This window comes from Bradyrhizobium sp. B097 (assembly GCF_038957035.1).
Classification (GTDB): Bacteria; Pseudomonadota; Alphaproteobacteria; order Rhizobiales; family Xanthobacteraceae; genus Bradyrhizobium.
Window position 1 is genome coordinate 6594168 of the sequence record NZ_CP152412.1, and the last position, 56821, is coordinate 6650988.

Genomic DNA, 56821 nt, shown 5'->3' on the forward strand with positions numbered 1-56821 from the left:
CGATGCCGCCGATCGACTTCATGACATATCTCGCCGGCAAGGGTGCGTTGCGCGACAGCCCGAAGGATGAAGCGGCTGCTCGCCCGCGTCATGCCGACGGATCAGCCAGCCATGTCGACTGGACCGCCGTCTCCAAGCTGACACCATCCGCGCTGGCCGACGAGCTGGCCAGCTTTTATCGATGTGACCGGGTTCGCCGCGATGATCTGGTCGACGGGCGCTTTGCCGGCGGCGAGATGTCGACCCGCTTCCTCAAGGAAGAGCGCCTGTTTCCCTACGAGGGCACGGCCGGGACGTTGCGTCTCGCACTGGCCTCCCCGATTGACGATGAAACGTTGCGGGCGGTCGAACTCATGCTGCGCCGGCCGGTCGCGCTTGCGGCAGCGACCGCCGACGATCTGGAAGCCGCATTGTCGCTACGGCTCGAGCCCGATCAAACAAGCGATGCCCCGCAGCCCGGGACCGCCGGCGGCGAGGACGATCTCGACAATCTTCGCGACCTCGCGCGCGGTGCGCCGGTCGTGCGGGCGCTTGACGATCTGCTCCGCCTGGCGGTCGAGCAGCGCGCGACCGATCTGCACATCGAGCCGGCCGGCAATGCCCTGCAGGTTCGCCTGCGCGTCGATGGCATGCTGAAGAACGTGCCGGCACCGCCGATGGCGATGGCGAAGGGCATCCTGTCACGGCTCAAGATCATGGCCGGCCTGAACATCACCGAGCGCCGGCTGGCGCAGGACGGGCGCGCCCACATCCTGGTCGGCGGCAACGAGATCGACCTTCGGGTCGCCACTATGCCGACGATGCACGGCGAATGCGCCGTCATTCGGCTATTGCGCAAGGGAGCCGGCCTGGTCTCGCTCGACCAGATCGGGCTCAGCGCGCATCACGAGGCGGTTCTGCGCAAGGCGTTGCTTGCACCATACGGAATGGTCATCGTCACCGGCCCGACCGGGTCCGGCAAGACGACGACGCTCGCGGCATCGCTTGCCGTAATCAACGAGCCCACCCGCAAGATCCTGACCATCGAGGACCCCGTCGAGTATCAGATCCCGGGTATCACGCAGACCCAGGTGCATCCAGGCATCGGGCTCACCTTCGCATCCGCGCTGCGCTCCTTCATGCGGCTCGACCCCGACGTCATCATGGTTGGCGAGATGCGCGATGCCGAGACGGCCCATATCGGCGTCCACGCCGCGCTGACCGGCCATCTGGTGCTGACGACGCTGCACACCAACACCGCCGCGGGCGCCGTGACGCGCCTGATCGACATGGGAATCGAGAGCTTCCTGCTGGCGTCGTGCGCGCGGGTGATCGTGGCGCAGCGGCTGGTCCGGATCCTGTGCGACCACTGCAAGCAACATTACGCCCTGTCGGCGGCGGATATCGCGGCGGACGAACGCTATGCGGCGCTTGGCATCGAGGCTGGCGAGGTGGTCTGCCGACCCAAGGGCTGCGATTGGTGCAGCAACACAGGCTTCCGCGGACGCAAGGGCGTGTTCGAGATCATGGAGATCGGCGCGACGCTGCGACGGTCGATCGGCCCGAAAACCGATGCCTCCGAGCTGGAAGCCGTGGCCCGGCGCGCCGGCATGACGTCGATGACGGAGGATGGTGTCGCAAAATTACGCGCCGGGCAGACCACGCTCGATGAGATCTTCCGCCTGACCATGAGCCTGTAGGACGGTCATGCCGCACTACCGCTACCGCGCATTGACCAAGGCCGGCGAGATTATTCTCGGCGACGTCGACGCGCCCTCGCGCGAGGAGGTGCTGCGGCGGATCGAGTATCTCGGCCACCTGCCGGTCGAGGCCGAGATCGCGGGCCGCAGCGCGCTGCGCGCCAGCGTTTCGAGCGGGAGCCTGCCCCGGCAACGCGAGCTGACCACGTTCCTTCGCCTGCTGGCCTTGCTGCTTCGCTCCGGACTGACGCTGGAAGCTGCACTCCAGACGCTGGAAGAAGACACCAACAAGGCGGTGGCTCGCTTTGCCGGCGGGCTGCGCTCCGCGGTCTCCGGCGGCGACGGCTTCGCCGAGGCACTCGAGCGCCACAACCAGATCATCGAGCAGATCTACATCGCGATGGTGCGCGCCGGCGAAGCGTCCGGCAAGCTGGAAGTGGTGCTGCGGGCGATCGTCGAGGACCGGACGCGGCGCGAGCAGTTGTCGCAACGGATCTCGTCGGCGATTCGCTATCCGATGTTCCTGGTCGGATCGGCGCTCGTCATCCTGTTTTTCTTCCTGCTCTATGTCGTGCCGCAGTTCGAGTCGGTATTCAGCGAGCTACGCGGACGTCTCAATTCCGGCGCGGCCTTTGCGCTCACGATGTCCACCTGGCTGCGCGCCCATCTCGACATGTTTCTTGGCGGCTGCGGCGCGGTGCTGGTGCTGGGCTGGCTGATCCTGCGCCAGCCGGCCGCGCGCGCATCGCTGATGGCGGTGCTCGCGACCATTCCTGGCATCTCCGGCCCGATGCATGATCGTCGCACCGCCCGTTTCATCGGGACGCTCGGGCTGCTGGTCGAGAACGGGGTCGCCTTGCCGACCGCGCTGAAGATCCTGCGCGATATCATGACCGAGCCCCGCTACGCGGCGGCCGTCGATAAGGTGCACGAGCAGGTGCGCAACGGTCGCCGTTTCATCGAGGCGCTGGCCGAGAGCGACCTGGTGCCGCCGCTTGCGGTCCGCATGCTCCGGGTCGGTGACGAGACCGGAGACCTCTCGGCCATCGCGCAGCACGCCGCCGATCTCTATGAGCAGCGGCTCGCCATCGGCCTCGACCGGCTGATGGGTGCGATCGGACCAATCACCATCATCGCAGTCAGCATCGGTATCGGAACGCTGGTGGTATCGATCATGAGTGCACTGCTCAGCATCACCGAGCTTGCGATGTAGGGATGACCGATGACGCGTGCGACGATCACCGGTTCGACGGCGGGCTCCACCCTGATCGAGATGATGGCGGTGATGCTGATCATCGCGATGTTGGCGTCGCTGGTGGTGGTGATGGTTCCGGGCACCGGGCGCGCCAGCCTGAAGGCGTTGACGCTGCAGACCGCAGCGCTGCTGCGACGCGAGCGGCTTGCGGCAATTCTCACCGGGCAAAGCCGCCGCGTGTCGCTCGACGGAAATGCGCGGACGATCGTCGGGCAGGCCGGCACGATCGCGATCCCTCGCGACGTCCGGGTCGATGTGATCGGCGTGAACGAGCTCTGGTCGGGACGACAGGCGGTGGTGCGGTTCGAGCCGGACGGCGCTTCGACCGGCTCGGTGCTGAAATTCTCGTGGGAGAATGTGCGCTATGAGGTGGACGTCAACTGGTATAATGGCCGCGTTGCGGTCGATCTGCCCTGAACCTCGTTCGGCATGTGCCGGGTTCACCTTGATCGAGGCGCTGGTGGCATTGGCGCTGCTGCTGGCGTTCGTGTCGGTGCTCGGTCCGCATCTGCTTTACGCACGCCGGATCGCGGACAAGATCGACGGCCGCATTGCGGCACAGGTCATGTTGCGCACGATCCTGGATTCGCCGGTCGACCGCTCGATCCTCGCCAGTGGAACGCGTGACGGCGAGACCGCCGGTCTGCGCTGGTCGGTCACATCGGAGCCCATGTTCGTCGATGCCATGGCCGTGCGGCGGGACGCACCGGCCGCAGCCGCACCGGACAAGAAGGAGGAGCCCGGCGCCAAACGCCCGAACTGGATCGCCTACCATCTCGTAGCGACCGTGTCGTGGGCGCCCGGACAGATGGTCAGCGCGGATACGCTGCGGCTCGGATTGGGAGCCGACGAATGAGCGCGGCGCTTCGAAGGGAGCTCCGTGCGGTATCCGGCTTCACGCTGATCGAGGTGCTGGCCGCGCTTGCGATCGGGTCCGCCGTGATCGCCGCAACCGCTGTTCTGATCAACAACGTCGCGCTGAATTTCGACCGCAGGACCGGTCTGGTGGGAAAGACCGATCAGTTGCTGCTCGCGGTCGACCGCCTCGCGGCGGACATCGGCTCTGCCCGGCAAGTGAAACAGGGTGACGGCGCGGACGCGACGGCCGCCTTCAACGGCGATGCGAACCAGATGACGTTCGTCACCGGAAGCAGTGCAGGCGGCGGCCGGGGTGAGGAAGTGGTCAGCCTGCAGGTCGAGGAGACTGATGGCGTCAACCATCTGGTCCGGCGCCGCGCCCGATGGCAAGGACAACGCACGCCATTTGCGAGCGTCGCGCTGCAGGACCCCGTCGGTGTGATCGAAGGCCAGGTCGACATCGCGTTTGCATTCGGAAGCACTGGTCCGGACGGCACCTTGTCCTGGAGCACGACATGGATCGGGCAGCCGCTGTTGCCGCGCCTGGTGCGGCTGACCGTTCGGGACCGCGCCAGTGGGGCCGACCTGTTGCCCGGCGTTCAGTTCACGCTGCGCGCCGACGCGCCGATCGGCTGCGCCCAGCTCGGAGCCAATGCCGACTGCGTCACCGGCAAGTCCGCGTCGCCGAAGGAGACGCCGGCCAAGGGTCCGCCGGCCGGAGCACGCCGATGAGCGGGCGTCACACCCAACGCGGCATGGTCCTGCTCGCTGTGCTATGGGCGATCGCGCTGTGCGCCGCCCTCGCCATGGCCACATCGACGACGTTTCGCAGCCTCGCCGGCATCGTTCGGATCGACCGGGAGCGTGTGCAATCCGACGGGCTCCTGACCGCGGGTCTCGAGGCCGCCGCGGGTATTGTTGCGGCGTTGCGAGACGCCCCGCCCGCCGAGCGCACTACCACGCTGACGTTCGCGACCGGATCCGTTCAGCTCACCATCAGCGATGAGGGCGGCCGCATCGACATCGGAAAGGCACCGGTCGAACTGCTCGCCTCGCTGCTCCGCTATGTCGGCGCCGAGGATGACGATGCCGGCATCGTCGCGCAACGGATCGTCGCACTGCGCGACATCGCAGGGCAGGCGCGCGCGAGCGATGCGCAGCCGCGGCCGGGCGATGCGGCGAAGCCATCGGCCCCGGGTACGCCTGACCAGCCGGCGGCAGCGCCCGCGCCGGCTCCGTTCACCGACATTGGACAGATCGCCGATATTCCCGGCATGCAGCCGCAATGGATGGCGGCGATGGCGCCCCTGATCACCGTCTTCGGCAGCGACGGCGTCAATCCGCTCACCGCGCCGGTCGCGGTGCTGCGGGCCTTGCCGTCGTTCGATACGGAGCATCTTGACGCCTTCCTCGACATGCGGAGCTCGCCGTTCGTCGATCCCGAGCGGCTCTCGTTCCTGCTCGGACCGGCGCAGAAATACCTCAAGGTTCCGCAGACGCATGTGGTCGCGGTGGACCTCGTCGCCGGCACGACCGGCGGATACACCGCCGCAGCCAGGGCATTCATCGTGCTGCTCCCCGACGACAAGCAACCATATCGGGTGCTGGCCTGGACACCGATCTCGCGGTTCGCAAGGACAGGCGTCGTCGCATCGCTGGAGGCGCGCTGATGAACATCGAATTGATCATGCGGCGCTGGATCGACATCCTCGCCCGCCTGTGGCTCGGCTGGCAGGAGCGGCGCCGCGCCAGGCATTGGTTGAAGGTGACGAGGGTCGGCAGCGACTGGGTCGTTGAAGACGCAGCGAAATCGGTAAGGTCGACGTTCGCGGCGGGGGCTGCGGAAAATGCGCTGCCGGATGAGATCATCCGCGCCGCACAGAAATCCTTCGTCATTCTCGAGCTTCCGGCCCCCGACATCGTTTCGCGCGCGATGAATGTTCCGGCGCAGGCGCGAGACTTGCTGGCCGGCATCGTGCGCAACCAGATCGAGCGGCTATTTCCGTGGCGAGCGAGCCAGGCCGCCTTCGGCTTCCATGTGGCAACCAGCGCGGATGCAAACATCCTCAATGTGCAGATCCTCGCCACCTCGCGCGAGACGCTCGATGACGCATGCGGCCAGCTCGGCGCGCTGGGGCTGCGGGTCGACCGGGTCGTCGCGGGCAAGGGCAGCGGCGACGGAACGGTCACCCTGTGGTCCCGCCTCGCCGAGGCGACCGACAGCAATCTCTCACGGACGCGCCGAATGATCGTCGGCCTGATGGTCGCAGCGGTCTGCCTGACGCTGGTGGTCAACGTCTGGGCCTTCATGGGCGCTGCATCCGCGGACAGCGAGAGCGACGAGATTGGATCGCGCCTTGCGACGCTGCAGCGCCAGATCAAGGGCAGTTCGTCGAAAGAGGCGATCGCCTCGCTCGCGCCGGCTGAACGGGCGCGCGCCCTGAAGGAGACATCGCCGGTCGCGGTGGTCGTCGTCGAAGCACTGTCGCGCGCCCTCCCCGACACGTCCTATCTGACGGAACTGAATATGGACGGTTCGACGCTGCGCATCGTCGGCCTCGCCGGCGATGCACCGTCGCTGATCGCGCCGCTCGAACGCTCCGGACATTTCAAGGATGTGCATTTCTTTGCCCCGACGACGCGCAATGCCGACGGCGGACGGTTCGTGTTTCACATCGAGGCAGGTGTCGAGCCGCATGTCAGGATCGATGGAGAGTGAATCGTGCTGAAAGCGAAGCTGAACCTCAACTTCGACATCAACCGCGAGCAAGTCTTCGCGGCCGGCGGATTCTGCGCGCTGCTGCTGATCTGCGCGATCGCGATTGCGGGCGCGCTGCAGGCACGCTCCGGCGCGGCGCAGCACCTCGCCGAACAGCGCGACGAATTGGCGGCGCTCGAGGCGCGTTCGCGCCCCGCTGCCAACAAGCGTGCACAGACCCAGCGCCACGCGGCGCCGACGGCAGCCTTCCTGGATGCGCCGACCAGCGGCCTCGCCACCGCGCAGCTCCAGGCGTATCTGTCCGAACTGGTGCTGAGCCAACACGCGGTGCTGGTCTCGTCCGGGATTCCCGCCGATCGCGACGACAAGAACGACGCCATCAGGCTCCAGATCTCCCTCAATGCCACGCTGGCGGCATTGCAGACGTTGCTGTACCGGCTTGAAAGCGGCGCGCCCTATGTGTTCGTCGACGCATTGCTGGTGCAGCCGGGGGGATCAACCGAGCGAACTGCCGGCGATCCGGTCTTGAAGATCACTCTGACGGTGCACGCTTTCTGGCGCCGCCGGACGGCTTGATCGATCGCAACCGTGCAAGGGGGCGAGCGAACTCAAGGATGCTATTCGGCCGCGGCTCTCAACTGGCTCCGGAAGTAATCGATCGTTCGCTCGAGGCCACGACCGAGATCAATGGTCGGCTCCCAGCCCAGCACAGCGCGCGCCAGCGAAATGTCCGGCTGCCTCTGACGAGGGTCATCGGACGGCAGCGGCGCGAACACCAGCCTGCTTCTTGATCCGGTCATTGCAATGACCTGCTCGGCCAGCTCGCGGATGGTGAACTCCCTGGGATTGCCGATGTTGATCGGCCCGGTGAAATCGCTGGGCGTGTTCATGGTCCGGATCATCGCCTCGATCAGATCGTCGACATAGCAGAAGCTGCGGGTCTGGCGGCCATCTCCGTAGATGGTGATGTCGTTGCCGCCGAGCGCCTGGACGATGAAGTTCGACACCACACGACCATCGTTGGGGTGCATGCGGGGACCGTAAGTATTGAATATCCGCACGACCTTGATCCGCAGGCCGTGCTGGCGCCAATAGTCGAAGAACAGCGTCTCGGCGCAGCGCTTGCCTTCGTCATAGCAGGAGCGCAGCCCGATCGGATTGACGTGTCCCCAGTAGGATTCGACCTGCGGATGGATTTCCGGATCGCCATAGACCTCCGAGGTCGAAGCCTGGAGGATCTTGGCCTTCACGCGCTTGGCAAGTCCGAGCATGTTGATGGCGCCGTGGACGCTGGTCTTGGTCGTCTGCACCGGGTCGAACTGGTAATGGATCGGCGAAGCGGGACACGCCAGATTGTAGATCTGGTCGACTTCGACATAGAGCGGGAACGTCACGTCGTGGCGCATGACCTCGAAGCGGGGACCGCCGATCAGATGCGCGATGTTGGCCCTGCTGCCGGTGAAGTAGTTGTCGACGCAGAGCACATCGTGGCCCTGCCCGACCAGCCGCTCGCACAAATGCGAACCTAGAAATCCGGCTCCGCCGGTCACCAGCACCTTTGCCACGTCACTCTCTCTTCATGTCGGAGCTTGAAGCCGGTTGCCAGACCCACGCACGTCGAGCCGCGGGAACATAGCCCGCGACATGCGAGCAATCGCCGCTCTGCGAGCCGAACACCGTCCACTGCGTGATCTTCCAGACTTCGTTGCGGCGAAGCGACGCGCCGGCAAGGACACAGCTATTCCAGGGAGCGACCACGAATTGGATATCGTAACAGCCCGGCTCGATCCGCGAGACCGTGTGAAATCGCGAAGGCGGCAACGCCTCGGTAAACTGATCCGACCCCCATTGCCCTGCCCCACATGGCGAAATGTAGAGGTGCTGCAGCGGCGTGTTCGAGGCGTTGACGATGGTGAATTCAGCCGCGTCCGCAGCAGACGAGAGCATCGCCGCCATCGCCGTCACAACGAGCCGTTGATAAGATGAGCGATGCATGTGAGGCGAACGCACTGCGGACATTCATTGCGGCTGCCGCGTGGCAGGCGCTGAAGGATAGCTTCGCGCCATTGCAGTTTTATGGCGTTTCCCGTTGTAATTGTCTCGTCCGCAATGCGATGCGTGAATGGCTGCGCAGCGTTGCACGTTGGTTGCGAGCCATTCGTCAGCGCTTGCATTTCGCTTCGCGCGAGATGAGTCGATGCGACGTCGCGCAAGTGAGCGAGGCTGGTGAACTGCGACGATTCACGTTGCCCTAACCTGCAGAAATTTTTCGCGCGTGGATCGGATTTCAGTTCAACATCCAGCGATCGCAAATTTGAGAACCGCGTGGTGATGGCACGGATGGTCCGCACACGTCCGCGGTGTCGACCTAGCCGCGACCGACCTCCACACCGCACATGATCGCCGTCGCATCGCCGGGCGACCAAGTCGGTGCATTTCGTGCAGGGCCAATCAGGCCAGATTTGAACATCGCTCAATCCCGAGCCAGAGCGCGACTCGGCGCTGTCAGTCCATGGAAATGAACGCGGCGCAGAGTTTCCAGATTGAAGGTCGGCCCAAGCCCGGTCCCGGAGGGGAAAATTTCTATATTTAAATCAATGGCTTGTTTGCTGGCTGGGGCGGGAGGGATCGAACCTCCGAATGGCGGAATCAAAATCCGCGAGGATCTTGAACGATATCAACGCACGTTCTGAATTTCATGCCGTTTTCGGCTCCAGTCGTATCAATAGGTTAGAGTGCGATTCAGAATATTATAGGAGGGAAGATGTCCGAGTTCGACGACAAACCGAAATGGTACTGGGCAGCCGGCGGCACCAAGCCTCGTGCGAACGGCGAAACCGAGATCACCGATGCCGGCGATCGATTTGTGGTGGCGTCGGGACAGCGCGAACTCTGGAACCGGCTGCGAGCCGAGGTCTCCACGACGAGGCAATGCGCCTGGAACGGTTTTGGCCCTAAGTCCGGGAAGTCGGCGATTAATGATGTCTCGAGACGGCGGGCCGATCCTTTTCCTCCTCTCGAAAGGAACGCAAATCTCAAGTGTGTATTAGTGTGTAAGAAAATTGTTGACTCGATGCCCCAGTGTGTATAAATACACCACATGAAGACGTCGTGGGACTTCATCAAGGCCTTGAAGGATGATGGTTGGTTCCAGGTCGATCAGGATGGCAGCCACGTCCAGTTCAAGCACGCGACCAAGAAAGGCCGCGTGACCGTCCCCCATCCAAAGAAGGACATACCGATCGGAACGCTCAAGAGCATCGAAAAGCAGTCCGGTCTGAAATTTACCTGAGCTTGGCAAGCTCAACCGTCGAGTTGGAGAACTCACGAACCGCTGGAGAGCGAAAATGCGCCACTACATTGCTCTGATCCATAAGGACGCCGACAGCGACTATGGTGTTTCGTTTCCCGATCTGCCCGGCGTGATCACCGCGGGCTCAGATCTCGACGAAGCGCGCGCGATGGGAGCGGAGGCCTTGGCCCTCCATCTAAAGGGCATGGCCGCAGACGGCGAGGCTGTCCCCGAGCCCTCCTCTCTCGAGGAGATCATGGCAAACGCTGAAAACAGGGACGGCGTTGCCGTTCTAATTCCAGCACCGGCGGAAGAAGTGAAGAGCGTTCGCGTCAACGTCACGCTTCCAGCCGACGTTCTGAGTGAGATTGACCACTACGCTGAACAGCACGGATTTACGCGTTCTGGCTTTCTCGCTCAGGCGGCAAAGAAGGCAATCGCCGCGTAGCCAATCAACGGGGCACGCGGCCGCTGGCCTAAGATGGATGGACCTCTTCCTCCGCACCACCGTCATATTGGGCTGCCCATGACCGATACCGCCGAGACCGCGCGTCTGATGAAGGTAGCTGAGGCAATCGTCCGCGAACTGGACCGCCAGGGCGTTGCAGATGCCGTGGCCGAGCTAGGCTTCGACGTAATGGAGATGGCGCGAGTGGTGATCCGCGCGGCGGACGGCGACGTCATCCCATTTCGAAAGCCGCAGATCTAACGTTGCGACCCGGGCTATTTGCTATCTAATCTCTCCACCAGATTGCAGATGTCAATGGAGTAGGTTTATGAATAGAGCCCTGAGAGAGGCACTGGAATATTACCAGAAGCAGATCGCGCTCGCTGAAGACAGAATTCAGCTTTTCAAAAACAACATTATGTCCGCGCAGGATCTGGGCTCTCCCGTCCGTGATACAACCGCTGAAGCTATCGAAATTGAACGCCGTCTGATCGACAATTACCGAGCTGGTGTAAGAGTAATTGAGGAATTTTTCGCGCGAGAGGAGGCGACAACTCGCTCCACCGATGGCGGTTCCAAGGCTTGAATTATTCCTCCGCCCCACCGTCATAGCCGGCGACAAGCTCGAGAACGCTGCCGGGTTGACCAATTGCTGGGTACGATCAGCAGCGCCAGCGATAAATCCTAGTGGCTTCTCTCCGCGCGCGATCGGCGTGATCATGGGGAATCCCGGGCGATGAGATAGCTGACGATCGCGAGCTCGGAGATGTCGAACGCCTGCTCCCTGACCGTCAGTTTGAACCCATCGATGACCGAAGCGTAGCGGACGAAATCGAGCGTCACTCGATCCGAGGCAAGCGCTCCGCTCTTCACGGTGGCGGTTCCGGATAGTCGCCCAGAAGCATCCGCAGCCTGTTCGGTTGCATTCGTCATCTTCGCATCAGTCTGATCGTGTGCTTCAGCTACCCGGAAACCGCCTCGAGCTTCAGTCCGTTGGTGCGCGGTCCAAACACACCGATCGTCACAACAACGATCGCCATGGCTCCCGCGATCAGCGCGAATACGCCGGTCACACCGTAATCGCGGAGGCAAAACGCGATCAGGAAACCCGAAAACATCGCACTGACGCGGCTAACTGAATAGACGGCACCAATGGCGCGGCTGCGCATGCGCGTGGGGAAGAGCTCCGCTTGATAGGCGCGATAGGAAAATGTGAGACAGTTGCTGGCCAAGGCCATGGCAACGCCCAGGGGCACGATGAGAGCGGCTTCCTCTTGCCTGGAGAAGATTATTCCAATGATCGCGATCGCTGAGGCAGATCCCACTACGATCCACTTGCGTTCGATTCGCTCGGCGAAGGACATCGACAGCAACGGACCGATGGGGTTGGCAATCGCGATGACGAAGGAATAGAGCAGACTGTGCGTAACGTTAATGCCCTTGGCAATGAGGAGCGTCGGAACCCAACTTGCAAACCCGTAGTAACCGATCGACTGAAAGAAGTTGAACACCATCATCATGATGGTTCGCCCCCGATATCGGGATTGCCACAGCTCGGCAAATCTCGCGTTCTGCTCTTGGGCCACGGGAGGGTAAGGCTGCGGCTCGGGTAAAGGCGCGCCGGTCCGCGCCACGATTTTGTACTCAAGCCGGGAAACGATCGCATCCGCCTCGGCGAGGCAGCCCCTCTGCGCCAGCCATCGCGGACTTTCCGGCAAGCCGAGCCGGATGAACCAGACGGCCGTTGCGCCCAGGCACCCGATCCAGATCACCCAGCGCCATCCGTCAAAGCCAAGGGGAGCCGTCGGCACGAAATACCAAGCGACCAGCGCGACGGTCGGGACCGCGGAGAACTGTATCGCCTGGAGGAAGGCAAACGACTTTCCGCGCGAATTCGCCGGCACGAGCTCGGTGGTATAGGAGTCGATCGTCACGATCTCCGCGCCTGCACCAATGCCGGTTAGAAACCGAAAGAAGATGATCCACTCCGCGCTGTGTTGACAGGCCAACAAGGCGGCTGCGGCCGTATACCAGAGCAGCGCGCCAGTGAAGACGACCCGCCGCCCGAAGCGATCGGCCAATTGGCCGAACACGAGCGTTCCGACGAACAGGCCGGCAAACATGGCAGCCACGAAAGCCCCCAGTCCGGCGAAGCCGAAGAAATTCACGGTCGAGGTCGTGAAAGTTCCGCTTCTGACGAGCCCCGGTCCGATGTAGGCGGTGAAGAAGACGTCGTAGATCTCGAACCAGGCGCCAAGGGCGACCATCAAGACGAGATTCCAGATCGGCCAGCTCATCGGAAGACGGTCAAGGCGCGCATTGATCATGGCCGCAGCCGATGCGTTATCGGTATCCACCGCTCCCGCTGCGCTGCCATCCGCGAGTGCGACGGTCGTTCGTGTCGCCGGCCCATGCATGGCTTGATTTCCCCTCTACTTCGATTTGTTTTTCTTGTTCGGCACGCACCACCTACGGCGTGGCGGCGATGACCCGTTCGCGTGCCAGCCTCTCGACCTCGCGCCGGTCGAAGCCGGCGCCGACCAAAATCTCGTCTGTGTGCTCGCCCAGACGCGGCGGTTGGCGGGTCAGCCCCGGCCGCTCGCGTTCCGCGCCGAATTCGACGGGCATGGCGGGAAGCCGCGTTATCTCGATTGCGCCTTCGACGGTGCGGATCGCAATGTCAATCAAGCCACCATGACTGGCGAGATGCGGATCGTTGAACAGGTCCGTCGGCTTGCCAACCGCCGCCCATGAGACGGCCGCGCGTTCGCAACGTTCGGCAATCACCGCCTTCGAAAACGGGGCAAGCGCTTCCTGCACGGCAGGGATGAGCCAGCTTCGATGGCTCGCCCGCATGACATTGGTGGCGAGATCCGGATTGCCGCCGAGGGCGGCGAGCGCAAATTCTTCGGTGAACCGGATCCATTGCTTGTCGCTGGTGACGCCAATGAATACCTGATCGTCGCTCGTGTTGAAGACGTCGTAGATCGCCCAGGCATGCCGGCGCTCCGGCATAGGCGTTGGCGGGTATCCACTCGCGACCGCGCCCGCCATGTGTGTGACCATGAAGAACGCCGCGCTCTCGAACAACGCGCTGCTGATCCGCTGGCCTCGCCCGGTCGCGTCGCGCTCGCGAAGCGCTGCGAGTGCGGCCGTGACGCCGAAGATTGCGCCTGTGATATCGTTGACAGAAGCGCCCGCGCGCAATGGCCGCCCTGCGGGGCCTGTCATATAGGCAAGCCCCGCCTGAAACTGCACGACTTCATCGAGCGCGGGCCTATGCTCGTAGGGACCTGCGAGGAAGCCTTTGAGTGCCAGATAGATCAAACGTGGATTTATCGCTTCCAGATCAGCATAGCCGCACCCCAGCCGCTCCATCGTGCCGGGCGCGTAGTTCTCGAGGACGATATCGACGTCCTTCACCAGCCGATGGACAGTCGCGCGTCCCTCGGGATGCTTCAGGTTAATCGCGATACTGCGCTTGTTGCGATTGAAGCTGGCGAAAAAACCTGCGCCGAAGCCAGGCAAGCGGCGCGTGTGGTCGCCGTCGGGCGCGGGCTCGACCTTGATCACGTCTGCCCCGAGATCGGCCAGTATCAAGCCGGCGCAGGGTCCCATGATCGTGTGGCTGAACTCGAGGACCTTCAGTCCCGTCAGTGGTTTAGTGGACACCTGACGCCTTCCTCCGAAATGAATTGAGGCTTCCGGCGTGGAGAAGCTCGCTCGGCAGCTGGTGGCCGACTACCTCTTCCGCCATCCGCCCGACTTCGATCAGCGCATCGAGGTCGACGCCCGTGCTGATCCCCATCTCCTCGCACAGCAGCACGAGCTCTTCCGTGCAGATGTTGCCGGCAGCGCCCTTGTGTGCGGCGAATGGACAACCGCCCAGTCCGCCGACAGTCGAGTCGAATTTCGTCACTCCCATGCGCAGGCCCGCCATCGCGTTGGCGATCGCGAGCCCGCGGGTGTCGTGCAGATGCAACGTGATCCGCTGATGCGGCCACTTGCTTCGCACCTCCCCGAGCAGCCTTTCGACGCGCAGCGGCGTCGCCCAGCCCATCGTGTCCGACAGGGAAATGTTGTCGATTGCCACACCGCATTCGTCCGCAATGTCGAAGCCGTCGCGAAGGGTGGAGATGACCTGCACCGGCGTGATATCGCCCTGGAAATTGCAGCCGAACGCCGCCATGACCCCGATCCGCCGAACCAAAACGTTTTTCGACAGATGGAGGCGCGTCTGCTTGCGCATCGCTTCCAGGTTTTCCGCGTGGCTGCGATGCAGGTTCTTGCGGGTGAACGCATCGGACGCCGACAGCGCAACGGAGCCGGAAAGCGTCAGCTTGTCCGAATGCGCGAGGGCCCGATCGAGTCCCTTTTCGTTGAACCAGAGCCCGACATAGTGGACACCGGCCGTCGGCCGAAAGCCAGCGACAACGTCATCCGCATCTGCCCATCCGGGCACGAGGCGAGGATTGACGAAGGAACAAACCTGGATGTGGCGAAGCCCGGTTTGCGCCAAAGCCTCGATGAGGCGAATCTTGTCCGCGGAGGCAATCGGTCCTGGTTCGATCTGAAAGCCTTCGCGCGGCCCCTCCTCCTGGATTTCCACTTCGTTTGGCAGGTCTGCCATCCATCCTCACTCGGCGGAGCTGCGACCGTGGCCGCGACTGTCCCTCGATTTCTGCCTGAGCACAGGATGGCGGCGGTGGCGCCATTTCGTCCAATACTGATTTGACGGCATTAGCCATATGATTTCTAAATATCAGGATGGAAATCCGACAGCTTCGCTATTTCATCGCAGTCGCCGAGGAGCTGAATTTCAGCAGGGCTGCACGCCGTCTCAACCTCAGCCAGCCTCCCCTCAGCCTCCAGATCAAGGCCCTCGAGCATGAGGTGGGCGCGCCGCTCTTTCTGCGTCAACGCCGGGGGGTCGAGTTGACCCAAGCCGGACAGATCCTGCTTGAACAGGCGCGCAAGGCGCTTGCGCAGCTCGATCAAGCGATGGGAACGGCGCAGTGGGCTGCACGCGGAGAAGCGGGCCTGCTGCGCATCGGCTACACGGGGTCAACCCCCATCCATGCGTCGTTCTCCAATATCCTGCGCCGCTTTTCGCAAGCCTACCCGGAGATACGTCTCGAGCTGCTTCACGCCTCCACCAGCCAACAGGCCGAGATGCTGATCGACCGTCGGCTCGATCTCGGATTCCTGCGACCGTCCCCGATATTTCCGCCCCCCAAGAACATGATCATTCGTCGGATCTGGCCCGACCCGCTGGAGCTGTTTGCGCCGAACGATCATCCCTTGCTGTGTAAGCGCGGGGCCATTGCCGTACGGGCGCTGGAGCCGCTGCCGTTCATCTTCTTTGCGAATGCCAGCCGCCGCGGCCTGAATGGTCACGTCGTACACCTTTGTAGCAGCGCAGGATTCACGCCCAACGTGGTCCAGGAGGCAGAAGACGGCGGCGCCATTCTGGGCCTCGTGGCCGCGGGTTTTGGGGTTGCCGTGCTGCCGAAATGCTACGGTCAAATCGTCGTACGCGACGTCGTGCAGCGCCCGCTGAGCTCGGCGAAAGCAAAAAGCCATATTTGTCTTGCCTACAACCAGGACCGCACGTCCGATCAACTGGTGCGATTTGTGGCACTCGGATCAGGTTCGGCCACAGCGGAGTAACGGCATCCAAATATCAGATAGACCGTATCTGGAGGTTAGGCTTGTTCCACTGACGGCCCCACGTTTCCCTGATCCAGACCCCAACGCGGCGGGGTGGTCGCCAACGCATCAATCTACGGAAGCGGCAGTAAAGGTAGGCATTCAATTCCTTGCAGTCCCGCGACACTTCGCTCTTTGCTCCTGTTATCTCCGCCCTTACGCGTCGTGCAATTCTCAAAGCGTGGGTCCAACGTAATTGCCTCTCATCAGGGACACTTCAGCGACATTGTCACGGTCGCGGCCGGGCCGCACGCCCAACGGCGGGACTGTCGAACACCCCTATTTCCATCTGCATTACGATTTCGGGCTCAAGCCCAGCGTTGTCGCTCCTCAGTGATCGAAGGCGGAGACTTGCTCCGACCCAGCGCTCGATCGGGCTTTCTTGAGTTCTCCGATCGATCCAATCCGAGGAGTGGTTCCGTACTCGAGTAGGACGACCGCGCCTACGACGTCGAGCGCGCGATTGATCTCTTGCTCCGCCGACAATGACGACCATGACGCGACCGTGCGGCCAGATAACGCCTCGCGCTATACAACCATAAACATTTCAGCTCTAATGAGGTAGAGCGCAAGGGGTCTACCGCGCCTTGGGCTCACCGCGGCCCTAGCACCTGAGCTAGGGCCGCATCCCACAGGTGCGGTGGGCCCACCGTATTCGCCCGGGATAGAAGTTTTCCCTGCGTCGCAGCATATTCGCAGGGTTCATGAAATTCGTATTTGCATCTTGCCCGGCCATCTTGATTGGTGGTCGGGCTTTTGGCTCGGCCTGCAACTTCGAGCGCGAGCCCCGGTCGAGAGCACCGGATCGACGCTTCTCCATGGCGATCAACGCGGCGAAAAACTCTGCAAAGAAAAGGTCAGGTACAATGATCAGATTGTTCAGCGCATTTGCACTTGTCATCACGGCGATGGCGTGGGTGGCGCGCGCCGAGGGTCCAGCGTCAAGTCGGATTGATGCCATCACGAAGTCAGCCCGGGATATGATGCCCGCCGTGCCGACAATGCCATCTGTGTCGTTGCCATCTCCATCGATGCCTGACCTCTCCTTGCCAGACTTTTCCGATGTTACCGGCAGGATGATGTCCGAATTTAATACTTTCACCCAGCAGGTCGGCGATGCCCTTCCGATCCTCGAACAGATGGGCTATGAGGTCACGGTGTTCAAAGTGACTTGGGGCCTTCCGCCGAAAGCTAGGCTTCGATTGAGGTCGAGCGGCAACTCCGACATTGCGAAGATAACCGCTATCGCGACCAAAGCAACGAGCAGCGGTGTTTTGGTGTCGGCGCTCATTACTAGTGCAGCAACGGCGAAGCGTATCCAAAGCACGATGAAGATGGGAACGGCGTATCTGGACGTAGACTTTGCCGTCCCACCTCGGGTCAATATGAAGTTTCTCAGCCTCAAGGCGAGCGAGAAAGATGAAATGTCGCGCGACAATGACGAATTGGAGATTAGCTGCAAGTGAATTTCGACGGCATCGTCGTCGCTTGCATTGCGTTTGTCATGGTATCCGTCGCATGCAATTGAGGCGCTCATCTTGGTAAATGTTGTCGAGCCGTTGAGATCAGCTACCGCTCCCTCGATGGCGACCTGCCATTTTGGATAGCTTGACTTTGTGGCGCGGCAGGCCACACTACTCTGCTTCGGGTCGAACCAGTGTTACTCGACTTGGAGCATCACCGTGCCCCCCTTAGAGCAATTGGACGATTTTTGGCGCGAGGCTCTGCAATCGAACGCTTATGATCAAACGAAATACGCTGACCTCCTCAAAAATCCGCAAGCGCAAGTCGCCCATCTCCCGCAAGCGGAGCAGGACAAGCCTTTTATGCCGCTTGTTATGCGTAATGCAGAGTACATCGCCATCGGGAAGCAGGACAAAGACGCGCTCAGGGTCAGACTAGGAGTGCCTGTTTCCTCTCCATCTCCCGTCAACACTGCTCGGTCAACTCAAGTCGCCGCTGAGACGGCAGTTCGCGCGACCATCTGGCAAGGCATTGCAGCGCTTTTCCGGGCCTTTCGATAACTGCTCCCGCTTCCGGCGATGCGGCCGGTCTCACTTCTGAGCGCCGGCGCGGAACGATTGTGCGGGTCCCATCGACGACAGAGCAATCTGTCTGCCCGACCTCAATGCCGACGCGACATCCGAAATACTCCGTTGGGTCTCGGGCGCGTCGATCCCCAGAGGCGGATACGGGTACCGTGAATTTCGAGGGTGTCGCCGTCGATGACGCTGGCCCTGTCCAATCAGGCCGGCGGAAAAGCTGCGCTCGTCGACATGTAAACCGTTGCGGTAACAAGATGCGATCGTATCCAACTGATTGACATGTTCTCGCGTCGGTTGTAGCTGGCTATTTTCGAGTTCCAGCTACGTTCGGGGCAACATGGATTCTCTGGATAATTGGCGTGAGCGCGCCATGCAGGTTGGTTCTCGCCTGCGGGACACCGGTCGTGTGGTCTCCGAACGCGTCGTCAACTCGGTGGCAAACGGATTGAATGCGACGACTTCTGTTGCCGGCGAGGCGTATACGGCGGCACTTGATTGGAAAAACAATAACGAATTCAGTAATTGGTTGAGCGATCATCTGAGCAATCAATACGCGACCGCGGCTAGCAAAGCTATGGACGCAGAATATCTCCGTACTCACGTCGGCGGCGGCTGGCATCGGCTCTACGATGGCGGCCATAGTCTTGCCGGTAGTTGGAAGGCCGTTAGCTCGGCGTTACCCGACCTTGGTGCGCTGGAGCAACTGGGCACATGGGCGAATGAATACTGGAAAGACCTGATCACCACGCGCGGCATGCCGATCGTGATCCTGGACCAGGCTGATCAAGTCAGCGAATACTTCAAGCACTTGGACTGTGTGAACGTAGCCCAGCTTATAGGTGCGGACATTTGCGGCGTGTCGATCTACTGCAACTGGCATGACCCGGCGAAACTGGTGGCGTCGGCTACAGCGACTGAATGCAGCGGTCTTGTCTACGCCAACATGGTGGCCCCGCTGGTTAGTTTGATCGCCCTCGGTCGAGCCTATTTCCTGATCAGGAGCTCGGAGCAAGATGATCTCCAAGATTTAATTGCACCGGCATTGAAAGGTCTGACGCGCAGCGGCACTACTGTTCTGCTCGTGACCGTTATACCCGGCGGCTTCCTGCTGCATCTTAGCAGCGGCATCGTAATCAGCCTGGCCCATGGCTACGTCTGGGACAAGGGTACCGAGAACAAGGAGGCGATCTTGACCATGATGAAAGGCTGCCTCGGCAATTTGAAGAATGGGTTGCCCAAGCTTCAAGGCCTGCCGCTTCTGTCTCAAAGCGGTGGAGTGGGCTAGAACTGGTTTCGAAGCCGACCCACCGAGGGGCGCGGCGTTTCCTTGCGAACCTCACGGAGCCGGTTGATCAGCGGGAACGCTTCCGCAATTTTGGCAGCCGGTCTGGCTTAAATGGTGGGATCGGCGCAGTCGACTTAGGCGTCGGCGGTCGGCGGCGGCTATCCCGTCAATTTCGACAGAGCCGCTGTAGGACATAATGCTATCTTGCCCTCAGATTTTTCCGTCGAAGACATAAGCGATGCCGGTGCCTTCGCCCAGCGGGGCTAACGCTACCTACGACAACACACTGGATGAAGACCGCAGTGGGTCAAGAGCGCCGACTGAGGCCATTTCCGCAAAAGTCCGGTCGGCCCCACAGCGGGCCAACGGCGCTTCCCGAAGCTTGGTCGCTAGGGGCCGATAGCGGATGTCCTATCGTTTGAAGGATTGCTCATGCAGTATGCATCGCACGACCGCGATGCGCCGCGAGCATAATCAAGCAAAGGATGATCCGGTGCGCGGCCACCTATCGGCTTCTCTTAGGCTTTGCCTTTGGCTTGTTCTTTCGCCTAAGCCAAATCGCCAAGCTATCGTAATCCGGATAGATAAAGAATTTGTTGAATCCCGCCCGTTCAAGAAAATTCAACCGTCCTTGATGCATCGTGCTTTCAAGATGATCTTCGAGACGAATTTGGGTTCCTGGACTTCAAGTGCCGCCCTTTCGTTACCGTGTATCGTGAACCAGCCTCGCTGAGCTCGCACACGCTCACTGAGTTGGATCGGATAAACCGCCACAGGACCATCCCACGCCCAGCGCTTCTTTCTTCATCCAAGAGTTCGCCAAAGTCCCACTCGTTGTCACCATGTACCCCAAGGTAACGCGGAGAAATCACCTCATCTATGTTCTTAGTTCTTCTGTTCAACGCATAAGGATTCAAAACCCATATCGCTGGTGGGCGCATCGGCCATTTCTCGCCGTTGACCTCGGCGTCGATAATCTCCCCGAGAGCAAAATAGACCGCCACCCCAAGGGTGTCGGTCCAGTCGAGCAGTCGCGTGGGCACGCCGTGATGACGACCGTAAAAGAGATAATCCCAGTCACTCAGATTCCGGATTTTGAGGTCGGGCGATTTTGCCTGGAATTCAAAAGACAGATCTCGCTCAATGGTATCGTGACGACTTTCGCTGAGCCCGTCAGGGTATCGCATAAGCGTCGGCGTCAGTCCAAAATTGGAATCTGTTACACCTCGAAACTAGACTATCTCGTCTTTTTCTAACGTTAGTTTTTCCACTAAGTCGGTTAAGCTGTCCCAATCGTTGGCTTCATGCGCTCGCTTGTTTGACCGCGCCATGTTCTCTCCCGCCCCGTCTAACGCATCATACATGAAGATGATCGGCGCGGAACTATGCTATCGCGCCCTACAGGGACGGAAGCGAGGGGCGAAAGAGCTGACGCTTCGGGTCAAGAGCGCCGACTGAGGCTATCGCCGCAAAGGTCCGGTCTGCCCCGTAGAAAGATCGGCGCCCACGTACCCATGCTCGTCCGTGCGGCCGTTCCTTCACGGACGCGAGGACGGCCGGGACTGCGTCTGCCTCTCGTACGTTAGATGACTTGCTCTACGATGAGCGGGTGAGGACCATGATCGGTCGAGTTTCCAAGTGCCACCCGCTGGAACGCTACGATTAGCTTGTCGAACTGCATCTTTTCGCTGGAACGGTCGGAACAACGCAAACGCGTGAGAAGCCGTGCGAGCTCCTGCTTGAACAGCAGAGCCTTGATCAATTGCGAGCTGGGTCGCCGACGCAGCGTCCAGAAATAGGACGGCATGAACTTGGTTAAGGTTCCGCTTCGCTGGCATCGCTTGTCTGCCAATGAGTGCCGGGTTGCGCGATCACGCCTTCGCCGCTTGGCGTGATGCAACCGTTGTTGCCCCGTACAATGGCTTGGACCGACCCGACGACTTCACCCGTGCCAACTTTGTCCGTTCGGCATCAACCGTGTGGAGCCGCCGGGCTTGTGAAACGATCGCCAAACGGTCTGCAATTGGATGACCCGTCGCACCGTTTTGGCTGGGTGTGCAAGTCAGGTTTTCGTCAGATCCGGCGTGTATGTCCCTCAGCCAGAGCGCGATCACTTCCGTGACCGCTCGCCTGGCAGACAAAACACAGGAGAAAGACATGGCTGTAATCCGCGGCACGAACTCCAACGATCACTTGGTTGGGACGCCCGATAGAGACTTTATCCAGGGTCTGGGCGGGAATGACCTGATTTCCGGCGGTACGGGCGACGATGAACTGGAAGGCAATCAGGGAGCCGACACGATCTCTGGTGGTGCGGGCGATGATTTTCTGCACGGTAATCAGGGCAACGATACTCTGTTCGGCAATCACGGCAACGACAACTTCATGTTCACGAGCGGGAACGGCAACGATTTGGTGATGGACTTCACGGTGGGGGATAAACTGCACATCGAGGACGGGATCAATCACACTGGTATTCATACGCTTGCCGATCTTACCAGTCACATCGTGGCGGCTGGCCCCAATAGCACGGTCGTCCACCTCGGAGAGGGCAATTCAATTACGCTCTCAAATGTGAATGCTGGCGACGTTCTGCATCACCCGGACAACTATTTCTCAATCATGCATATCACCGATCAGCCCACCTGATCCTCTCGGTTGTACTTGTCGGCCGAGCATGGCGCACGGGCACGGTGATCGCTATTGCACACCATTCTGCCGGTGGCGAACCGCCGTCGCCCTCGGCCAGACGATTGAACATTTCCCAATGGGCAGAGAGACATGGCGATGCGGGTTCATCGCCATGAAGCGCAGAGTAGCATACAGCCAGTAGACCATACACCCCGGCCCCGGTAACGTTCCGGCACCGTGAATGCAGTGGCGCCGGAACCAACCGATATCTCGTGTCCATGCGAATGGTTTGGCCGACGTTGCACACGCTGGGGGGCAGCAGGTTCGCCCGGCGAAGCCGCTCGGGGCACCCTAAGGAGTAGTGCTCCAACCTGAACCTCTCGATCATATCGGCCGCCTTTGCATTTGCGCACAAGGCCCGACACGCTGTCGGAATGATGCCGGTTCCGCCAACGCAGCCCGCTGCCGAAGCTGGACGCGCCGCCATCGCGGGCCTACGGAGACGCCGCAGGCGCGCTGCGCATGCGCAGCTGCGGTGAAGATCGCGCGGTGATCTTGCTTCAGGATATTCAGCCAACGTCTGATGTAGGACGCATGATCCGACCGCACCTCAGGGATCAACTGCAGGTCGGCGCAGAAGAAAGCGGTGCCAAGCTCCGCGATCAGCTCTTCCATGGCATAGCCTTTGTCGCCAAACCGTTTGCGACCGAAAACTCTGGTCGAGACGCGTTTGTTGTGAAGTCCAGTGAACGGTTTCGTGCGCCCGCGTCGCGTAATAGCCAACGGCATCGTCGAAGTCCGCCAGCGGCGGCAGCTGAATAAAGTCCGGCTTCGCTGGACCCTGGCCGGCGCCTCAAACGAAGCGTCTCCGCGCGGGCAAAGGCCTGGAAAGAGGATTCTTGCGGCCGAACGATCCACATCTGGGAATGCTTGCAAACGGAAAGCCAGGAGAGGAAGACTGTTGACGTTTGCGCGTTGAGATCGGGCAAATCCGGCGCGAGTAGCCGGACGTGTGTATCGTGGTCACGACGCGGCGACAGGCGCTCGACGTTTCAATATCGGGGCCACGCGTCGAGATTGAACCGCTGTCCGAAAATCAGTAGCTGGCAATCGCCAATGCGCTTTATGGCCCAGCCGGCAAGAAGCGCGCCGCTTTGAGCACGCGACGCAATTTGCCCGACGGGCCCCGCCCAACCTCGCCAACAGCAGATCAATTTCGGCAGTACAGCCAGACATACGCTACGGGAGCGGCCGGGCGAGCGATCATCTTGCCGAGACAGGCAATTCCCTGTGGCCTGCGCCACGTGCACATTCTGTCAGAACACAAGCGTGTTTCATGTCCGAAACCCGCCTCCGACTGTCTTGGAAAGCCACATTGCACCAAAAAAGCCCGAGCGTGCCCCTTCTACATTGCTGGCCCAAATCCTGCACCGTCTCCCTGCGCCAGGAAGTTTGGCGGCGGCAACAAGATGGGAGTCGCGTTTGAGCCTCGATCTGTCAACCGACAACAAAATTGCCGGTCCAATGCCGGCGCCGATGGTCGCCTGTTCTGACCCGGCTACGAAAACGGAAGAGGCTCCTGCCCGCCAGGTTCTCGCGCGTCGTCGTTCACATCACCGGAAAGCTGGCTTCGGAACCGGGCCGGCGTATCATTACTTGCACGCAGCCCCCCTTCGAAGGCGGAAGATGTTCCAGGGATTGCGGGACAGACAAACATGTCCACGTCGATCCGGGCAATCCTCGCACGAGGCTGCACGCCAGCGCCGAGGTCGCGGAACGGCTTGCTGGCGTACCGCTACACGCATTGATCCGCAATGCCGTCATTTCGCCATAGACGCGGGATCGTACCCGGCAGAGGTTGCTGACGGTGTCAATCGAAGGCTGGATAAGGCTGTTGCGCCTCAATCTACTCGCCCCGATTCTGCTCACGCAAGACCTCTTTCGCAAGTTGAAGGCAGCGTCGGTATCGATCGTCGACATGACTTATTTGGTGCCTCGCGCGTGCACCCGCGTGCAGCACCGCCAATGTCGCCCAAGTCAGAGCTGACGGTTGCTTGCTCACTCTGAAGCGAGGCGTCAATACATGATCGATGAACTGGATCTGCGAACCTTCAGGCCACATCCGCAACGCGGCGCCGTGCTTGGTGAAGTGCACGCACGCCCCTTCACGCGCCTTGTTTCGCCATTCAGCGTGATCCACTTTGCTTTTCTCGCGCAGGGCGAGGCAGCCGCAAGCGATCGCTGCCGCTTTATCGATTTCTGCCTAGAGCACAATCTTCCACCGCCTGACCAATCGACGAAACATCATCAGGTTGTGATCGGGCCTGCTATGCTACGCTGGGAGCAGCATTCGGAATTTACAACATTCACCTGGATCTGGACTAACGCGAATGGTGGTGCCGCTCACCAATTCGACAAAGTTGATGATACCGTCCGATCGCTGATCCGTGCGTTGCAGCAGACGGGACAATTGCTGGTCGCGATCAAGTTAGAAGTTGAGCAGGTCGCCTCGCCGACCGGGCGCGCCGAACAGATTTTTGACAAGGACAGTCTGGCCATGGTTGTAACAAGGGGCGGTGCAGGCATTGCCGCCTCAGACTTCCGCGTGGACAAAAACGGCTTCACGAAAATTCTCGTCTGCGACCTCGGGTTGACGTCGCACGAACTCGGAGCGCTGGTGCAACGGCTCCTTGAAATCGAGACTTACCGCCCGTTGGCGCTGCTTGGCCTGTCGGCGGCCCTTGAGCTTGCACCGTCTGTTGATCGCATTGACCGCCGACTAGTTGACGCGCTCGAAAAAATGCAAAGTGGTGCGGGGCTGCAATTCAACAACCATCTGCTTGCCGAACTGACGGCGTTGGCCGCCTCCTTCGAAAGACGCGCGACCGGTAGCCTGTTTCGCTTCGGCGCCAGCAGGGCCTATAACGAACTGGTCCAATCACGACTGTCTATCATTGAAGGCAATGATGTCTCGGGCTATCCGACCTGGTCGTCGTTTCTGGCGCGCCGCATGGCTCCGGCGATGCGAACCTGCGCGACCGTGGAGGATCGTCAGGCGGCGCTGTCGGTCAAGCTCGCGCGTGCCGCCGATCTGCTGCGAACCCGCGTCGACGTTGAAATCGAACAACAGAATCGTGACCTGTTGCACGCTATCAACGAGCGCGCGAGGCAGCAACTTCGACTGCAGTGCACCGTCGAAGGACTGTCGGTCGGGGCGATAGGATATTACGTGGTCAGCCTGTTTAGCTATCTTGCCAAGGGCGCGCACGATGTCGGACTGCGAGTAGAGCCCTCGTTCCTAACCGCGGTCTTCGTGCCGATCGCGGTCGGCGTGATCTGGCTAGTGAGTTACAATATCCGAAAGCGTCACCTCAAGCACGACGGTGCGTCCTCGGTGGCTGGCGACTAAAGCTCCTTGAGAGAATCGGTGCATCCACCCTACGAAGCTTGCTCGGTCGTGGTGCGCTGCCGCAACAGCCCCAACTGGTTAGCCCGTAATTCATGCTTTGATTGATCGGGATAGGGGGACGTCTCGCGACGCCACCCTCCCACACCATTTGGGATACGAAACCGTACTGCGACGGTTCGACTGGGTCGAGCTGGCCCAGAGACCAGCATTCGGAGAGACCGCGAACGTCAAAGAAGTGGTTGTACAGGGCGTGGCGAAGTCGAGGGCTGCCGTACGGACGCGCTGGCCTAGCGTGCCAAGCATAACTACCTGCAGACGGACTTTGTCTAGTCTGCTCCCATTTCGAGCTCAACGTAAGCCGGGAACGTAGATTGCAGCCACCTGGATTCTCGAAGGGATGCTTTCACCAAAGCGACCTGGAGTCCTCTCTCTCGCTCTGGAATTTCCGTCGAGATTCGGGGAGATGGCGGCGTCGCTGGTTGCGCTTACCACGATTTCTGTCCGACGATGCACTGTTGCCCCGCTCGCTTTCAGGCTTACCGATTAAGTTGGCATCCAAAGCATTCGCTAGAATCTCCCGGACGCACTCTCATGAGATCTCGGTCCAGGCACAACCCTCGAAAAGATGCCATCATAAAGATCCCTCTAGGCGAGGCTGTCTTTGAGTTCTTATCGATGTCCCTGTAGACGAAATCAACGCCATCGAACCACATTCGTATCAGGTCGTTGACAGTCCCAGTACGGTCGCGACTGAAATAGCATCGTCGAAAGCGTTTCCCGGCGATTCACGTTGTCGAGAGCTGGCCATGCGAACGCTCGAAAATGCCGTTTGAAGAACCGTTTTAGCTCGGTTCGTCTCAACGGTTTCTCCCGTTAAGTCGTTGAGGGTCACGGTGGGCGCACCAGGGCTCGGACCTGGGACCCGCTGATCAAGGGCGCCGAGGTATGAGCTTTTAGTTCGCTGCCAGCGACGCCCCCATCGCATCCCTTTTGTACGATCTGCTATCTTCCAACACGATCTCTCTGCTCTCTCGGTTTCAGGCGCCGGCGGCAATCTGCAAGAAGTATCGGCACCACACGACCCGAAGCCGAATTCGGCAGCTCATGTTGCGACGGGTTACATGCCACGTTGTAGCTTGGCAGCTGTTTACAAATGAGAGCAGCGCTCCAGGTGGTTCGCTATGTCCACCAACGCCTACATTAAACCAAAAGAGCCACCGCTTTGCTGGCCGACATTTTTCGTTGCCGACCATCAGGCCGGACGAAGTGTACGATCAGGAGGCAGTAGTTTTGGTGATGTGGACCGATTCCAGATGAAAGCGTTCCCCAGTCACCAAGCTTCTGCGTGGTCGAGCGCTCCGCGCCCCCGCGAGTTAGCCGCTCTGATAGCGCGCGGCCATCTCTTCACTCTTGGGCAGACGGCAAACGCGAGTTCGTACCGGCCGGGAAGAAACACTCCCAACTGAAAAGCCCGTCCTGAACGCTGGTATCGAATGTGATTGGTTTGCCGAGTGGCGCATTACGGATCGAATGCGCTACCCGCTGATCAAGAGACACGTGAGGCGCTCGGGCCCTTGGCAACTGATGCTCTTAAAGAGCTGCCAATGATTTCAACTCGCCTCACACAAGCGCGTCCAAAGCGCCGCCTGTGAACTGATAGCTCTTTGCTCCAACGCCTAGTCCGACCAGTCCTGCGCGCGCTGCACCTTCACCGCGCCAGAAGTTCATTGGTATAGAATGACGAGAGCGGCTTCGGCCCACCAACGTCCTCAGCGGCCTTAACGAGATGAACGGCATTGGAAATCGTGCTTTCATCAACCCAGCCGGTGGGCTTTCCTGCGCTGGCGGGAATCGATCGTGAGGTCGCTTCGACCTGCTCGCGGACAATCGAGTCGGACGGTCCGGCTCGCCAGACCGTCTTGAGCGCGGCGGTGGCTGCGTCCGGGTCCTTCCTTGTCATCTCGATCGCCTTGTCCGTCGCGGCAAAGAAACGCCGAAGCACGACGGCATTCTTCTCCACGGAATCGCCCCTTGCGACGACCGCAAGGCCAGGAACGGTCAGGCCAAATTCCGGCAGATCGAGCACGGCAAGGTTGCCGCCCGTCTTTTCCTTGAGCAGTGGCAGGTCGCTCGTACGATAGACGCCAACAACGTCGACCCTCCTCTGCATGAACTCGGAAATTCGCACCTGGCTGTCCATATTAATCTTCTTTATCTTGCCGCAGTCGATCCTGTTCCGGGTGCAAAACTCGTTGAGATATGCGGTGGATGTTTCACCGACCGAGCTCGCGATCGACTTGTCCTCAAGATCGGCAGGCTTCAAGACCGGGTTTTCCTGATGCGATATGAACACCACGGGAGCTGCTGGCTGATACAAGGCCACGATCTTCACTGGCATTCCCTTCTGAATGGCGGTGAGCGCGAATATGCCGGGAACTACAGCCAGATCCTCCTGTCCCTGCACAACGGCAGCAAGTGCCGCCTGTGCCCCCGCGCCCTCGCCGAGGTGCAAGTCAATATTCGCATCCTTGTAGAGACCGTTCTTCTGCCCAAGATAAAAGAACGCATACTCCCCCTTCAGCTTCCAGCTGAAGCGGAGACTCAAGGTCTCCGCGGATGCGTCTTGAGACAATAGAACGACGGCGCTCCCCGTGCTCAGCACCGCCATACAAAATAGACTTCTGATATACGACACCTCTCTCCTCCGTTGCGGACTGGTCATCTTCTGCTCTGCTCTTCGCGCGAAATCTGCACGCAAAGCCGCGGGCCTCCTTCACGCCGAAACTGGCTCGTTGGTGCCGCACGTTGTCGAAGCCGACGAAGTTCAGCATCTTCAGAAATTGCCCACGGCGCCGTGGCGTTCGACCACGGCGCCCACCGCTTTGCGTCGACTAGAATTTCACTGAGATGCCCGCGCTGGCTGACTTTTCTGTACAGCTGTTGGTGCTGGCGCCCGTTGCCGCAACGGTGCAGGTGCCGGGAGTGGCGTCGCTGTCGAGGCCATACTTGTTGTGCCAGTATCGATAGGCAACCCACAGGTCAACAAAGTGACTGTATTTCGGGCCGATAAAGGCCTTCCCGGCGTCGAACGTCAAGCGGATGGGTTCGCTGTTCAGTTCGATTTTGCTGGCGGTGCTCAAACGGCCGGGGCCGGACAGCGCAGGAAGAGTGTTGATATCACCCTTCGGTCCGGTCAAAGAGACGCGGCCGCTAATAGCGAAGTACCTTATGCTTTCAGGGAGGAAGCCAAGATCCATGTAGTAATTCGTCTCGATCCTCCAGGTGGCCGGAAACACCCGGTTTCCGTCAGCAAGGCAAGTCACTCCTGGAACGCCCGGACTAAAGAGGCCACACTGAAGAAACGACTTGTGGCTTGCTAGGCCCTTGACGACCAAGGGCGCCACATTGATGTAGCCCTTGTACGGAAGATCGAAGGCGAACTGCAAACCGGCGACGAGGTTATTCGTCGAAGGTGCATAATAGCTGTTTCCCGTGCCGATATCGGCGCCGACCTCAAACGAAATATTTCGCAGCGGCCCCATCTTGAAAGCGTTTGTGTTGAATATTTCATTCCAGCCGAACGTGCTGCGCTCTAGTCCGTAGAACTCGGTCACGCCCGCACAGGTTCCTTGTGGCCCAAAGGGCAGCGTACCGGCGGGCGAGCAAGGTGACGCAGGATCGTTATGCCCGGATTTCAACATATCGATGTTGAAGAGGTTCGTGCCGTAAGCCCACACATCGAAATGGGTGAACGAATAGACCTGCTTCGCTGTCGTTCCGTTGATGGTCCCATTTGGCTGGGTGCTGAAAGCACCGGGGTCCGTTGCCGTAAATTGGTAGGAGTAGGTCAGCCTGTTATCGTTTACCAGGAAAAACGGAACATCCGGAGCCGGACCTGCCTTGACCGGCACCGCAGGCAAATCGGCCGCGTTGGCGAGGCCGGTTGACGCAACAGTGAGAAGTGCGGCGACTGACAGCACGGCTTTTGCGATTGTCCTATTGCGGTAGAGCATATTAAAGTCCCCCAAGTTGATGATCACCAATACGCATCGAAAAGAGAGCGCCCGGACCGGACGCACGACACCCATCCCGTTCCCCGCTGGGATACAGGCTCAAATGACTCCGTGTTTAGGAAGCCGAGAGCGCTCGAGCTATTCAGTGAGCGACGAGAACGCCTCTGGCTTCGAATATGTCGCGGATCTGTCGGACATACCCATGAAACTCCTTGTTCTCGTGGATTGCGCTCCACTGGCGCGGACGCGGCATATCGATCTTGAGGTCGAGATCGATTCTTCCGGGACGCGGAGACATCACGAGAACGCGATCTGCGAGAAAGACGGCTTCATCGATGCCGTGGGTGATGAACACCACTGTGTTCTGCACCCTCAACCACATCGCTTGCATATCCATGATCATCTGCTCGCGGGTCAGGGCATCAAGAGCTCCGAACGGCTCATCCATCAGCAGCAAGCCAGGCTCCTGGATCAGCGCACGGCAGATCGCCACGCGCTGACGCATGCCACCCGAGAGTTCTGATGGATACTTGTTGCCGAAGCCTTCGAGACCGACTTGCGCGAGCAGCTCCTCAGCACGCACACGGTATTTGGCAAGATCGAGCTTCTTGATCTCAATCGGCAGCAAGACGTTGTCGAGGACAGTGCGCCAGTAGAGCAGAAGATCGGATTGGAAGACCACGCCGATCTTGGGATGCGGCTTCCTGATCACCTCTCCGTCGATCGAGATGTCGCCCGTCGAGGCAGATGTAAGGCCTGCGAGCAGCGAAAGGAGCGTGCTCTTTCCGCATCCGCTCGGGCCCACCACCGCAACGAAGGTACCAGGCTCGAACCTGAGGTCTACCTTCTCGATGGCGACGACTTCGTCATCCTCGCGCGTCTCGTAGATTTTCGAAAGCCGGGAGATCTCGACCGCGGCGCCGGTGGACCGGATAGGGACATTCATTGCGCTGCCTCGCTGTAGCCTGTGGGGTTGTTGCCGGGCTCCGATTCATTTGCCGGCGTCGCGCTTATACGAGAAGCGGGACTCGACCACGTCGATGATGAAGTAAAGGATCACGCCCAGCGCCGAGATCGTCACCACGGTGGCGAAGTTCAGCGTGGTATCGAACTGCGAATTTGCCTGGAGTTGCAGGTATCCGAGGCCTCGCTCGGCGGCAACATACTCGCCGATGACCGCACCGATGACGGCCAGTGAGATGGCCACCTTGAAGCCGCCGAAGATATTTGGAAGCGCGGCCGGCAGGCGCAGCTTGAAGAAGGTCTGCCATTCATTCGCTCCCATGGAGCGGACGAGGTTAACGAGACTCTTGTCCAGAGATTGCAGGCCGACGACCGTCGAGATCACGATTGGGAAGAACGAGATCAAGAATGCAAGTACGATCTTCGGCGCCCATCCGTAGCCGAGATACAACACCAGGATCGGCGCCAGCGATATCTTGGGAACGGTCTGGAGTCCGACGAGGATCGGATAGATGGCTCGCTCGAAGGCCTTGGAATAGAAGATGGACAGGGCCAGCGGGATACCCATCAGGACGCCGATGGCGAAACCGAAGACCACCTCCAACAGCGTCACATAGGTATGGGCCGTGAGCAACGATGTGTCCCTGACGATGCGCTTGGCGATAGCCAGCGGCGTCGGCAGGACAAACTCCGAAAGTCCGGAGAGCGGCACGAAAACTTGCCAGGCTCCGATGAGCACAGCGCCGACGAGAAGCGCCGAATAGCGATCCAGCCAGCCGCTCCAGGTTCGTTTTTTGCCTCTCATGCTCCGGCCCCGCGTTCGCTGCGCCTCACCGACATTCGCAATATCCGTACTCGCCACCGTAGCCTCACCACATTAGAAGATTACAGTTGTTATTGAGCAGAATTGCTGCCGTCGGCTTTCGAACTCCGACGGCGGCCGTGGTTGCACCGACGATCATCGTTCGTTCATGACTGACTTCGTCACGCGAAAGCTGCACGACATCCTTGGTCCCCTCCAGGCGCGGCGATGGCGTGAGCGGCACGCCCGCCGATCTGTTTTAATTTGATCTCAGAATGTGATCACAATTTTGTCTTGTCAAGCGCTTAGTGTCGGCTCTGTGCGCTCGTTTTTCGTGCAGCTATCGGCTGGAGTGATGAAAGCCTTGCGCGCAACAACCATCGGATATTGCGATACATTCCATCGGGGCATCGTCGACGCGCGCCTCGCCTTCCTATTGCGGTGCATAAAAAATGCGCTCAATGCGCGTCAACATGACTGCCGATTTCTGATTTTTAGTATCGGGTCGCAAAGATACTGGGCAGGGAATTTTCGATTGCAGCGCGCGTGAGGTTGCGCGCGATAAACACCAGCCAGCCGCGTGGAGAGCCTTCCGGCCATCGCGGCAGGTATTCCGGGGGATAGACGACGTGCTGGACGCCGTGAATGACGACTGGCCGCTCATCGCCCTTGACTGGCAACAAGCCCTTGACGCGGAGAATGGATTGGCCGCGCGCAGCCAGCAGCAATTCCAGCCACTCGACGAAGGCTGGCCATTCGACCTCTCCCGGCACCTCGACGGTGAAGGTCTTGATGCCGTGGCTGTGCACCCCCTGTATGGATCCGTGAGATGTTCCGAGATGCTTCGGGTTTTCCCCATGATCGAAGACGTCGCGCGCGGGCGCCATCGCGCCCTTGCTCGACGTCAGCGACCGCACTGAAGGATTGACCCGGGCAATTTCGACCTTGAGCGCGTCCACCTGCCAAGGCTCGACAAGCTCCGCCTTGGTGATGACGACGCAATCCGCCAGCGCGACCTGCTGGGCCGCTTCCGCGAAGTTCTGGATGCTATTGCAGCCGCTCACACCATCCACCGTCGTGACGATGCTTCCGGCGCGACAACGATGCAGCAACTCGGGGGCGCTCATTACGGCATGGATGATAGGCGCGGGATCGGCGAGGCCAGTGGTTTCAATCACGACCTGGCGGAAGGGCGCGACATTGCCGGAACGGGCCATTGCCAGAAGATCGGCCAGGGTCGATATCAGGTCGTCGCGCACTGCGCAGCACAGGCACCCCGACGACAGCAGGACCACGTCCTCGGTGACTTCCCGCACCAGGAGGTGGTCGAGTCCGACCTCGCCAAACTCGTTGATGATGACCGCGGTATCGGCGAGGCTCGGCTCATCGAGCAGGTGCCGGAGAAAAGTCGTCTTGCCGCTCCCCAGAAATCCCGTCAGCACATGAACCGGGATCCGCGCATCGAGGGAGGAAGCGGCAGGCTGCATGGTTCAGCTAACCTCGAAGATTGCGTCGACTTCGACGGGAACGTTGCGTGGCAATGAGCTGCATCCGACGGCGGCTCGCGCGTGACGTCCTGCCTCACCAAACACCTCGACCATCAGGTCGGAGGCTCCGTTCAGAACCTTGGGATGATCCTTGAAGTCGGGCACCGCGTTGACGAAGCCGCCGAGCCTAACAACGCCGACCACCCTGTCGAGGCTTCCGTCAAGAGCCTGCTTGACCTGAGCGAGGATGTTGATTGCGCAAAGACGGGCAGCCGCCTGACCTTCCTCCACCGAGAAGTCCGAGCCGAGCTTGCCGGTGTATTTGTCCTTACCGTCTTCGCTGGGGACTTGTCCGGAGATGTACAATTGGCTGCCCACCTTGCGCGCGGGAACGTAGTTGGCGCTGGGGGACGCGGTTGCGGGCAGACTGATGCCCAATCGAGCCAGATTCTGTTCGAACGTTCCTGCCATGACGTGGCGCTCCTGATTTCTAGTTCTCTAGTCCTCGAACTGCAGCTCCATACCTTGCGCGAACGGCAGCTCGATTCCTTGCGACCCGGCGATACTGAGCAAAGCCTTGCAGGTCGTGCGGATGTCCTGGATAGTTCCGCGCTTGACGGCGGTGGCATTGCCCTCCTTCAGTCCGGCCAGGATATCCGCGTGGTGCGACGCGCTCCAAGGCATCGAAGGGATCAGCAGCGACATGTACATGGTCGGTCCGAACTGCAACCAAAGCGACTCGATCAGCAGCGTGAGCGTCTCCGATTCCCCAGCCTGGTAAAGTGTGAAATGAAACTTCTGATTGAAGGACAGGCAGTTCAGGATGTCGCGCTTGGCGATCGCCTGGAGCAATTGCTTATTGATCGACGTCAGTTCATTGACTAGGGCAGGCGTCGCCTTCTTGGCGGCGAGCTCGGCCGCCGAACCTTCCAGCAGCTCCCTTACCGAGAAAATGTCGCTGAGCTTCTCCGGGCTAAGCCGTGGCACACGCACCGAGCCTCCCTTCGTCTCCTCCAATGCATTGGCGGCGACGAGCTGGCTGAGAACTTCGCGAACAGGCATTGGGCTCGTACCGAGCCCTGCCGCCAGCTTGCGCAGGCTCATGACTTGGCCGGGAACAAAGGCCCCCACCATGAGGCCTCGGCGCATATAGTTCAGCACACGTTCGTAGATGTGACCGCGCTGCCGCTTGCGTTCCTCGGTACCGCCTTCGCCAACTTCGTTTTTTTCGGTCCGCATCTCCCCATCTCTCTTTCTTTGAAAGCACGCCGCCGGTCTGCGTCTTCGGGCATCGAGCCCGCCCCGTCCCGGGAGAAGACGTTTAGCTACTGCGTCCTTGTGATCTGATCTTGTGATCAATAGCGGATTCGGAATTGAGCGGCAACCGCACCGGTCGTAACGATTGCTTGTCGGCAAGCCTGGGTTGATTCAGGCCTGCCGGCCGGCACAAAAGACATTGGCAAAGCCTTCCGTCCGAAAGCGCGGGGATCAGGCGGTCGCCCCCGCCTGGTAAAGCTCCACCTTGGTTCCATCCGGATCGGCGATGTAGATCGTCAAGCCGTAAGGCCCATCGTGCAGCTGATCATAGTAATGCACGCCGGCCTTCTTCAACTTTGCATCGAGCGCGCGCACGTCGTTGACCTCAAAAGCGATGTGGTCGAGCTGGCGATGGTCTTTCGTCTTTCCGTTGATCAGCGCGATGCCCTGATGGAATGCTATGAAGGGCCGCCCATCCGCGAGCGGCTTGGCCGGCCTGACCGTAAATCCCAGTTGATTGGTGTAGAAGTCGACCGACTTGTCGATGTCATTGACCATGATCAACTGATGCCCGTAGTTGGTGACCCGCGGCTTCATTTGCTCGCCGATCCAGTCGATAACGTCGGACGACGGCGCAACTTCGCAGAAGTATTGCTTCCAGACCTGCTTGGCGGTCGCTTCCCAGTCTGCATTGACGCCTGACACGCAGTCGTCGACCGCGATCACGTCGAAATCGCGGAGGTAGGCTTCGCGAATGGTCGTTTCAACGCAGGCGTTGGTGGTTGCTCCGGTGACGAAGAGATGCTGTGTGCCCAGCATCTTCAGCATCATCTCCAACCGGGTTTCGTAGAATGCGCCGAAGCGGTGCTTGCGGATCACGAAGGACGGATTGAACTCGGCGAGCGGCTTCAGCTCGTCGATGATCTCCTCATCCCAACTGCCCGCGAGCGCGGACACCTGCTTGCGCCGGGCGGTATGACCGAGCAGCTTCTTCCTAGCGCGGTTTTTGTCGACGGCAAAGTGCTCCTGCATGGTCCAGATGACGGGAATGCCGGTCTCCTGGCATCGCTTGATCAGCTTTGCCAGCGGCGAGACGATCGTGGACAGCCGCTTGGTATCCACCCCGGAAATGCCCAGCGTGCCCTTTTCATGGATGAAGGCGTTCTGGAGGTCGATGACCAGCAGTGCCGACTTGCGATAATCGAGGGTCTCAAGGCTCATTTTTTGTCCTCCACCATGTCAATTCCGAGCACGCCGGCGCGGCCCCAGCTCTCCTTCGGTGTTTCATGGATCACGACATGCAAATGGTCCGGCTTGCACGCGGCCTCCTCGACCATTGCCGTGGTGATGGCCTTCACAAGTCTGCGCTTCTGCTCGACCGTACGGCCTTCCCACATTTCGACGATGACAAACGGCATTAAGTCTCTCCTCCTTTTTCGGCGGCCAGGCCGCCTGATGCCCAGGCGGGCGCGGCAAGCGAGAAGCCCGTAACCAGATCGTTGTTCGTCCGGTCGGCACCGCTGAGCAGCCATAGCGGACGGTTGGCGTAGTTGATCAGAACCTGCTCTTCCATGCATGCGCGGTGCGCTGGATGCAGCGGGTTTCGATCGAAATGGCTGGTGCCCGGCAACAGTCTGATCACGTAGATCGGATCCAACGGATCGTGCCTGTCGAGCACACTCTCGTGCACATCATTCAGACTGATGGCCTTGGGCCGTGGGTCGGCTCCACCGACACCGAGCACGACGATCGCTCCGGCGAGTGGGGTGACTGGCCAATAGCGACCTTCCTTCTTCTCGCGCAGGAAATCCGTATATTTGCGCGCTTCCGTGAACAGCTCGCTGTCCCACAGGATGATGTCCGGACCCAGGACGCTACGTGCTTCATCCACGACAGCATCGCTCTCGCAAATGCTCAAGAACGTCCACGGATCGGTGAAGCCGATGGCATGCCCCCAGGGGTTATGGAGTCCCGACAACCTCTCCTGACGGATCGCGTCCTTCCGCGCCAGGATCCCGGCGACCGCTTCGCTCACCGATAGTTGGCCGGGCATGAGCGGCTCCCGCCCCGCCAACTCCAGCCGGTGAAGGTCCGTGCCCGTCATGACGGTCGGGTCACACACCGGCCGCGACCGAAGCCGTTTTCGGCGACAGCCCCATTTTCATAGATGACCTCGCCGCGCGCGACTGTCAGCACGGGCCAGCCCTTGAGCTTCCATCCCTCGTAAATGCAGGTGCCCTTCCCGATGTGTTTGACCGTGCGCTCCTCATCGAGGTCGACGAGCACGAGGTCGGCATCGAAACCGACTTCAATATGACCCTTGCGCGGCCAGAGGCCGAAGCGGCGAGCGGGGTTGAAGGAGTTGAGCTCGACAAGCCTGCTCAATGGCAAACCGCGCTGATGGACGCCGAAGTGCAGCATCAGCGACAGCTCCCACGGGAAGCTCACCACGCCCGGGAATTCGGTCCATAGATTCTCGAGCTTCTTGGGCAGGAACGGAACGTGGTCTGTTCCAAGGCTGTAGACCGAGCCGTTCAGCATGCCCTGCCAAAGCCCCTCGAGCTCATTACGATCACGAAGCGGTGGCGAGATCTTGGCGCGCATGTCGAGGTCTTCGTCATAGCAGGTGCGGGTGAGGTAATGCGGGCAAGTCTCGACCGTGACGTGCACGCCGCGCGCCCGTGCCTCGGCGGCGAGCACCGGCCCCATGCCGACGGAGGTGTGGACCAGATGAAGCGAGCAGCCGGTCTTCTCCGCAAGAAAGATCATGCGACGAATGGTCTCCACCTCGCAGAAGGCGGGGCGGGACTCGGTATAAGCGCCAAGATCCTGACGGCCGGTGGCTGAAATCTCCTTTTTGATCCAGGAGGCGATCTGCGTGTTCTCGCAATGCACATTGATGACGCCGCCCGGGACTTTCGCGAGGATCCGCATGGCGGCATAGACCCAACCGTCGGTCGCCGGCACGATGCCGATCGGATTGTCCGGCTCGTAACCGAAATAGCACTTGAAGGATCTGACGCCGGTCTTGGCGATCACCTCGGGGATCTCAGCGATGTGTTCTTCACGCTGGATACCGAAATGAAAACCGAAATCGATTAGCGAGTTTTCTTCGCCGATCGCCTTACGCTCCTCGTAGAACGGCAGATAGGATTCCTTCAGGTTGCGAATATAGAGAAGCGCCGTCGTTACACCGCCGGAGGCCGCGGCCGCCGTCTCGGTCCGCATGTCCTCGGCGAAAGGAAACTTCACGCCGAGATGACAGTGCGGGTCGATCACCCCCGGCATCAATACCCGGCCCTCGGCGTCGATCGTGCGCTTTGCATCCGGAAGAGCGTCATCAGCTCCCGTCAATACGATTTTTCCATCCATTGCCGCAACGCCGCCGCGGAACTCTCCGTCGTGGCGCACGACCCGCGCATTCTTGATGACCAGGTCCGCTTTCATGATCTTCGCTCCAGTATTTCCTCGATCCGGCGACTGATGCCGGTCCACTGACTCCGACCGACGGTGATCGGCGCACGCGCGCCCATGCCGCGAGCCCAGAGAGCTTTCAGCCCCAGCTCGGCGGCCGCGTCCCGATCGATGGTTCCGGGAGGCGCTGCGACATCGACCAGCAGTGCATGCTTTGGCAAAAGAGCTAGTTGCTCGCGCTCGAGCAGTCGTTTCGGAACGCTGCCGATGACGATATCGGTGCTGGGCAGAATTGCCGGCAATTGTTCGAGCGTCAGCGCTTCGGCGCCCGCTGCATAGGCTGCCGCGCGCTGAACCGGGTTGCGCGCCGCGACATGAACATGGGCCCCGAGAGCGACCAGCGTCTTTGTCAGCAGCGATCCGATCGTGCCTTGCCCGACCAGGCAGACGTTGGATTTATGGATGGTGATCTGCGTATTCTCAATGATCACCCTCAGCACGCCCTCGACGATCGCCGGCCCGCGCAGCAGCATCAGGTCGACGTCCCATTCGTACTCATGCAGCGTGATACCGAGCGCTTCGGAATGAGCCTTGAGGTTGCGGTCCGCCCAACCGAGTATGATGTTTGCGGATGGCCGCATGCCGGCCAACATCTCGCGCGTTGGAATGATCTTTTCCGGGCACTTCGGTGCAAAAAGCGCGCCTTCCGCACTGATGCCCGGAATTGGAAAGAGCGCTATGTCAGCCCCCTTCAAGGCGTCGGCGGCGTCGGAAGCATGATAGACGCCCTCGATGCCCTCATCAGGCCACGGGAAACCGTACGCCCGAACGACGGCTCCAGCCCTCACGGCGCAGCGGGCGATCTCCTGTTCGCGTGCGTCGCCGGCGACTATGGCGATAACCGTGTTCTGCCAACTCATGGGGCCCTTACCTTCTCGATGAGCTGATCCCTGGACATACCGGAGATACCCATCGCTTCCGCAGTCCGCCCGCCAATCCGGAAGTCTGTTCCGACCGCGGCCTGCGCGAGGCGATAGAGCGAGGTCGCCACCGGCACATCTACCCCGGCGATCCCTGCAAATTCGATGAAGGGCAGCAGGCCATGGCCGAAATCCTCTTTGTAGTAGCGGGACTCGAGCGAGTCCGGCCCCTTGATACGGCGATTGGCCTCGCCGCCGGCAATCGCGGCGGCGTAATCGGTAACGTCGACCACATCGGCCTCGACCGTGCCGAGCAGCTTCATCTCTTCGATCAGGTTCGGCAGTTCGTGCCCGAATGCCCGGGCGACTGCCAGCCGCTCATCGTCCAGTTGCCGCATCACCCGGGCGACGCCGGGCGTCATTGCGTCGACGTAGAACGTGAAGCTGCCGCCGGTCGCTTCCACCCAAGCGGCAGCCAGCACCGCGCCAGGTGGATGCAGGATCATGTTGACGTTGGAAAGGTCGGAGGCGATCACGTCGGCTACAGGTACCACGCCCGGATACAGTTTTGCCGCGACCTCCAAGGCTTCCGCGCCTCCCTTGAGAGCCGCAGCCTTCAGTTGCTTCGCCCGACCGCTGACGGTCACAGCATCGGGGCGGTATTTGCGCGCGACATAGGTGAGCGTGGAGAATTCCGCCACCGGCGGCACTGCGCAGCCGGTGCGCGAATAGGTTTCCGCGAACTCCAGTGCCCCGCCGGTGTGACCAGGATTGAGCACGACGGGCCTGTTCGACGGCCAGCCGGCCTTGGCGAGTGCCTTGGCTATGGCCGAATGCGAGAACGTCGGAAGCGCGACCACCGCTACGTCCACCCCGGAGATGGCTGATTTGAGATCGGTCGTGATCAGGGCAGGCTTGGCGACCCCCTCGCCGAGCTTTCCGTCGAACGCAACACCGCCGAGCCTGAGATGCGGCTCGAGCGTTTCGGCCGAACGCCCCCAGAAGTGAACGGAGTGGCCCGCCTGAACCAACTCCGCGACCGAGGCCGCGCCGCCCGCCCCCGCTCCCAGTACAGCAACCTTCATTCTGGCCTCCGCAGATCCGAGCGCAAGGGCACCTCCTGAGATATATTTTGATCACAGAGTATGATCACATACGCCATTGTCAAGCTGAACGAGCGCTCGCCCACGGAGGGGTGCCCATGCATCCGCAGCAACGGACACATGGTCCGGGCGTCCGGCAACGGCGCGAAGGCCAACGCCGTGAATCCGTTCATGCCGTTTGCTCCGCGTCCAGGCGGAAATGCTCCATACGACCGGCAGTTATTTCGCCGGCGACGCATTCGGCGACCATCTCCGCCGTCGCGGCCGAAACCGTCCAACCCAGATGACCGTGGCCGGTGTTGTAGAAGACCCCGGGCATCCTGCCCTTCCCGACCCGCGGCATCATATTGGGCATCATCGGACGCAGCCCAGCCCACGGCACGACGCGATTGGTATCGACGGACGGGAACAGCGTTCGCGTCCAGTCGACCAGCGGCTTGATGCGGTCGTGGCGTATGTCGCGGTTCATGCCGTTGAGCTCTGCGGTGCCCGCCACGCGAAAGCGCGCGGCGCCCAACCGGCTGGTCACGATCTTGGCGCCGTCATCAAGCAGGCTCACCCAGGGGGCGGCCTTTTGACTCCGCTCGTCGTCGAGATGCACGGTGATCGAATAGCCCTTCACCGGATAGATATTCAGGCGATCACCGAGCATCGCAGCCAAGTTGCGACTCGCCGATCCGGCACATACGACGACGCCATCGGCCTCGATGATCTGATCGACCAGGCCCTGATCGCCGCAAGACGCCTCATACGAATGTGCGATGCGATAAACGCCGTTCCGATCGATCCGCCTCACCGTGGCGTCAAAGATGAAGCGGACACCTCGCTGCTCGCATACCTTGGCAAGTCCGTAGGTGAACTTATGGATGTCACCGGTGGAATCCGACGGGGTGTAGAAGCCGCCGAAGAAATCGCCATGCAGGGTTGGCTCGATCGACTTCACCTCCGCGGCGGTGACCGGACGACGGTCCAGGCCCCCGTCCACCAGAATCGCATTGACCTTCAATGCATGCTGGAAGCTGGCCTTGTCCCGATAGATATGCAGGATACCGCGACGTTCGTGATCGAAGTCGATGTGCTCGCGCTCAGCAATTTCGAACAGGTGCTTGCGCGCGGCAATGGCGAGCCGCACGGTCTCGATCGTATTGCTGCGATATTTTCCGATGTTGTAGACGAATTCCCCGAGCCAGGCATATTTGTGCCAGGTCGGTGCAGGATTCATCAGCAGCGGCGCATCGCGCTTCAGCATCCACTTCACTCCCTTGAAAACCGTCGACCAGCTATTCCAGACCTCGGCATTGCTCGCCGATAGCTGGCCGCCATTGGCGAACGACGTCTCCATTCCGGCATAACGCTGCCGGTCGATCACCGTGACGGAATAGCCGCGATTGAGAAGGGAATAGGCAGTGGTGACGCCGGTGATACCAGCGCCGATGACAGCGATATGGGGCATTACTCTCTCCGCGATAGAAATTGGGAGCGGACCGAAGCCCGCGGCTCATCCCCAATCTGTCGCTGTACCTGAGAGATTAGCCACGGCGGCTTGGCCGGTGCGGCGGTCCCCTTCGGTGGGCACTCGCAGTGCCACTCTCCAGATCGTTCAGCTGCATGGTCACCTTTGCCTGAGAGTTTCCTGGGGGTTGCTCCTTCGGCGCCGGCCAATACCGCCACGGCGGCGACCGGTCTCTCCCATGCAGCCTCTTGAACGCGTGAATTCTTTGGCTGCCATGCGCCTCCGCCATGGAAGGCGAGCTATCAATTCCCTCCGTCGTACAGAGTGGTGGTTGTTTCAACTTGTTCCTCATGCAGACCGGCGCGCTCGACCGCTGCCGCGGCAAGTTCGCGAGCCTTACGCCGAATCTCTGCCTCGTCGACGCCCTGCACCTTTCCATCGGCGTACAGCACCTTGCCGTCGACCCAGGTCTGGGCGATCGAAGCGGTCGACGCCGAGAACACCAGGGCTTGCAGTGGGTCGTGGAACGGCGTCCACTCCACGTGGTCGAGATCAAAGAGGATGAGATCAGCCTTCTTGCCGATCTCCAGCGAGCCGATCTCGTCGTCCCACATCAACGCCCTCGCGCCTTCGATGGTCGCCGCACGCAGGGCCTGGCGCGCCGTGAAGATATCCGGTTGCAGGCGTGCATCCTTGAACATGCCTGCGACGATCAGCATTTGCCGCATCAGATTCATGTTGCCTGCGGCCGACACCCCGTCGGTGCCGAGTCCGACTTTCACGCCCGCCTTCACCATCTCCGGATACTTTCCGATGGCGGTTGCGCCCTTGCCAAGCTTGAACGACGAACACGGGCAGAAGGCGACACTGGCGCCACGGTCGGCAAGCAGGCGGACTTCGTCGTCCGACACTGCCGCGCCATGGGCGATCACCAGGTTCTTCTGGATGCCTCCAGCCCTGTCGATGCGGGTGATCGGCCATGCGCCATACTTCTTCTCGCAGACCCTCGCCTCCTCGATCGATGTTGCAAGGTGGTAGGTCGTGCCGACGCCCAGCCTTTCGGCAAGCTTCACGGCGCCGACATGAAGTTCGAGGCTGCACGGCTCCTTGCCCTCGATGTTGACCCAGCAGCGTGCGCGGCCGTCGAGTGCACCGTTGTAGCGAATGACACAGTCCTCAAGGACCTTGAGCGCCGCTTCGGCGTTCGGGAAGAAATGATGATCGACCATTTCCTTGGTCCAGCCACGAGGAAGCTCCGGCGGAGGATTGTCGGCGGCATGCCGCCCGGTGATGCCGCGAATGCCCACCTTCTCCATCGCGCGAACGACGATTCCGGGATCGTATTGCGATCCCATATCGAGGAAGCAGGTGGTGCCACAACGCAGCATCTCCGTGACGCCGAGCAGCGCGCCCCAATATTCGTCCTCTTCAGTGATGTGAGCGTAAAACGGCTTGGCCCAGTGGAAGACCCAGGCACGGGTGTTGAGATTATCCGGAAATACCGCGCGCGACAGCGTCTCCGAAAGATGGACGTGGCTGTCGACGAAGCCGGGGCAGGCGCCGAGCATCCTGCCGTCAACCACCTTGTCGAAGCTGACGCTCTTCTGCCGCGCCGCCACTTCCCTAGCAGGGCCAATATCGGAAATGCGATCGTTCTCGATCACCAAGCTGGCATTGCGCAGGACCGTATCGTTTTTGTCGACCGTGAAAGCGAAGTTCAAGTCCTTGATCAGTGTGCGCATGCCTTCACCCAATACTTGCTTTCACGGACTGTATGCCCCGCCGTGACGACGAGCAGTTTCGGCAGCGCTCGACCGGGCGAAGCCTGTCGTCCGGTCGTTCGCGGCCAAGGACCGCCGTCAGGCGACCGCGGCCCTCTTCATAGCGCCGCCTTTCTTGGCAGTGCCAGCGGGAATCAACCGATCGGTGTCGGCGTAGTCGGACAGCAACTCGGAGCCGTTGGCGGTTACCAGCAACATATCCTTGTTCTGCATGCCGAAGCCATAGCCGGTGTCGTAGCAGAGCGGCTCGAAACCAAGCACCATGTTCTCCTCCAGTGGCGCGTCACTCCCGGGCTTGCCCAACACTGGCGTCACTCCGAGATAAGGATCCTCGTGGAGGTGCAGCCCGATGCCATGTCCGACGAACGAAATCGGCGGCAGATTGAGCTTGCTCAGCTTTGCGATGAACGCGTCGTAGATCTCGCGACAGCTCGCGCCGGGTTTCACCTTCTCCATGATCTCGTACTTGCATTCGACCAGATGCGCCCAGATCTTTTCGGCCATGGGCGGCGCCTGGCCGACCACGGCAGTGCGGCAGACCCCCGCCTGATAACCATCGATCACGGAGAAGATTTCCACGCGGCACACATCGCTGCGCTTCAAGATGCGCTGCGACGGGCCGACGTTGGGCAACACGCTGCGTTCGCCGGTCGCCACGATCATCAGCTTGAAGTGATCGGCCCCCAGGGAATACACATTGCGCGTGAGGTGCCCGGCGATGTCCATTTCCGAGTCTCCCTCATCGACCACCCCGAGCGTATCCGTTATCGCCTGATCGGCGATGCGGGAGAGCTTGCGCAGCAGCGCGATTTCCTCCGACGTCTTGATTTGACGAAGCCGCGCCAGGATCGGTTCGGCACGTTCGAACTTCGCCGCTGGCATGGCCTTGATCAGCCGAGCAAAATCACCGGCCGGCAGGTAGTCCATCTCGAGCCCGATGCGAGCCTGACCGAGACCGAGACCGGCGAGCTGATCGGCGAGCACGAGCATCGGATCGTCGCTGAACTCGGCCCAGATGCGCGTTGGCACGTCCGGTTGGCGGCGCTTGATCGTCGAGGCTTCCATATCGACGCCGAACAGGGCCTTTCGGCCGTCGGCGGTGACGATGGTCATGGCATGACGGTGACGGATGAGAGGTTGCGAGGGAACCACGAACCCGGCGGTATAGGAGAAGTTCTCCGGCGAGGAGCAGATGATGGCATCGAGCCCGTACCGGGACATTGACTCGACCTGCTTCGCGACGATTTCTGCCCGCATGATTTCTCCTCTTCTCTCCAGGCTTCTTTGTTCCGCGCTCAATCACGCACGCGGTATTTCTCGATTTTCTTGAGGTCGACATCGACGCCCATCCCAGGGCCGGATGGAACCACGATCGCGCCATCGACAACCTTCATCGGTTCGACGAGCAGATCGTCCTTGTAGTAGATGCCGCCAACCTGACCGTGCTGGAACTCCGCCGGCGTCGAAACCGGAATGACGCAGGACAGCGTGACGGATGGCGACGCTGCTGCGAGCTGGACGTTGGCCAAGTTACCGACACCCGTCTCGATCGAGCCGTTGACGTTGCAGATGATACCTGCAGCGCGGCACACCGCGCCGACCTCCATCGCCTTGTACAGACCGCCGGCCTTTGTCGTGTAGATGGACACGATCTGGATCCCGCCGGACCGGACAATCTGGATCGAATCATGAGCGTTCCACGCCGACTCGTCGGCCATCACCGGCGCGTCGATGCGACGACCGACCTCGGCAATGCGCTCGATGCCCATGACCGGCTGCTCGACATATTTCAGCCGGTTCTTTTCCATTCGGCGAACGACCTGGACTGCCTCCCCCGGCGTCTTGTAGCCTTCGTTGGCGTCGACGCAGATTTCGACGGCATCGCCGGCGACCTCGCGCACGGCGTCGACCATGGCAACGTCGCGGTCGGGTTCGACCCCGATTTTCACCTTGATGGTCCGCACTCCCTCCTTGACCAGCTTGGCGACCTCAAGGCGGGCCTCTTCGATCGAGATCAGGCCAATGGAATGCGTCACCGGCACACGATCGCGCGACTTACCGCCGAGCAGGGTGGAGACGGGAACGCCGAGCCAGCGACCAGCCAAGTCGTAGGCGGCAAACTCGACGGCGGCCTTGGAATAGGGATACCCCCTGATGATGGCATCCATTCGCACATGCAGTTCGGCGATATTGCCGAGCTCGACGCCAACAACGGCGGGCCCGAGATAGGTGTCGATCACGGTACGGGTGATAAGCGCGGATTCACCGAAGTAGCGCCCGAATTCACCGCCCCAATCCTTGAGTGCCGGCGCTTCGCCCCAACCGACGCGGCCATCGCTATCCACCATCTTGACGATGACATATCGGCCGATCACCTCGGTCAGACCCGCCCATTTGTGCTCGCGTCGCGTCGGCAGTTGGACAATCAATGTTTCGATGGATTTGATCGTGGGCAAACCGGCCTGCCTTCTCTTGTTGTCGCCAACTCGGTTCGATATACTGACTTGAGATCAGCTAATGTGATCACAGTTTATGATCATGATACAAGAAGATCAAGTGCCCTGATGGCGAATTATCACCAATGGGGGTGGAACGCGGAAAGCTCGCGGCCTGGGGAGGACCGAATTGACGATCGTCGAAGCAACCAACTACTTCGCCAAAGATGGCCACGGGCCGGCGGTCCTCCAACAACGACGAAGCGCGACTGCCATCAGGTGCGCACTGGGGCTGGATCCCGGAGAAATCTTCGTTCTGCGCGAAGGCAACGGGCCCGACGTCAGATGGGAATGCCGGTTTCCTTCTCGCAAAGCCTATGAGGCCGACCTTGCCGCTCGCGCCGGCTCTGAGGCATTTGCCGAAGCACGCAGGACGATGCATACGCTGCTCGAACGGTTCGAGCGCCATATCTACGAGATTGACGACGGCCGCTGAAGGGACGTTGGTCGCACCGCCCTAGCGTCCGCCACCGCGCTGAACCATCGCCGCTCTCCAGTCTCGAACGACTAAGGATCGGCCTTTAGCTCGCACGGCGAACTATCGAAAATCCCGATATTTCGCATTGGAAATACTGATTTTTAAAACTTCTCCAACGATGGGACCTTTCGCCGACCGCCTTCGACAAACGGAGCAAGGGGAGCCCATGCCGTTCATTCAAAACACCTGGTACGCGGCCGCATGGTCGAGTGAAATCACCCGCAGCCTGCTGCCGCGGACGATCGCCAATGAGAACATCGTCTTCTACCGCACCGAAGCCGGTAACGTCGCCGGTCTTACCGACCGCTGTCCGCATCGTTTCGTCCCGCTGCATCTCGGACGCCTCAAAGGTGACATCGTAGAGTGTGGCTACCACGGACTGTGCTTTGATCAGACCGGCGCATGCACGCTCAACCCACATGGCGACGGACTGATCCCCCGGGCCGCCAAAGTCAAAAGCTACAAGATTGTCGAGAAACATGGCGTCGTGTGGCTTTGGCTTGGAGAAGCCAGCAAGGCCGACGAATCGTCGATCGCGGACTTCAGTATCCTGACGAACCCGAAGTTTCGCACGGTTTGCAGCTATCTCCACGTCCAGGCGAACTATCAGCTCATTTCCGACAATCTGCTCGATCTGAGCCATGGACAATACGTGCACCCGATGTTCAAGAACGCGGAAGGGCCGCCACGGTTCGAAGCCGAAAAAGATGGGCAATCCAACGAAGTCTGGGCGAAATTCTCGCGTCCCAATCAATTGCCCAACAACTATTTTCAGATGCTCGGATATCCAAAGGATCAGCGAGGAGACCATCGCAACTTCATGCGGTGGAACCCACCGTCTCTCCTCCTGCTCGACGTGGGCATGACGGGCGTCAACCGACCAGTCGAGGAAGGAATTTCGATTCCAACCTCGCACCTGCTCACGCCGGAAACCGAAACGTCGTCGCACTACTTCTGGGCGATGTCCCGTGATTTTCGCCAGGACGAAGACGACCTCAGCCAGGAATTGCTGAGGGTCGGCGTGGCCGTTTTCGACGATGAAGACAAGCCGGTCATCGAGGCTCAGCAGCGCGCGGTGGACACGAGCGATCTCATGTCGCTGAAGCCGGTCCTTCTGCACACCGACGGACCAGCAGTGAGAGCACGGCGGATCGTGGAAGCTCAGCTGCAGGCTGAGCACGGCTAGTCGGCTCGCAAACCCGGCGACAGGAAGAGATCCGGTCGCCGATCGGGCCGTCCAATTTTCTCCCTGACTTGGCCGCGGCTTGGTGCCCGCGGCCATTTTTTTGGCGCATCGGCGAGAGGAGAATGCAAGGACGCCGCCGCAGTCCTTTTTTCAACCTCCCCACTCCGGAGGCTGATTGTTGGACCATTCACACGGGGATTCAAACGCGATAGTTGCTCTGCGCTAGATTTCGAGGACTATCTCGTCGGACAACGAGCGTGAGCAGCAGATGGCAATCCGATCATTCGTCAGCTTCTCGGCGGCAGTTTGAAAGCTATCCCTGTGCTCAGGCTGACCTTTGAGCACCCGTGTCAGACACGTTCCGCATATTCCCTGCTCGCACGACAGATTTACGCTTATTCCATTTTCTTCGAGGACTGCCGCGATAGATTTTTCACCGGTAACCGTGAGCCTCCGGCCGCTTCGTGAAGCAATGACGGTGAACGAGTTCCCGCCCTTGACATCCCCACCCGAAAAACTCTCGGTATGCAGCCTTTCGTCTGGGCAACCTGCTTTTCTCGCGCCAGACACCGCAAAGTCCATGAAGCCTTTGGGACCGCAGACGTAGACTCTCGCTTGCGAAGAACCGAGCCGAAGATCTCTCTCGGGCAGAAAGCGCTGCTCTGCCGGCCCGTCGTCGACATGCAAGCGAAACCTGTTCGCAAACGGCGCCGCCGCGATTTCGGCGAGGAATGGCGCGCGATCCAAGGAACGAACGCACAAGTGAAGATCGAAGTCCGCGCCAAGCGTCTGCAGCCTGTACGCCATCGACAGAAGCGGAGTAATCCCGATCCCTCCCGCGAGAAGTATCGCACGCCCACCGTCCTCAATGAGCTCGAAATTATTGCGGGGCCGCCCGATCTTCAGGCTCATTCCTTCATGAAGGTTCTCGTGAACGGCCTTGGATCCCCCTCTTGAATTTGCGTCCTTCAGTATAGCAAGTCGGTAGTAGCTCGAATCAGATGGATCACTGCAAAGGGAATACTGGCGAACAATTTTGTCCGACACATAGACATCGACGTGGGCACCGGCAGAAAAGCGCGGCAATACATTAGAAGTCGCCGATTCAAGCTCGATGCCTACAATATCGGTCGCGATGCAATGGACCTTGCGAATCCGCACTTCCATCGCATTTTCTGCATCGACCATTGTATCAACAGCCCAAAACGCGTTATCAAGACCTAAGCCCATTGCCGGATTCGGCTGGCTAGAGGGTTTGATTCTATTCAACTCAACAGCATCGCGGAAATCGATTTCCTGGAGCCGAACTATCGGCCTGGTCGATAATACGCACCCAATCACCAGCAAATAGCTATTCGGGAACCTGCCCTGAATCATCGAGATCACTGGTTTACGATGCGACCTGCGAGGCTCCGCCTGCCGCTAACGGGCTCAGCAGAGCGAACAGAACATCGAGCGCTAAGTCGACCCCCGCCGATGCTGTGCCGCTTCATCCGCGACGCCAAGGCGGCGAAGCCGCTTGACGCGAGACGGCGCCACCCTATGCAGCCCGGATATTAGCAACAAGACGTTCGACATCGACCAGTAGTCCGGCAGATTGCTTGCTGAGTTCCTCGGCGGAACGAAATACATGATGCGCGGCAGCACCGGTCTCAGTGGCCATTTGATTCACGCGCACAATGTTGTCCGAGACCTGATTCGTGCCTCGCGCAGCCTCCTGTATGTTGCGGGCGATCTCTCCAGTCGCGTCTCCTTGTTGCCGGATGGATGAGGCAATAGCCGTCGTGATTTCATCGATTGAGACGATCGTGCGACCTATACGCTCGATCGCTTCGACCGCTTCCGACGTCGTGCTCTGCATTGCTTGTATCTGGGCGGAAATTGCTTCAGTTGCCTTGGCAGTTTGTCCGGCAAGCGATTTTACCTCGTTTGCAACCACCGCAAAGCCACTTCCAGCATCTCCTGCACGCGCGGCCTCGATGGTTGCGTTGAGGGCCAACAAGTCGGTCTGACCGGCGATATTGCTGATCAACTCGACCACGTCCCCGATCTTTTGTGCTGCGGCTGACAGCCCGTGCACGACGTCGTTGGTACGTTTCGCTTCATCCATTGCCTGCGAGGCAATCTCGGTTGAGCGAGCCACCTGGCGGCCGATTTCATGGACGGATGCGGAGAGCTCCTCTGTGGCGGCGGCGACCGTTTGGACATTGGCCGATGTCTGTTCAGCAGCGGCCGCGACGGTCGTGGCCTGCCCGCTGGCCTCCTCGGAGTTGGTCGACATGCGCTGCGACGTGGTATGCATGTCATGAGCGGCCTTCGCGAGCGCGTCGAGCGATCTCCTGACCTCGCTCTCGAATTCGTCGGCTATCTTGCTGACGAATTGTCTCTTCTCGATTTCGGTCTGCCGCTTCAATTCGTCCTGGGCTTCACGCAGCCGAACTGTCTCGTTCATGCTTTCCTTAAACACCTGGACGGATCTAGCCATGGCCCCAATCTCATCCTTTCTGTCTCGCGCGGGAATGGCCACGTCGGTCCTGCCATGAGAGAGCTCAAGCATCGCCGCCGTCATACCTGCGAGCGGCCTGGTTACGTTGCGGCTAATCAGAAGCGACACTCCGACCACGAGCACGAGAATGGCGAATACAAGACCTCCGACGCGTCGAGCCTCTGTCCAGAATATCTGATCGATGTCGTCAATATAGAGGCCGCTGGTCAAAACCCATCCATATATTGGAACCTCAGTTCCATAGGTCAGCGTCGGCATCGGCTCGCTCCCGCCAGGACGCGGGAATTTGAAGGCGACAAAGCCACCGCCGCGGCCAGCTGCCGCAACTGCTTCGCGCACGAAGTAGACGCCGTTGGCATCCTTCGACTCCGAGATATCTTTCCCTTCCAAAGCTTGCTTGGGATGTACCTCCAAGACACCTTTGCTGGTCATGGCGTAGAATGGATTGTCTTTGTCGTAATGCAAGCTGCGCAGTAGCAACTTCGATCGTTCAAGCGCCTCCTGTTCTGACAAGCCAACCTTCCGCGCGGCTTGATAATCGGATTCAATCGTCGTTCGAGCGAGCAGCACCAATTCTTTCACCTTCGCTTTCCTATCCTCCAGCAGAACGCCCTTCAGGGTCGATAGTCCGATACCTGCGATACCGACCATGCCGAAGACCGACAGCAGAACAATGACTAAGAGCTTGGTTGAGATTCGCAAAGATCCAAACATGTGAACCATTCTTCCCATCGAGGCGTCAGTGGCGGGCGTTTCATCATCGACTGGGAAGCGAGAGCTTCCTAGTTTGGACGAGTTGGGCTGTTGAAGAAGTTTGCAAGACTGCATGGCCAGACGAACGTCGCCGTTTCGCCATCGTGAGAATGATTAGAATAAGGCGGCATCAGGTGAACGACCTCGCGCAGGGAGGAAGACGCGGACGCCACAATCACGACTAAACACGTCTTCGGGAGAGCCTAAGGGACCTGATAGGTCCGCGCGACGTCGCCGTCACGGCCGGGATGCTCTGCCGATGATTTCATTCGTCGGTGGTCGCACCTCCGGGCCGACCGACGAGACGGCTCCTAACCAACGACATTGGCACCTTTCCGGGTAGCCGCAATAGACGATGGTTAGTCAACATATTTGCTGCACCAACGATATCGAGACGCCTACTTCGTCAGCAACTCATTGGTGTAGAAATCGGCAAGCGGCTTGGCCGACTCGAGATGCTCCGTCGCCGACAATAGACTTAGCGCATCCGATATCGTCTTGTCCTTGATCCAGCCAACGGGCTTCCCTTGCTCCGAGGCCATCGTTTCCGAGGTTGCGACGATCTGTGCCTTTATCAGCTCGTCGGAAGGAGCAGCACTCCACGCCTTCTTCAGCGCGGCGGTTGCCATCGCAGGCTCTGATCTCGTCAACTCGATTGCTTCCGCGGTCGCGGCGAGAAAGCGCCTGAGCAGATCTGGCTTTTCAGCAATTCCCTTGTTGCTCGCAACGACCGCCAATCCGGGGACACGGAGACCAAATTTCGGCAGGTCCAACACGGCAAACTTTGTGCCGGTCCGCTCTTCGACCAGAGGGAGATCGACGTTTGTATAGACGGAGATGAGATCGACGCGCTTTTGAATGAACTGGGCAAACCTGAGCTGTGGGTCGAGTTGAACCTTGTTGATCTTGTCGCAGCTTATCTTGTTCAAGACACAAAAGACATCGAGGTACGTTGTGGCGGGATCCCCGACGGAGATCGCGAGCGACCTGCCCTCCAACTGCGCCGGCGTCGTCACCTGCTTGTCAGGCCAGGAGATGAAGGCCATTGGGGCTCGTTCCTGGTATATCGCCGCGAGCTTGACGGGCATTCCCTTTTCGATTGCCGAAATGGCGAATATCGCCGGCACGACCACAACATCTTCGTTGTCTCGTACAAGCCCACCGAGTGCGGCTTGCGCGCCCGCACCTTCTCCGAGGACGACGTCAATTCCGTTCTTCTGGTAGAGGCCCTTCTCCTTGCCGAGATAGAAGAAGCCGTATTCGCCCTTCAGTTTCCAGCTAAACCTGACGTTTACCGTATCCGACGCCCGCGCCGCCGTCGTCAGGGATGACGCAGCGATCGAAACGGCAATGAGAAGCTTGAACAGTTTCGGCATTGGTGCCTTCCTCTTTGCTGCGTGGAACCAGCGGCCCCGGATCGCTGAACATCCCGTTGCAACCACAAACTTGATCTAATATTGTGATCACATTTGGTTCATGTCAAGCGGCGTGCTCGCTGCTACAGGCACAAAAGCCCAATGGCCGGCCGCGTGTCGGATACACTCATGCCAGGGATAGGAGGTCCGTCCTCCCGATAATGCCATGGAAACCCCAAAGAGGACACCCATGCGATTCCGGCACCTGGATATGAACCTGCTCGTCGCGCTGGACGCGATCTTGACTCACCAGAACATATCGCGGGCGGCCGAACGATTGTTTCTGAGCCAGTCCGCAACCAGCGGAATCCTGTCCAGACTGCGCGAACACTTCGAGGACGAGTTGCTCGTACGACGCGGTCGCCAAATGGCTCTGACGCCTCTCGCGGAAGAATTGACCGGACCGCTCAGGGCCATTCTGACCGAAACGGAAAAACTCCTGGCAATGCGAAGCTCTTTTGATCCGGCGACATCCGAGCGGCAGTTTACGATCGCGTGCTCCGACTACGTCTGGGCAACTCTCATCGTTGATATCTTGGCTGAGTTGCGCAATACGGCGCCCTCGGTGGATATTTTCTACCAGGGTCCAAGCACCCGCTTCTTTCGTACGGAAATCGATTTCCTGATTGTTCCCGATCGCTTCATGTTGGAGGATTGTCCGTTCACTGCCCTCCCTTCGACGAGTTACGTGTGCATCGTGTGGCAGGACAACGAGACTGTCGGAGACAGCCTGACACTCGACCAGTTTCTCGAGATGCGCCATGCACAGGCTTACAGCGAGCGGACGACGTTCATAGAGACTTGGTTCTTCAAGCAATTTGGTCGAGCTCCGCGAGCGGGGATCACTGCACCAAGCTTCACGCTCATTCCGGAAGCCATCATCGGGACCCGCTTCATAGGGCTGATACCCGCAGACTTGGCAGAGCGGGCTGCGACCATTCTGCCTATAAGGCAAGTGCAAGCTCCCATATCCCTGCCGCTGATGACTGACGTCCTTCAGTGGCGTATCTCGCATGAGAGGGATCCCGGGCTACAGTGGTTGCGAGCCTTGATCCAGGATGTCGCAAGCCGACGACACAATCGTCTGACGGCGCGCTCTTAGGGAGATGCTCGGAGCCCTGCGCCGAGCGCTCCCGACGCTGGCGTGAACCTGTTTGCGACTTGTCTCCAGGAAAACGTAGGATTGATCGAATAGCTGGCCTCATGGCATGAGGACCACATTCCTGGTTACTGAGCGAAGCTACGCCAACTGTTCGTTGTGCCGCGATACATCCAAAGCAAGAGCCACTCATCGCCAGTCTTGACCTCCTTGTCATAGGCGTCGATGCTCAGATCGGCCACCCTTGCGACAAGCTCCTTCTTCTGGATCTTGCGCGATGGTGTGCGCGGAAAATCGTCGAGGTAGGCAATGTAGCGAGGGATCTTGAATTATGCGAGCCGCTGTTCGCAATGCGCGACCACCCACTCGGGCGGTACGTCGGCCCTTGTCACGCCTTCGCGCAATTTGAGATATGCCTTCACTTCCTCGCGCCGCAGAGGATCAGACACGGGCCCGACAGCCGCTTCCTCTATGTCAGGGTGGTCGCGGAGCGCTGCCTCGACCTCGATCGCCGCAATGTTCTCGCCGCCGCGCCTAATCACGTCCTTGATACGCCCAACAATGAAGTAGCAGCCATTCTCGTCGCGGCGGAAGAGATCGCCGGTGCGGAACCAGCGGCCGCGAAAACTCTCGCGATTCGCCTCAGGGCGCTCATAATAGCCCCAGCAGTCGTTCTCTAAAAGCAATGCTTTTCGCCAAGCATTCGCCGTCAACTTTCACGGCAAGCGTGATGTGTCGTCGGCCGCTTTGCTCCAACCAAGTTCCTGCTGTGATACCCTCGCTTTATGATGTCCTGGCGGATTTTTTCGCTGACCAACCGCACTGCTCGTTTCTTCTTTTTCCAATTGCCACTTAACTGCGTCGGCACACGCGCGCCTTGCGGCACAACCAGGAGGTCATTTTTCCCGTTGACATAGACATCGAACATTCGACCCTCACTCCAAGCGGCCAGCACTCTCATATGCCCGCGCGGGCTGATTTTCGAGACTGGGAACTCGTTTCGACCGGGCTTTATTCCAACTTATCTCAACATCGTCCAGATAGTTTGTCTTACAACTCTCGTCAGTATTTTTCGACATTCGTGCACATTGAGATGCTGGCCAGCCCACATCGACGCCTCTAATCTCATCACACCGTTCGTCGCCAAGGCGCGGTGCCCTTCGTCGGCATGGAATAGTTCTGATGAGCCGGTAGTGATGACTGCGGCTCAAGCGAAATGCTCCGGGGGGAGACATATGATCGATCGACGAGACCTGCTCAAAGGAGCAGGCCTTGCCGCCATCGCGGCCACACTCAATTCCGCCAAGGCGCGGGCACTCGACACCGTCACTCTGCCCTTCGCCAATGGCCAGCGGCCGCTGGTGAAATATCCGCAGAAGCGGCCGATGATCGGGCTGACCAGCCGACCGCCGCAGCTCGAGACGCCCTTCGCCTTGTTCAACGACGGTCCGATCACGCCGAACGATGCGTTCTTCGTCCGCTACCACCTCTCGGACCTGCCCTACAATCTCGACCCCGACAAGTTCACACTCGAGGTCAAGGGCAAGGTCGATAAGCCGTTATCACTGTCGTTGAAGGACATCAGGAAAATGAGGGCGATGGAGATCGTCGCCGTCAACCAGTGCTCCGGCAACAGCCGCGGCTTCTCCGAGCCGCGCGTGGCCGGCGGCCAGCTCGCCAACGGCGCCATGGGCTGCGCGCGCTGGCGCGGCGTGCCGCTGAAGGCGGTGCTGGAGACGGCCGGCGTGCAGGCCGGCGCCAAGCAGGTGACGTTCGGCGGCATGGACGGCCCGGCCAGCGACGAGACGCCGGATTTCGTCAAGGCGCTCGACATCGATCACGCCACCGACGGCGAGGTGATGCTGGCCTATGGCATGAACGGCGAGGACCTGCCGTTCCTCAACGGCTTTCCGCTGCGCCTGGTCGTGCCCGGCTATTACGGCACCTACTGGCTCAAGCACCTCAACGAGATCACTGTCATCGACAGCGTCTATGACGGCTTTTGGATGAAGTCGGCATACCGCATTCCGGACACGCCAAACAATGCGGTCGAGCCCGGTACCGCGCCGAAGGCGACGATCCCGTTCAACACGCTTCACCATCCGCTCCTTCGTCGCCAGCGTCGCCGACGGCGCCAGGCTGAAGGCCGGCAAGACGACGCTGCGCGGCATCGCCTTCGACGGCGGCAAGGGCATCAAGGAGGTCCAGGTCTCCACCGACGGCGGCAGGACCGGGACCAATGCCAGGCTCGGCGAGGATCTCGGCAAATACGCCTTCCGCGACTGGAAGCTGCCGGTGAAGCTCGCGGCCGGCCAGGTCGAGCTGAAAGTCCGCGCCACCGGCAATGGCGGCGAGACCCAGCCGGACGCGCCGCGCTGGAATCCGGCCGGTTACTTGCGCAACGTTGTCGAAACCACGCGCGTCACCGTGGCCTGAGGAGGAAAACCATGCAACGGCCTGTTCTCCTCGCCATCGCAGCCGCCTCCGGCCTTGGCTGGCTTGCGGCCGGCCCAGCCTCGGTGACCGCGGCGCCCGTCAATTACAAGACCCCCGGACGAGACTGCTATCTTCAAGCCCGGACCCAATCTCGAGGTGGTCCAGGGCAATTGCACGGCCTGTCACTCGTCCGACTACATCAACACGCAACCGCCGATGAATGACAAGAAGACCTTCTGGCGGGCCGAGGTGACCAAGATGATCAAGGTTTACGGGGCTCCCATCGACGATGCCGACGTCGGCAAGATTGTCGACTATCTGGCCGCGACGTATTGAGTCCGGAGCGCGCCGGATGATGCCCCGCTGTCCGTGCTAATCGCTTGCCCGACTCGTAAGGAAATTGAATGTCGGGCTTGAAGAGTTTTTGCGCGACTCCGGAACCCGGATCGATTAGCCTTACGGGATTGCACAAGCTTCTTAGCATCGGACTTGGAACGTCAAATGGATGAGAGTCATCTGCTCTCCAATCGCTTCGGCTCCGAGGCAGCGGATGTGGAGCTTCGAGACGGCGCCCCAGCCGTCCACGTCCAACTGGCGAAGCGCGGCTCTGTTAGGAAGTTCCGCGCCGAACCAATTCCGGAGCACCTGCTGCGACGACTTTGTGCCCTTGCACTCTGCGCCCCGACCAAAAGCGATTTGCAGCAACGCGACATCATCATCATCGAATCGCCTGCGTTGCGATCCGAAATCTGTGCACTTTTGGCGAGGGGCCGCTTAGGCCAGAAGTGGCTTGAGAACGTTCCGAACCTCCTGATCTTCTGCGGTAACAACCGCCGCCAGAGGCGGATCCATGCCCTGCGGGCTCGGCAGTTCGCCAATGATCACCTGGACGCCTTCTTCAATGCTTCGGTGGATGCCGCGATTGCTCTCTCATCCTTTGTCATCGCGGCAGAAGCCGAAGGCCTGGGCGTCTGCCCCATCAGCGCGGTGCGCAACCATCCGGATCGGCTTGCAGAGTTGCTTAACCTGCCCGAATACGTCTTTCCCGTGGCAGGCCTCGCCGTCGGATATCCGGATGAGAGGCCAGCGAGGAGCATGCGGCTGCCCCTCCCCATCACTGTTCATCACAACACCTATTCCGAGCACACGCTCGACGCCTCAATCGCGGCCTACGACCGACGCAGATCCGCCGACCAGCCATATGCAACGCAACGATACATCGGTGAACTCGGACGGTCTGAAAACTACGGTTGGTCCGAGGACAAGACCCGGCAATACGCGTTCCCAGAGCGCCACGATTTCGGCTCCTACATCAAACGCATCGGCTTCAAGCTGGACTAGTCGGCCGACACGCGGGACTGCGCGGCCGCATGTCGAAGTGCCGCGTCCGCCCACTCACCAACTGAACCTGCACCGTGGCTCAATCACTGGCGGCCGTGATCCGCACAGTTGCTTCTACGAGGCCTTCGCGCAGACCAGCCGCAAGGATCTGCGCCGCATTCTCAATCTTCGGACTTCATCCAGTCCGCTCCAGCGCTTCAGCTTCCGTTCGTGTCGTGGACATAGTTGAAGAAGAGGTCCTTCCAGTCGCTTGTCGCTTCATTGACCAGCCCGGCGTCGCGCATGCCATTCAGAAACGCCAACACCTTCTGGGGTTCTGTGGTCCAGCGGTTCTCTGGATTCTTGATGATCGCCTCGGCATCCTCTTGCGACAATTTGAGATGGTCGCCGCTGATCCAGATGCTCGCCGCCTTCTTCGGATCGGCATTGATCAGCGCTATGCTCTCCTTTAGAGCATCATAGAAAGCTTGGATCACCTTCGGGTTCTCCCTGATGAACTTGTCAGTAGCCCAAACGACGCTGAAGGTGTGCGGTCCACCGAGCACTTGGTAGCTATCCAGTATCTTGTGCGCTCGAGGGTCCTTCAATT

The 56821-nt window shown here is 60.2% G+C and carries 53 protein-coding genes, 3 pseudogenes and 1 riboswitch (2 of these 57 only partly in view); of the genes and pseudogenes, 26 read left to right on the plus strand and 30 right to left on the minus strand.

Annotation, left to right across the window (positions count from 1 at the left end; translation table 11 throughout):
• The 8 genes in view from AAFG07_RS30485 to gspM are tightly spaced (at most 28 nt apart) and all read left to right on the plus strand, a layout consistent with a single transcriptional unit that may run on beyond the window.
• Positions 1 to 1679 carry the 3' portion of a GspE/PulE family protein gene (locus AAFG07_RS30485; protein WP_342723453.1) on the plus strand. It extends 28 nt beyond the left edge of the window, so the window shows 1679 of its 1707 coding nt (coding positions 29-1707); its start codon lies beyond the left edge, outside the window; its stop codon occupies positions 1677 to 1679.
• Positions 1680 to 1686: 7 nt separating this feature from the next.
• Entirely contained in the window at positions 1687 to 2892 is a 1206-nt protein-coding gene (locus AAFG07_RS30490) for a type II secretion system F family protein (RefSeq protein ID WP_342723454.1), read from the plus strand.
• A 9-nt stretch (positions 2893 to 2901) separates the two neighbouring features.
• Positions 2902 to 3351 (plus strand): prepilin-type N-terminal cleavage/methylation domain-containing protein, encoded by a 450-nt coding sequence (locus tag AAFG07_RS30495; RefSeq protein WP_342723455.1) that lies wholly within the window; start codon positions 2902 to 2904, stop codon positions 3349 to 3351.
• A 28-nt stretch (positions 3352 to 3379) separates the two neighbouring features.
• On the plus strand, positions 3380 to 3790 hold the full coding sequence (locus AAFG07_RS30500; protein ID WP_342723456.1) for a hypothetical protein: 411 nt from the start codon (positions 3380 to 3382) through the stop codon (positions 3788 to 3790).
• Positions 3787 to 4524 (plus strand): prepilin-type N-terminal cleavage/methylation domain-containing protein, encoded by a 738-nt coding sequence (locus AAFG07_RS30505; protein WP_342723457.1) that lies wholly within the window; start codon positions 3787 to 3789, stop codon positions 4522 to 4524. The genes AAFG07_RS30500 and AAFG07_RS30505 overlap by 4 nt, the downstream gene beginning before the upstream one ends.
• Positions 4521 to 5462 carry a hypothetical protein gene (locus tag AAFG07_RS30510; RefSeq protein ID WP_342723458.1) on the plus strand — a complete coding sequence of 314 codons (942 nt, stop codon included), beginning with the start codon at positions 4521 to 4523 and terminating at the stop codon, positions 5460 to 5462. The genes AAFG07_RS30505 and AAFG07_RS30510 overlap by 4 nt, the downstream gene beginning before the upstream one ends.
• Positions 5462 to 6511 carry a PilN domain-containing protein gene (locus AAFG07_RS30515; protein ID WP_342723459.1) on the plus strand — a complete coding sequence of 350 codons (1050 nt, stop codon included), beginning with the start codon at positions 5462 to 5464 and terminating at the stop codon, positions 6509 to 6511. Before AAFG07_RS30510 ends, AAFG07_RS30515 begins: the two co-directional genes overlap by 1 nt.
• Positions 6512 to 6514: 3 nt before the next feature.
• Positions 6515 to 7087, plus strand: a complete 573-nt coding sequence (gene gspM, locus AAFG07_RS30520; RefSeq protein WP_342723460.1) for a type II secretion system protein GspM — start codon at positions 6515 to 6517, stop codon at positions 7085 to 7087.
• A 41-nt stretch (positions 7088 to 7128) separates the two neighbouring features.
• Here the strand turns inward: gspM and AAFG07_RS30525 are convergent, their stop codons facing one another.
• Together AAFG07_RS30525 and AAFG07_RS30530 are read right to left on the minus strand one after the other, a co-directional pair.
• Entirely contained in the window at positions 7129 to 8076 is a 948-nt protein-coding gene (locus AAFG07_RS30525) for a UDP-glucuronic acid decarboxylase family protein (RefSeq protein ID WP_342723461.1), read from the minus strand.
• 1 nt (position 8077) lies between these two features.
• Positions 8078 to 8458, minus strand: coding sequence for a hypothetical protein (locus tag AAFG07_RS30530; protein ID WP_342723462.1), 381 nt, complete (start codon positions 8456 to 8458; stop codon positions 8078 to 8080).
• Between the two features lie 35 nt (positions 8459 to 8493).
• Here AAFG07_RS30530 and AAFG07_RS30535 point away from each other — a divergent pair, with 35 nt between their 5' ends.
• The 6 genes from AAFG07_RS30535 to AAFG07_RS30560 all read left to right on the plus strand — a co-directional run bounded on the left by AAFG07_RS30535 (position 8494) and on the right by AAFG07_RS30560 (position 10837).
• Positions 8494 to 8766 (plus strand): hypothetical protein, encoded by a 273-nt coding sequence (locus AAFG07_RS30535; protein WP_342723463.1) that lies wholly within the window; start codon positions 8494 to 8496, stop codon positions 8764 to 8766.
• Positions 8767 to 9275: 509 nt separating this feature from the next.
• Positions 9276 to 9602: a hypothetical protein gene (locus AAFG07_RS30540; protein ID WP_342723464.1), complete on the plus strand. Its 327-nt coding sequence runs from the start codon at positions 9276 to 9278 to the stop codon at positions 9600 to 9602.
• 9 nt (positions 9603 to 9611) lie between these two features.
• Complete coding sequence (locus tag AAFG07_RS30545; RefSeq protein WP_342723465.1) at positions 9612 to 9803, plus strand: type II toxin-antitoxin system HicA family toxin; 192 nt, start codon at positions 9612 to 9614, stop codon at positions 9801 to 9803.
• A 55-nt stretch (positions 9804 to 9858) separates the two neighbouring features.
• Entirely contained in the window at positions 9859 to 10251 is a 393-nt protein-coding gene (locus AAFG07_RS30550; RefSeq protein ID WP_342723466.1) for a type II toxin-antitoxin system HicB family antitoxin, read from the plus strand.
• A gap of 78 nt (positions 10252 to 10329) precedes the next feature.
• On the plus strand, positions 10330 to 10512 hold the full coding sequence (locus tag AAFG07_RS30555; protein WP_342723467.1) for a hypothetical protein: 183 nt from the start codon (positions 10330 to 10332) through the stop codon (positions 10510 to 10512).
• A gap of 67 nt (positions 10513 to 10579) precedes the next feature.
• On the plus strand, positions 10580 to 10837 hold the full coding sequence (locus AAFG07_RS30560) for a hypothetical protein (protein WP_342723468.1): 258 nt from the start codon (positions 10580 to 10582) through the stop codon (positions 10835 to 10837).
• A gap of 131 nt (positions 10838 to 10968) precedes the next feature.
• On the opposite strand, the gene AAFG07_RS30565 is transcribed toward AAFG07_RS30560, so the two are convergent.
• From AAFG07_RS30565 to AAFG07_RS30580, 4 genes are read right to left on the minus strand one after another with little or no spacing between them, the layout of a single operon-like run.
• Positions 10969 to 11184, minus strand: coding sequence for a hypothetical protein (locus tag AAFG07_RS30565; RefSeq protein ID WP_342723469.1), 216 nt, complete (start codon positions 11182 to 11184; stop codon positions 10969 to 10971).
• Between the two features lie 29 nt (positions 11185 to 11213).
• Positions 11214 to 12668: an MFS transporter gene (locus AAFG07_RS30570; protein ID WP_342723470.1), complete on the minus strand. Its 1455-nt coding sequence runs from the start codon at positions 12666 to 12668 to the stop codon at positions 11214 to 11216.
• Between the two features lie 52 nt (positions 12669 to 12720).
• A complete protein-coding gene (locus tag AAFG07_RS30575; RefSeq protein WP_342723471.1) occupies positions 12721 to 13923 on the minus strand; it encodes a CaiB/BaiF CoA-transferase family protein in 1203 nt (400 codons plus the stop codon).
• Complete coding sequence (locus AAFG07_RS30580) at positions 13913 to 14881, minus strand: hydroxymethylglutaryl-CoA lyase (RefSeq protein WP_342723472.1); 969 nt, start codon at positions 14879 to 14881, stop codon at positions 13913 to 13915. The genes AAFG07_RS30575 and AAFG07_RS30580 overlap by 11 nt, the downstream gene beginning before the upstream one ends.
• Positions 14882 to 15018: 137 nt before the next feature.
• Between AAFG07_RS30580 and AAFG07_RS30585 the strand changes: the two genes are divergently transcribed.
• The 5 genes from AAFG07_RS30585 (at position 15019) to AAFG07_RS30605 (ending at position 21939) form a co-directional block, all read left to right on the plus strand.
• Entirely contained in the window at positions 15019 to 15921 is a 903-nt protein-coding gene (locus AAFG07_RS30585) for a LysR substrate-binding domain-containing protein (protein ID WP_342723473.1), read from the plus strand.
• Between the two features lie 743 nt (positions 15922 to 16664).
• Entirely contained in the window at positions 16665 to 17426 is a 762-nt protein-coding gene (locus tag AAFG07_RS30590) for a hypothetical protein (protein ID WP_342723474.1), read from the plus strand.
• Positions 17427 to 17642: 216 nt separating this feature from the next.
• A complete protein-coding gene (locus AAFG07_RS30595; protein WP_342723475.1) occupies positions 17643 to 17984 on the plus strand; it encodes a hypothetical protein in 342 nt (113 codons plus the stop codon).
• 358 nt (positions 17985 to 18342) lie between these two features.
• Positions 18343 to 19290 (plus strand): hypothetical protein, encoded by a 948-nt coding sequence (locus tag AAFG07_RS30600; protein ID WP_342723476.1) that lies wholly within the window; start codon positions 18343 to 18345, stop codon positions 19288 to 19290.
• A gap of 2157 nt (positions 19291 to 21447) precedes the next feature.
• The gene (locus AAFG07_RS30605; protein ID WP_342723477.1) at positions 21448 to 21939 is read left to right on the plus strand and encodes a hemolysin-type calcium-binding protein; all 492 of its coding nucleotides are present in this window, start codon (positions 21448 to 21450) and stop codon (positions 21937 to 21939) included.
• Between the two features lie 366 nt (positions 21940 to 22305).
• Here the strand turns inward: AAFG07_RS30605 and AAFG07_RS30610 are convergent.
• Positions 22306 to 22747: pseudogene (locus AAFG07_RS30610) on the minus strand (zincin-like metallopeptidase domain-containing protein); the annotation flags it as partial.
• A gap of 1257 nt (positions 22748 to 24004) precedes the next feature.
• Here AAFG07_RS30610 and AAFG07_RS30615 point away from each other — a divergent pair.
• Entirely contained in the window at positions 24005 to 25330 is a 1326-nt protein-coding gene (locus AAFG07_RS30615) for a DUF3422 domain-containing protein (protein ID WP_342723478.1), read from the plus strand.
• A gap of 1708 nt (positions 25331 to 27038) precedes the next feature.
• Here AAFG07_RS30615 and AAFG07_RS30620 read toward each other — a convergent pair.
• The 17 genes from AAFG07_RS30620 to AAFG07_RS30700 all read right to left on the minus strand — a co-directional run bounded on the left by AAFG07_RS30620 (position 27039) and on the right by AAFG07_RS30700 (position 44979).
• Entirely contained in the window at positions 27039 to 27998 is a 960-nt protein-coding gene (locus tag AAFG07_RS30620; RefSeq protein ID WP_342723479.1) for an ABC transporter substrate-binding protein, read from the minus strand.
• 223 nt (positions 27999 to 28221) lie between these two features.
• Entirely contained in the window at positions 28222 to 29343 is a 1122-nt protein-coding gene (locus AAFG07_RS30625) for a hypothetical protein (RefSeq protein WP_342729285.1), read from the minus strand.
• A gap of 142 nt (positions 29344 to 29485) precedes the next feature.
• Complete coding sequence (locus tag AAFG07_RS30630) at positions 29486 to 30289, minus strand: ABC transporter ATP-binding protein (protein WP_342723480.1); 804 nt, start codon at positions 30287 to 30289, stop codon at positions 29486 to 29488.
• Between the two features lie 45 nt (positions 30290 to 30334).
• Entirely contained in the window at positions 30335 to 31111 is a 777-nt protein-coding gene (locus AAFG07_RS30635; RefSeq protein ID WP_342723481.1) for an ABC transporter permease, read from the minus strand.
• Between the two features lie 491 nt (positions 31112 to 31602).
• Entirely contained in the window at positions 31603 to 32595 is a 993-nt protein-coding gene (locus AAFG07_RS30640; RefSeq protein WP_342723482.1) for a GTP-binding protein, read from the minus strand.
• 3 nt (positions 32596 to 32598) lie between these two features.
• Positions 32599 to 33066: a RidA family protein gene (locus AAFG07_RS30645; RefSeq protein ID WP_342723483.1), complete on the minus strand. Its 468-nt coding sequence runs from the start codon at positions 33064 to 33066 to the stop codon at positions 32599 to 32601.
• Positions 33067 to 33093: 27 nt separating this feature from the next.
• Positions 33094 to 33834, minus strand: a complete 741-nt coding sequence (locus AAFG07_RS30650; RefSeq protein WP_342723484.1) for a GntR family transcriptional regulator — start codon at positions 33832 to 33834, stop codon at positions 33094 to 33096.
• Positions 33835 to 34083: 249 nt separating this feature from the next.
• Positions 34084 to 35073, minus strand: a complete 990-nt coding sequence (locus tag AAFG07_RS30655; protein ID WP_342723485.1) for an isochorismatase family protein — start codon at positions 35071 to 35073, stop codon at positions 34084 to 34086.
• Positions 35070 to 35270 (minus strand): 2-hydroxymuconate tautomerase, encoded by a 201-nt coding sequence (locus tag AAFG07_RS30660; protein WP_342723486.1) that lies wholly within the window; start codon positions 35268 to 35270, stop codon positions 35070 to 35072. Before AAFG07_RS30660 ends, AAFG07_RS30655 begins: the two co-directional genes overlap by 4 nt.
• Complete coding sequence (locus AAFG07_RS30665) at positions 35270 to 35905, minus strand: resolvase (protein WP_342723487.1); 636 nt, start codon at positions 35903 to 35905, stop codon at positions 35270 to 35272. The genes AAFG07_RS30660 and AAFG07_RS30665 overlap by 1 nt, the downstream gene beginning before the upstream one ends.
• 47 nt (positions 35906 to 35952) lie before the next feature.
• Positions 35953 to 37299, minus strand: coding sequence for an amidohydrolase family protein (locus AAFG07_RS30670; RefSeq protein WP_342723488.1), 1347 nt, complete (start codon positions 37297 to 37299; stop codon positions 35953 to 35955).
• A complete protein-coding gene (locus tag AAFG07_RS30675; RefSeq protein WP_342723489.1) occupies positions 37296 to 38186 on the minus strand; it encodes a dipicolinate synthase subunit DpsA in 891 nt (296 codons plus the stop codon). Before AAFG07_RS30675 ends, AAFG07_RS30670 begins: the two co-directional genes overlap by 4 nt.
• Complete coding sequence (locus tag AAFG07_RS30680) at positions 38183 to 39271, minus strand: NAD/NADP octopine/nopaline dehydrogenase family protein (protein WP_342723490.1); 1089 nt, start codon at positions 39269 to 39271, stop codon at positions 38183 to 38185. Before AAFG07_RS30680 ends, AAFG07_RS30675 begins: the two co-directional genes overlap by 4 nt.
• Positions 39272 to 39458: 187 nt before the next feature.
• The gene (locus tag AAFG07_RS30685) at positions 39459 to 40742 is read right to left on the minus strand and encodes a D-amino acid dehydrogenase (protein WP_342723491.1); all 1284 of its coding nucleotides are present in this window, start codon (positions 40740 to 40742) and stop codon (positions 39459 to 39461) included.
• A gap of 146 nt (positions 40743 to 40888) precedes the next feature.
• Positions 40889 to 40991, minus strand: a riboswitch (glycine riboswitch).
• Between the two features lie 53 nt (positions 40992 to 41044).
• Positions 41045 to 42484 (minus strand): amidohydrolase family protein, encoded by a 1440-nt coding sequence (locus AAFG07_RS30690; RefSeq protein WP_342723492.1) that lies wholly within the window; start codon positions 42482 to 42484, stop codon positions 41045 to 41047.
• 117 nt (positions 42485 to 42601) lie between these two features.
• On the minus strand, positions 42602 to 43780 hold the full coding sequence (locus AAFG07_RS30695) for a Xaa-Pro peptidase family protein (protein ID WP_342723493.1): 1179 nt from the start codon (positions 43778 to 43780) through the stop codon (positions 42602 to 42604).
• A gap of 38 nt (positions 43781 to 43818) precedes the next feature.
• Complete coding sequence (locus tag AAFG07_RS30700) at positions 43819 to 44979, minus strand: enolase C-terminal domain-like protein (protein ID WP_342723494.1); 1161 nt, start codon at positions 44977 to 44979, stop codon at positions 43819 to 43821.
• A 169-nt stretch (positions 44980 to 45148) separates the two neighbouring features.
• Here AAFG07_RS30700 and AAFG07_RS30705 point away from each other — a divergent pair, with 169 nt between their 5' ends.
• Both AAFG07_RS30705 and AAFG07_RS30710 read left to right on the plus strand, forming a co-directional pair.
• On the plus strand, positions 45149 to 45454 hold the full coding sequence (locus AAFG07_RS30705) for a hypothetical protein (RefSeq protein ID WP_342723495.1): 306 nt from the start codon (positions 45149 to 45151) through the stop codon (positions 45452 to 45454).
• A 208-nt stretch (positions 45455 to 45662) separates the two neighbouring features.
• A complete protein-coding gene (locus tag AAFG07_RS30710; protein ID WP_342723496.1) occupies positions 45663 to 46682 on the plus strand; it encodes an aromatic ring-hydroxylating dioxygenase subunit alpha in 1020 nt (339 codons plus the stop codon).
• A 222-nt stretch (positions 46683 to 46904) separates the two neighbouring features.
• Here the strand turns inward: AAFG07_RS30710 and AAFG07_RS30715 are convergent, their stop codons facing one another.
• The 3 genes from AAFG07_RS30715 to AAFG07_RS30725 all read right to left on the minus strand — a co-directional run bounded on the left by AAFG07_RS30715 (position 46905) and on the right by AAFG07_RS30725 (position 51317).
• Complete coding sequence (locus AAFG07_RS30715) at positions 46905 to 48059, minus strand: PDR/VanB family oxidoreductase (protein ID WP_342723497.1); 1155 nt, start codon at positions 48057 to 48059, stop codon at positions 46905 to 46907.
• A gap of 163 nt (positions 48060 to 48222) precedes the next feature.
• A complete protein-coding gene (locus AAFG07_RS30720; protein WP_342723498.1) occupies positions 48223 to 49911 on the minus strand; it encodes a cache domain-containing protein in 1689 nt (562 codons plus the stop codon).
• Positions 49912 to 50339: 428 nt separating this feature from the next.
• Complete coding sequence (locus tag AAFG07_RS30725; RefSeq protein WP_342723499.1) at positions 50340 to 51317, minus strand: ABC transporter substrate-binding protein; 978 nt, start codon at positions 51315 to 51317, stop codon at positions 50340 to 50342.
• 250 nt (positions 51318 to 51567) lie between these two features.
• Here AAFG07_RS30725 and AAFG07_RS30730 point away from each other — a divergent pair, with 250 nt between their 5' ends.
• Positions 51568 to 52458, plus strand: coding sequence for a LysR family transcriptional regulator (locus AAFG07_RS30730; RefSeq protein WP_342723500.1), 891 nt, complete (start codon positions 51568 to 51570; stop codon positions 52456 to 52458).
• A 326-nt stretch (positions 52459 to 52784) separates the two neighbouring features.
• On the opposite strand, the gene AAFG07_RS30735 is transcribed toward AAFG07_RS30730, so the two are convergent.
• Positions 52785 to 53141: a hypothetical protein gene (locus AAFG07_RS30735; RefSeq protein ID WP_342723501.1), complete on the minus strand. Its 357-nt coding sequence runs from the start codon at positions 53139 to 53141 to the stop codon at positions 52785 to 52787.
• 23 nt (positions 53142 to 53164) lie between these two features.
• Positions 53165 to 53383 carry a hypothetical protein gene (locus AAFG07_RS30740; protein WP_342723502.1) on the minus strand — a complete coding sequence of 73 codons (219 nt, stop codon included), beginning with the start codon at positions 53381 to 53383 and terminating at the stop codon, positions 53165 to 53167.
• A gap of 307 nt (positions 53384 to 53690) precedes the next feature.
• On the opposite strand from AAFG07_RS30740, the pseudogene AAFG07_RS30745 reads away from it, so the two are divergent.
• From AAFG07_RS30745 to AAFG07_RS30755, 3 genes and pseudogenes are all read left to right on the plus strand, one after another.
• Positions 53691 to 54891: pseudogene (locus AAFG07_RS30745) on the plus strand (molybdopterin-dependent oxidoreductase).
• 11 nt (positions 54892 to 54902) lie between these two features.
• Positions 54903 to 55227 (plus strand): annotated as a pseudogene (locus tag AAFG07_RS30750) (cytochrome c).
• A 165-nt stretch (positions 55228 to 55392) separates the two neighbouring features.
• Entirely contained in the window at positions 55393 to 56232 is an 840-nt protein-coding gene (locus tag AAFG07_RS30755; RefSeq protein WP_342723503.1) for a nitroreductase family protein, read from the plus strand.
• Between the two features lie 197 nt (positions 56233 to 56429).
• On the opposite strand, the gene AAFG07_RS30760 is transcribed toward AAFG07_RS30755, so the two are convergent.
• Positions 56430 to 56821, minus strand: partial view of an ABC transporter substrate-binding protein gene (locus AAFG07_RS30760; RefSeq protein ID WP_342723504.1) — the final stretch only. 613 nt of this gene lie beyond the right edge of the window; only the last 392 of its 1005 coding nucleotides appear in the window; its start codon lies beyond the right edge, outside the window; its stop codon occupies positions 56430 to 56432.

Bases quoted from the DNA above. Each gene is read 5' to 3' on its own strand.
- AAFG07_RS30690 (WP_342723492.1), bottom strand. From the start codon at position 42,484: ATGCGCACACTGATCAAGGACTTGAACTTCGCTTTCACGGTCGACAAA.
- AAFG07_RS30495 (WP_342723455.1), top strand. From the start codon at position 2,902: ATGACGCGTGCGACGATCACCGGTTCGACGGCGGGCTCCACCCTGATC.
- AAFG07_RS30615 (WP_342723478.1), top strand. From the start codon at position 24,005: ATGATCGATGAACTGGATCTGCGAACCTTCAGGCCACATCCGCAACGC.
- AAFG07_RS30550 (WP_342723466.1), top strand. From the start codon at position 9,859: ATGCGCCACTACATTGCTCTGATCCATAAGGACGCCGACAGCGACTAT.
- AAFG07_RS30510 (WP_342723458.1), top strand. From the start codon at position 4,521: ATGAGCGGGCGTCACACCCAACGCGGCATGGTCCTGCTCGCTGTGCTA.
- AAFG07_RS30540 (WP_342723464.1), top strand. From the start codon at position 9,276: ATGTCCGAGTTCGACGACAAACCGAAATGGTACTGGGCAGCCGGCGGC.
- AAFG07_RS30535 (WP_342723463.1), top strand. From the start codon at position 8,494: ATGAGCGATGCATGTGAGGCGAACGCACTGCGGACATTCATTGCGGCT.
- AAFG07_RS30585 (WP_342723473.1), top strand. From the start codon at position 15,019: ATGGAAATCCGACAGCTTCGCTATTTCATCGCAGTCGCCGAGGAGCTG.
- AAFG07_RS30580 (WP_342723472.1), bottom strand. From the start codon at position 14,881: ATGGCAGACCTGCCAAACGAAGTGGAAATCCAGGAGGAGGGGCCGCGC.
- AAFG07_RS30650 (WP_342723484.1), bottom strand. From the start codon at position 33,834: ATGCGGACCGAAAAAAACGAAGTTGGCGAAGGCGGTACCGAGGAACGC.
- AAFG07_RS30660 (WP_342723486.1), bottom strand. From the start codon at position 35,270: ATGCCGTTTGTCATCGTCGAAATGTGGGAAGGCCGTACGGTCGAGCAG.
- AAFG07_RS30555 (WP_342723467.1), top strand. From the start codon at position 10,330: ATGACCGATACCGCCGAGACCGCGCGTCTGATGAAGGTAGCTGAGGCA.
- AAFG07_RS30685 (WP_342723491.1), bottom strand. From the start codon at position 40,742: ATGCCCCATATCGCTGTCATCGGCGCTGGTATCACCGGCGTCACCACT.
- AAFG07_RS30505 (WP_342723457.1), top strand. From the start codon at position 3,787: ATGAGCGCGGCGCTTCGAAGGGAGCTCCGTGCGGTATCCGGCTTCACG.
- AAFG07_RS30725 (WP_342723499.1), bottom strand. From the start codon at position 51,317: ATGCCGAAACTGTTCAAGCTTCTCATTGCCGTTTCGATCGCTGCGTCA.
- AAFG07_RS30625 (WP_342729285.1), bottom strand. From the start codon at position 29,343: ATGCTCTACCGCAATAGGACAATCGCAAAAGCCGTGCTGTCAGTCGCC.
- AAFG07_RS30710 (WP_342723496.1), top strand. From the start codon at position 45,663: ATGCCGTTCATTCAAAACACCTGGTACGCGGCCGCATGGTCGAGTGAA.
- AAFG07_RS30720 (WP_342723498.1), bottom strand. From the start codon at position 49,911: ATGGTTCACATGTTTGGATCTTTGCGAATCTCAACCAAGCTCTTAGTC.
- AAFG07_RS30600 (WP_342723476.1), top strand. From the start codon at position 18,343: ATGGATTCTCTGGATAATTGGCGTGAGCGCGCCATGCAGGTTGGTTCT.
- AAFG07_RS30680 (WP_342723490.1), bottom strand. From the start codon at position 39,271: ATGAAGGTTGCTGTACTGGGAGCGGGGGCGGGCGGCGCGGCCTCGGTC.
- AAFG07_RS30630 (WP_342723480.1), bottom strand. From the start codon at position 30,289: ATGAATGTCCCTATCCGGTCCACCGGCGCCGCGGTCGAGATCTCCCGG.
- AAFG07_RS30635 (WP_342723481.1), bottom strand. From the start codon at position 31,111: ATGAGAGGCAAAAAACGAACCTGGAGCGGCTGGCTGGATCGCTATTCG.
- AAFG07_RS30755 (WP_342723503.1), top strand. From the start codon at position 55,393: ATGGATGAGAGTCATCTGCTCTCCAATCGCTTCGGCTCCGAGGCAGCG.
- AAFG07_RS30670 (WP_342723488.1), bottom strand. From the start codon at position 37,299: ATGAAAGCGGACCTGGTCATCAAGAATGCGCGGGTCGTGCGCCACGAC.
- AAFG07_RS30560 (WP_342723468.1), top strand. From the start codon at position 10,580: ATGAATAGAGCCCTGAGAGAGGCACTGGAATATTACCAGAAGCAGATC.
- AAFG07_RS30665 (WP_342723487.1), bottom strand. From the start codon at position 35,905: ATGCCCGGCCAACTATCGGTGAGCGAAGCGGTCGCCGGGATCCTGGCG.
- AAFG07_RS30605 (WP_342723477.1), top strand. From the start codon at position 21,448: ATGGCTGTAATCCGCGGCACGAACTCCAACGATCACTTGGTTGGGACG.
- AAFG07_RS30655 (WP_342723485.1), bottom strand. From the start codon at position 35,073: ATGAGCCTTGAGACCCTCGATTATCGCAAGTCGGCACTGCTGGTCATC.
- AAFG07_RS30695 (WP_342723493.1), bottom strand. From the start codon at position 43,780: ATGCGGGCAGAAATCGTCGCGAAGCAGGTCGAGTCAATGTCCCGGTAC.
- AAFG07_RS30515 (WP_342723459.1), top strand. From the start codon at position 5,462: ATGAACATCGAATTGATCATGCGGCGCTGGATCGACATCCTCGCCCGC.
- AAFG07_RS30620 (WP_342723479.1), bottom strand. From the start codon at position 27,998: ATGGCGGTGCTGAGCACGGGGAGCGCCGTCGTTCTATTGTCTCAAGAC.
- AAFG07_RS30545 (WP_342723465.1), top strand. From the start codon at position 9,612: ATGAAGACGTCGTGGGACTTCATCAAGGCCTTGAAGGATGATGGTTGG.
- AAFG07_RS30730 (WP_342723500.1), top strand. From the start codon at position 51,568: ATGAACCTGCTCGTCGCGCTGGACGCGATCTTGACTCACCAGAACATA.
- AAFG07_RS30570 (WP_342723470.1), bottom strand. From the start codon at position 12,668: ATGCATGGGCCGGCGACACGAACGACCGTCGCACTCGCGGATGGCAGC.
- AAFG07_RS30645 (WP_342723483.1), bottom strand. From the start codon at position 33,066: ATGGCAGGAACGTTCGAACAGAATCTGGCTCGATTGGGCATCAGTCTG.
- AAFG07_RS30590 (WP_342723474.1), top strand. From the start codon at position 16,665: ATGAAATTCGTATTTGCATCTTGCCCGGCCATCTTGATTGGTGGTCGG.
- AAFG07_RS30715 (WP_342723497.1), bottom strand. From the start codon at position 48,059: ATGATTCAGGGCAGGTTCCCGAATAGCTATTTGCTGGTGATTGGGTGC.
- AAFG07_RS30490 (WP_342723454.1), top strand. From the start codon at position 1,687: ATGCCGCACTACCGCTACCGCGCATTGACCAAGGCCGGCGAGATTATT.
- AAFG07_RS30565 (WP_342723469.1), bottom strand. From the start codon at position 11,184: ATGACGAATGCAACCGAACAGGCTGCGGATGCTTCTGGGCGACTATCC.
- AAFG07_RS30640 (WP_342723482.1), bottom strand. From the start codon at position 32,595: ATGCAGCCTGCCGCTTCCTCCCTCGATGCGCGGATCCCGGTTCATGTG.
- AAFG07_RS30740 (WP_342723502.1), bottom strand. From the start codon at position 53,383: ATGTTCGATGTCTATGTCAACGGGAAAAATGACCTCCTGGTTGTGCCG.
- AAFG07_RS30530 (WP_342723462.1), bottom strand. From the start codon at position 8,458: ATGCTCTCGTCTGCTGCGGACGCGGCTGAATTCACCATCGTCAACGCC.
- AAFG07_RS30675 (WP_342723489.1), bottom strand. From the start codon at position 38,186: ATGAGTTGGCAGAACACGGTTATCGCCATAGTCGCCGGCGACGCACGC.